Source organism: Halomonas campaniensis (assembly GCF_002211105.1).
In the GTDB taxonomy this organism is placed as follows: domain Bacteria; phylum Pseudomonadota; class Gammaproteobacteria; order Pseudomonadales; family Halomonadaceae; genus Vreelandella; species Vreelandella campaniensis_A.
On sequence record NZ_JPUA01000019.1, the window covers coordinates 53,917 to 111,587 of the forward strand.

The window sequence follows — 57,671 nt, forward strand, 5'->3', positions numbered from 1 at the left end:
GGTGGGTGCTCATGGCGCCTCCTGATGAGCGTTGGCCAGGTGGTCACGCTGGATCAGGTCGAACGTGCTAAAGCGCTGCTGCCAGGCGGAGGGTTGGCTGACTTTTTCCACCTGCACCGCCGTGACCTTGTACTCCGGGCAGTTGGTGGCCCAGTCCGAGTTGTCCGTCGTGATAACGTTGGCGCCGCTGCCAGGATGATGGAAGGTGGTGTAGACCACCCCAGGCTGCATACGCTCGCTGAGTCGCGCGCGAAGTACTGTCTGGCCCGAGCGGCTGGTGATGCCCAGCCAGTCGCCGTCACGCACGCCGCGCAGCTCGGCGTCAGAAGGGTGTAGCTCCAACACGTCCTCGTCGTGCCAGCGCTGGTTGTCGGTGCGCCGGGTCTGGGCGCCCACGTTGTACTGGCTGAGAATCCGCCCGGTGGTGAGCAGCAGCGGGAAGCGGCGGTTGGCCCGTTCCTCGGTGGCCACGTACTCGGTAATCGCAAAGCGCCCCAGGCCAATGGGGAACTCAACCTCGTGCATGGTCGGCATGCCCAGCGGATACTCGGCGTTGCAGGGCCACTGTAGACTGCCGCGCTCTTCGAGCTTGGCGTAGCTGACGCCCGCAAAGCTTGGCGTCAACTGGGCGATCTCGTCCATGATTTCGGACGGATGGGTATAGTGCATCGGGTAGCCCAGCGCATTGGCCAGATCCTGGGTGACTTCCCAGTCCTCCTTGCCGGCCACCGGGGGCGTCACCTTGCGTACCCGATTGATGCGCCGCTCGGCGTTGGTGAAGGTGCCGTTCTTCTCCAGGAAGCTTGAACCCGGCAGCAGCACGTGGGCGAACTTGGCCGTTTCGTTGAGGAAAATGTCCTGGACGATCAGGCAGTCCAGCGACGTGAGCGCCGCCTCGACGTGCTGGGTGTTGGGATCGGACTGGGCGATATCTTCGCCCTGCACGTAAAGCGCTTTAAAGGTGCCCTCGATGGCGGCGTCGAACATGTTGGGAATGCGTAGCCCCGGCTCGTCGTCCAGCTCGACGCCCCACACCGACTCAAATCGGCCCCGGGCGATGGGGTCGGCCACGTGTTGGTAGCCCGGCAGCTCATGGGGGAAGGAGCCCATGTCGCAGGAACCCTGGACGTTGTTCTGGCCGCGCAGCGGGTTCACGCCCACGCCTTCGCGGCCAATGTTGCCGGTGGCCAGGGCTAGGTTGGCAATGCCCATCACCATGGTCGAGCCCTGGCTGTGTTCGGTGACGCCCAGGCCGTAGTAGATGGCACCGTTGCCTGTCGTGGCATAGGTGCGCGCTGCCTGACGCACGGCCTCAGCGGGCACGCCGGTAATCGCTTCGCTGGCCTCCGGAGAGTGGCGTGGTTCAGCAATGAACTCACGCCAGCGGTGGTAGGCATCGGTGTCGCAGCGCCTGGCGACGAACGCCTTGTCTTCCAGACCTTCGGTCACCACCACATGGCCCAGCGCGTTGACCAGCGCCACGTTGGTGCCCGGGCGCAGCGGCAGGTGCTGGGCCTCGCCCAGGTGGGGTGTTTTCAACAGGTCGATGCGGCGCGGGTCGGCGACGATCAGCTTCGCCCCCTGACGCAGGCGCTTGCGCATCATGGAGCCAAACACCGGGTGGGCGTCGGTGGGGTTGGCACCGATCACGATGATCGCGTCGGCCTTCATCACTGAATCAAACGTCTGGGTGCCCGCGGATTCGCCCAGCGTGGTCTTCAGGCCGTAGCCGGTGGGCGAGTGGCAAACCCGCGCGCAGGTGTCGGTGTTGTTGTTGCCGAAGGCGGCGCGGATCAGCTTCTGCACCAGGTAGGTCTCTTCGTTGGTGCAGCGCGATGAGGTGATACCGCCGATGCTCTCGCGGCCGTGCTCAGCCTGAATTGCCTTGAGACGGTTCGCGGCAAAGGTGATCGCCTCTTCCCAACTGACCTCCCGCCAGGGCTGATCGATGCTGTCGCGAATCATCGGTGTGGTCAGGCGATCCGGGTGGGTGGCGTAGCCGAAAGCAAAGCGCCCCTTCACACAGGAGTGGCCGTGGTTGGCGTCGCCGCCCTTGTAGGGCACCATGCGCACCAGCTGGTCGCCCTTCATCTGGGCTTCAAACGAGCAGCCCACGCCGCAGTAGGCGCAGGTGGTGACTACGCTGCGATCCGGCACGCCGTGGTCGATCACGCTTTTCTCCATCAGCGTGGCGGTGGGGCAGGCCTGCACGCAGGCGCCGCAGGAGACGCAGTCCGAGTCCATGAAGGCGTCGTTCTGGCCTGCTGATACTTTGGAGTCGAACCCGCGGCCGTCGATGGTTAGCGCAAAGGTGCCCTGGACTTCGTCGCAGGCGCGCACGCAGCGTGAACATAGGATGCACTTGCTGGAATCGAAGCTGAAGTAGGGGTTGGACTCGTCCTTGCTGGCCTGGAGGTGGTTCTCGCCCTCGAACCCATAGCGCACTTCGCGCAGCCCCACGCTACCGGCCATGTCCTGCAGCTCGCAGTCGCCGTTGGCGGGGCAGGTTAGGCAGTCCAGCGGGTGGTCGGAGATGTAGAGCTCCATCACGTTGCGGCGCAGCTTGGCCAGTCGCTCGTTCTGGGTGGTCACCTTCATGCCCTCCACCACCGGCGTGGTGCAGGAGGCGGGAAAGCCCCGACGCCCCTCTACCTGTACGGCGCACAGCCGGCAGGAACCGAAGGGCTCCAGGCTGTCGGTGGCGCACAGTTTGGGAATGTTGATATCCGCCAGGGCCGCGGCGCGCAGTACCGAGGTGCCCTCCGGCACGCTGATGGATACGCCGTCGATCTCCAGGTTGACTGTGGCGGCGCCCGGGTAGGGGGAGGGCGTGCCATAGTCCTTGGAAAAATCGACGCTGTTGGCCTGACGCCGTGGATCGTAATGTTCAATCATGATCTGTCTCCGTTCGCCGCCCGCTGGAAGTCGTCGGGAAAGTGTTTGAGCGCGCTCTGCACTGGGAAGGGGGTCATGCCGCCCATGGCGCAGAGCGAGCCATCCACCATCGTTTCGCAGAGGTCGTGGAGTAGAGTGAGGTTGGCCTCGCGATTGTCGTTGGCGCGGATGCGGTCGATCACCTCCACGCCCCGGGTCGAGCCAATTCGGCAGGGCGTACACTTGCCGCAGGACTCCACCTTGCAGAACTCCATCGAAAAGCGCGCCTGCTCGGCCATATCGACGCTCTCGTCGAACATCACCACGCCGCCGTGGCCCACGCCTGCGCCCACCTCAGCGAAGGTTTCGTAATCCAGCGGCATGTCCCACTGGCTTTCGGGCAGGTAGGCGCACAGTGGCCCGCCCACCTGAACAGCGCGCAAAGGCTTGCCGGTGAGCGTACCGCCGCCAAACTCCTCCATCAGCGTGCGCAGGGTGGTGCCAAAGGCGAGCTCCACCAGACCGCCACGCTTGACGTTGCCCGCCAGTTGGAGGGCCAGGGTGCCTCGCGAGCGGCCCATACCGTGGTTGGCGTAGGCCTCGGCGCCTTCAGCCAGAATGAACGGCACGGCGGCTAGCGAGAGCACGTTGTTGACCACCGTAGGGCGGCCAAACAGCCCCTCGATGGCGGGCAGCGGCGGCTTGAAACGCACCAGGCCCCGCTTGCCTTCGAGGCTTTCGAGTAGCGAGGTTTCTTCACCACAGATATAAGCACCGGCACCGAGACGTACTTCCAGGTGGAAGGTACGGCCACTGCCACAAAGATTGTCGCCCAGGTAACCGGCCTGCTCGGCGCGGGCAATGGCTTCGTCGAGCACCTGTTTCGCCAGTGGGTATTCGGAGCGCAGGTAGATGTAGCCCTGGGTTGCCTCAACGGCAAGCCCGGCGATGGTCATCCCCTCAATCAGCATGTAGGGGTCACACTCCATCGCTAGCCGGTCAGCGAAGGTGCCGGAGTCGCCTTCGTCGGCGTTGCAGACGATATATTTCTGGTCGGCGGGCGTGTCGAACACGGTCTGCCACTTGATGCCGGTCGGAAAGGCGGCCCCGCCGCGCCCGCGCAGGCCGGAGGCTTTGACTTCCTCGACGATGTCCTGGGGCTCGCGTTGCAGCGCTGCCTCCAGGCCGCAAAAACCGCTATGGGCGCAATAGTCGTCAATCGACAGCGGGTCAGTAATACCGATACGCGCGAAGGTCAGGCGCTGCTGCTTGGCAAGGTAGTCAATCTCTTCCGTGGGGCCCAGTGCCAGGGGGTGGCTGACGCTACCTTCGAGTAGGCCGCTGTCGAGCAGCGCCGCTACATCCCCCGGTGTTACCGGGCCGTAGGCGAACCGCCCGATGGGGGTTTCCACTTCCACCAGCGGCTCAAGCCAGGCAAGACCGCGGGAGCCATTGCGTACCAGCGTGATTGACTGACCGCGTGCGGTGGCCTCTCTTCTCAGTCGGCTGGCGATCACATCGGCACCCAGTGAAAGCGCGGTGGTATCGCGGGGGACAAAAACGCGGATGCTCATCCCATCACCTCCAGCGGCCGGGTTTGTAGCTCATCCATCAATTCATCGAAGGCTTCCGGGGTAACGCGGCCGCGTATGCTGTCTCCCACGCGGATCGACGGGCCGCAGGCGCAGTTGCCCAGGCAGTAAACGGCTTCGAGGGTGATTTCGCGATCTGGCGTAGTCTGGTGGTAGTCGACCCCTAAACGCGCTTTGGCGTGGGCTTCGAGCTGGCGCGCCCCTACCGACTGACACGCCTCGGCACGACAGATCTGCACCACGTGGCGCCCTGGCGGCGTGGTGCGAAAGTGGTGGTAGAAGCTGATGACGCCGTGCACTTCGGCACGTGTCTGGTGCAGGGCATCGGCGATGATCGGCACCGCTGCCTCGGGGATGAAGCCGATGCGATCCTGAAGGGCGTGGAGAATCGGCAGTAGGGCGCCGGGCTTGTGCTTCAGGGCGTCGACCTCGGCCTGAATTGCCTGCGGCGCCCACTCCTGGGATTGGTTCATGATGCCCTCCTCACGACTGCTTTTTATGTTTTAAATATGCACTACTTTTCATATTTAAAAAGACGTGCATCACGGTTAAGACAAAGCTAGCATCAAGTTATCGACTTAAAAATATGAAATAGTGTGCCTATGAAGCGGATCAAGGTAACGCCCACCTGGTGCTTTAGCGATGAAGAGGGGCATCGTCTCGATACCAATCTTTTGCGCCTGCTCGGGGCGGTTCATCGCCACGGCAAGTTGACCCATGCCGCCGAGGAAGCGGGTATTTCCTATCGCCACGCGTGGAATTTACTGCGCCAGGGCGGGGAGTTTTTTGGTGTCACTTTGGTAGAGATGGCGCGTGGGCGCGGGGCGCGGTTATCGCCGCTGGGTGAGAAGCTGCTGTGGGCCGAGCAGCGCGCCACCGCTCGGTTAAGCCCGCAGCTTGATAGCCTGAGCTCAGAGCTGAATCTTGCCATTCAGCAGCACCAGGAAGGCGTGCACCCGGTATTGCGCCTCCACGCCAGTCATGGCTTTGCGATAGAGCTGCTGCCGCAGCATTTGGGCGAGTTGCAGCTTGACCTGCAGTACTGCAGCCCGCTGGAGGCACTGGCGGCGCTTAACCGTAATAGCTGCGATCTGGCGGGCTGCCATCTTCCCAGAGGCGCGGTGGGTGAGAAAATACGCCGCAAATACCGCCGCCTGCTCAAGCCTCGCTATCACCGGCTGGTAGGGTTTATTGCTCGCCAACAGGGGCTAATGGTGGCGCCGGGTAATCCGCTGGGCATAGATGGCGTTGCCGCACTGGCCGATAGGCCTGTCACGTTTATCAACCGGCAGGCGTCGTCGGGAACGCGGGAACTGCTGGATAGCTTGCTGGATGAGGCGGGCATTGCTACATCCAAAGTGAATGGTTACCAGATTGAGGAGTACACCCACTCGGCGGTCGCGGCCTATGTGGCGGCGGGAATGGCGGATGCAGGCTTCGGTGTCGAGGCCGCTGCGCAGCGGTTTGGGCTTGATTTTGTGCCGCTAGCCACGGAAGACTATTTGCTGGCCTGCCACCACCGCTCCCTGAAAGAGCCTAAATTTGACGACTTTTTGCAGACATTGTGCAGCAGTTCATTCCAGGAGGCGGTGCAGCGCCTGCCGGGTTATAGCCCCAGCCAGTGTGGCTGCGTGATCGAGATCGGCAGCTTTTTATAAGGTAGAGAGGCATCAAGGTCATAGGTTAGGAGGTGAAATAAACGGTCGGCTCTTTAGTTAAAGAGCCGACCGTATCTCAAGGCCGGGGGCGGATTGTGGGCTTTTTCAATAATTAGTGAACCAAAGAATAATATTGGGGAAAAGTGTGAACACCCCCACTGCTCCTAATAGGATCAGCCAATACGGCAGCGATGCTTTCGCCTCGGCGGTTAAATCTACTTCATTTTTAGAAATAGACGATAAGACGAAGAGGTTCAGCCCTACAGGTGGTGTGATCATTCCTATCTCTATTAGCAGAGTGACAATGATACCAAACCAGATGGGATCAAATCCTAAACTCGTGATCATCGGGAAGGTAATAGGAAGTGTCATCAATAGCAGTGATATGCCATCAAAAAAGCACCCTAAAACAATGTAGACAACAACGATCATCAGTAATATGCCATAAGGGCCTAGGCCAAAGTTACCAATGGTTTCTACCGCTGCGCGTGGAATACCTAATAAGCTCACCGCTTGAGAAAGGATAACCGTTCCAATCAGGATCATGCCGATAGCCGTAAACATGATAGAGGCATGCTTAAAAGCTAGCCAAAGGCGCTTTAACGTTAAATCTCCCCAGGTCAAACCAAGCACGATGCTGGCCACTACCCCAAGCGCTGCCGACTCCGTCGGCGTTGCTATGCCCATGTAAATGGTGCCAAGCACGAAGAAAATGAGTATGGGGAGAGGCCAAATCTCTTTTAACCCGTTTAAAACATGTGAGCGGGTTACGTTCTCTTTGAATATTGGCGTGACAGGTTCGCCGATTTTAGAGCGTATGATAATCCACGTGGAGAAGGCTAAAGCAATCAGTAATCCCGGCAGCATGCCGGCGATAAAGAGCTTCCCGATGGATACATTTTGCGTTGCGCCATAAATGATAAGCGCCAGACTGGGAGGGATTAACAGGCCAAGCGTACCGCCGGCCGCAAGCGTGCCGACCACAACGCTTGGGTTGTACCCTCTGTTTTTAAGCTCCGGATAGCCAACCGCGCCTATGGCGGCGGCCGTGGAGGTGCTGGAGCCACTCACTGCCCCAAACAGCGTACAAACGGCAATATTGGTATGCAGTAACTGGCCCGGGACGCGGGCAAACAGAGGGGTGAGGCCATTATAGACGCGTTTTGATACGCCGCTTGCCAACAGTATTTCACCCAAAAATATAAATAACGGTACAGCGCTCAAGGTGAAATCTGTCAGCATGTTCCACGTGGCGTTAATGGCTAAGGGCGTTGCTCCGTTTGCCTGAAAATAGAGCAGCAGTATGCCTGTCAGCCCTAACGCGGCCCCCAAGATGGCTCCACTTGTCAGAAATATAACCAAGCTTCCACTTAATAATAGCCAGCTCATTAAATGACATCCTCTGTTAAGGTGGCGTCGGCTGCTGGCTGCTTCAGGCCATGCGTGATCTGAACTAACATGCAGAGCACCATCGATAACGGCATAATCGCCATCCACGGCCAGAGTAGAATGCCGCTAATGTCCGTGCGTGAATTAAGCGAAAACGAGAAATTCATGAAATTCCAGGACTCATAGGCAAAAATAGAGCAGAAGGTAAGCAGTGTTATCACACCAATAAAGTCCATTACCTTGGCGATACCTAACGGTACTAAATTGATGAGTATTTCAATTCGAATATGACGCCCCTGATTAAGCACATGAGGTAGGCAAAGAAAGGTGAGTGATAAAAAGAGAAGACCGGCGAGTTCGTCTGAAAAGCGTAGGGGGCGCCCGCCCAGATAACGCATTAATGTACTGATGAATATCAGTGCGGTCATGCTAATACCGCTCGCTACGCCAAGCAGAAAAGAGCCATAGGCCACTTTATGAATAACCTTGTTAATGTTCACAATCATTTTTTATGCTCCAAAAAAGAGCCAAGGTAAAATTGGCTCTTTTTCTAGCTATTTAATTATTGATTATCTGAAAGCGCTTGAGTAACCGTGTTGTAGTAACGCTCACCCTCTTCGCCGGACTCTTCAGCCATGGTTTGCCATGCACTCCAAGCGGCCGTTACAAAGGTATCAAGATCCTCATCAGAAAATGCCGGTAGCATGGTTATGCCAAGGGCCTCACGCTCTTGACGTGCCTGTGCTTCGCGCTCTGGGTCGACTGCGGATTCACTGGTGGCTTCCCAGATTTCTTGGCCTGCTTCTTCTAATGCCTGGCGTTGGTTATCATTCAAGCCGGAAAGCGCTTTTTCACTGATGCCAAATAACCATGGTGAGGCTGCCCAAGGGTGCAGATACGCTTCGTATTCAGTCACTTCTTGTAACGAAACGGTGGGCGCAACGGTTGATAGGTAGTAGGCACAATCCACAACGCCTGTCTGGAGTGCCATATACATATCGTTTTGTGGAATGACCTGGGCAGAAATACCCAGTAAATCAAAGGTGTCGACCAAGTGCCTTGACCAGACACGCACTTTTTTGTCCTGTAGTTCTTCCAGCGTGTGCACCGGCTCTTTGCAGTGCAAACCGACGTCAAAGATGGGCGCAACCACGCCGCCGACAATTTGAATGTCCCAGTTCGCAAAGCCTTCATCATAGAGTTCTCTAATAACGCTCAAGATCTCATTGTGCTGTGATGACTCGGTAATAGCGCCTTGAGCATAAACCGACGCCAGGGCTGGTGCATCACGGGTATAATAGTCGCCATACAGCAATGCCATATCGACCATGCCCTGCTGGAGTATTCTTAGCATGTCGGCTTCTTTTAATCCTAAAGCGCCTGCATGATAGACCTCGACTTCCAGTTCCCCCTCTGATTTTTCTTTGACCAACTGAGCAAATCTATCAATCTGCGCTGCTTCAGGCCTAGACTGAGCTAAGCCGCTATGAAAAGTTAAAGTGATATTGTCTGCTTGAACATGTTGAATGGTAGCGAGGGAGCCAAGAAGAGAAATACCAAACACTATTTTTTTGCTTTTTAAGTTATTCATTGTGGATGTCTCGTTGGGGTAGGTGGGCATTTCATCTTGCGGCAGGAGTCGTTGCTAAAAGAGCTAGGTTTGCGACATTTGTTGCCTGATAAGCGACATGGGGAAATAGTTAATGAACTTTTTTAATATCGATAATTAATTGTCTTTAGTTTTATTGGCCAAATAGTAAACCAATTTCTCAAGGTGAGTGATTTTTTGGCGCATTTTTTGCAATGTTTTAAGCGGGGCGGGGATTGTGATGCCAAGAGCTTGCCTCTTGGTGAGTTTTAAAAAAAGCTAAGTAGCACCCTTGAATGGGGAGAGGGAAAATGAGAGATGGTTTTATTAGTAAATTAAAGAATAAAAACATGGCTTACCTGCACTCAGAGACTTCGAGTGAGTCATCTGTAAGGGTTAAGCGGGTGGCCTTCATACTGCTAGATCATTTCTCCATGATGTCTTTTACTGGCGCAGTCGATGCATTAGTTACCACGAACTTGATGAAATCGAATACTGCTTATGAAGTAGTCGTCGTTGCTGCTCAAGATAGAAGCGTGCTGTCGGATTTAGGGATTTGCATTGAGGCGGACGTAGCGCTATCGGCATTCGATCTCAATCAGTATCAAGTGGATACGCTTATTGTATGTGGTGGGCTGCGTGTAAGGCCTCAGCCCATGCCTATCCTGCGAACGAGGTTAAAACAGGCAGATAGTCAAGGTGTGGTGCTGGGTGGGCTATGGAATGGTGCCTATTTTCTTGCCGAAGCAGGGCTATTGAGTGGCTATCAGTGTGCCTACCACCCCGATGGAAGGGCATTGATGGCAGAGGAGTTTTTAGATGTATCGGTCTCTAAGCGTAGTTTCATCGTTGACCGTAATCGTCTGAGTTGTGCGGGTGCGAGCAGCTCCCTAAGCATGATGATCGAAATTGTCAGAAGTGACTGTGGTAATGATGTGGCCTGTGCCGTTGAAGAGATGTTGAGCTGTGATAAAGCCATTGAGGCTCCGGATATCTCGACGATCAGCGTTGATCAAAACGGTACGCTACCTGAAGCGCTACAAACGGCTTTGCAGCTCATGAAAAATAATATCGAAGAGCCCTTATTGATGTCTGAGATTGCCAAGTGGGTCAATATATCCAGGCGCCAACTGGAGCGACTATTTTGTCATCATGTGAATGCTAGCCCATCTCGGTACTATATGGAGTTGCGTTTAACGCGTGCCCGGCAGCTGTTACAGCAGTCCAGTAAGCCTATAGCCGAAGTGGCTGTTGCAACAGGTTTTGTCAGCATTTCTCACTTCCGGAACTGTTTTTATCAGCTCTTCGAAATGACGCCCACTCAGTTTAGAAAGTTGTGCCAAGCGGGAAGCACGTATGAGTAACGGGTGGACAGACCTAAATGAAAAAACAAAAGGAGCGCGAAGGCTCCTTTTGATAGTAACGGCGGGGAACTGATTTAACCCCCCGACCAGCCCAGCATAATCGGCACGTAAACCACCAGCAGCAGCACCCCGATCAGCCCCAGCAGGTAAGGGATGATCGCCCGGGTGATGCGCTCCAGCGGTAGCTGGGTGATCGATGAGGCCACATAGAGATTGATCGCCACCGGCGGGGTAATCATGCCGATGGAGAGCCCTACCACGATAATCAAACCAAAGTGGATCGGGTCAATCCCCAACTGCAGCACCAGCGGTAGCAGCACCGGCGTCAGAATAATCAGCGCACTGGCGGTCTCAATAAACACCCCGGTGAGCAGAATAATCCCTACGATCAGCAGCATAATCACATAAGGGTTGGTAGAGAGTGACAGCACGGCCTGGGCAATCGCCCCCGGCACCTGCCAGCTAGACAGCGTCCAGCTCAACACCGCCGACATGGCAATCACCAGCATAATCACCGCGGTGGTCATCGCTGAGCGGATCAGCAGCTTATACACCTGCGGCAGGGTCAGATCACGGTAGACAAACAGCGACACCAGCATGGCGTAGTTCACCGCCACCACCGCTGCTTCTGAAGGGGTGAAGATGCCTGAGAAGATACCCCCCAGGATAATTACCGGCGTCATCAATCCCCAGCTGGCGTCTTTAAAGGTCGTCCAGATGGTTGCCAGCGATAGCGGCGTACCTTTGGGGTACTGGCGCTTATACGCCTGAGCAATGGCAATGGCCATTAATCCTAGTCCCATCGCTAGCCCTGGCAAAAAGCCGTTTAGAAACAGCTTGGAGACCGACTGCTGAGCGATCACCGCGTAGATGATCATCGGCACCGAGGGTGGTATCACCACCCCGATGGTGCCGCTGGCGGCGATCAAGCTGGCTGCTGATGCCGGGTCATAGCCTTTACGCTTAAGCTCCGGTACCAGGCTTGAGCCCACCGCTGCGGTGGTCGCGGCGCCAGAACCGGAAATCGCCGCAAAGAACATGCCCGCCATCACTGAGACCACCGAAAGCCCGCCGCGCATAAAGCCGACTAATGAATCAGCAAAGCTGACCAGCTTCTCGCTCACCTTACCCTGGGCCATTAAATCCCCGGCGAGGATAAACATTGGGATAGCCACCAGGGCAAAGGAGTTAATGCCCTGGAACATCTGCTGGGTGACCACCATCAGCGGCACGCCGGATTGATAGAGCGCATAGAGCGTGCTGGCGCCAATCGCAAAGGCAATCGGCACGCCCAGCAGCATAAACAGGAAGAACAGCCCAAACAGCAGCAGCGTCATAGGGACTCCTCCTGGGGCTGGGAGGTTTCACCGTTAATCAGCAGCTCAATGATATCGACCAGTGCGTACCAGGCCATAATCGCCGCGCAGATCGGCATCACTGCGTAGACGTAGGTCATCGAAAGCCGCAGCGAGGCGGATTTCTGAAAGCTCTGCACCTGCATATAGCGGTAGCCGATCACGATCAGCGTGACCATAAAGGCCAGCACGATCAGCAGGGCGGCAATGCGGGCGATTTGGCGCAAGCGGCCGGGCAGGGCATCCACCACAAAGGTCACGGCAATATGCCGCCCGCGCTGAAACGCCAAGGTGCCGGCTAAGAAGGTGATCCACACCAGCAGAAAGCGGGCGACTTCTTCCGTCCAGCCCACCGCGGTGAATAGCACCCGGGAGACGATCTGCAGGGTAATCACCGCAATCAGCGCCGCCATGCCCGCAAAGACCACGGGCTGGAGAATGGCGTCCAGAAAGCGTTCAGTACGCTGTAGCAGCGTTACCAATGGATGCGTGTGAGTGGGCACTTACTTCACTTCCTCCTGGATGCGTTGCAGGTAATCGCCGAACTGGTCACCGTACTTCTCATACACTGGGGTGACGGCTTTCTGGAAGGCAGCGATATCGGGCGACTCGTTAATTTCCATGCCTGCCTCAGCCAAGTCGGCTAACTGCTCGGCTTCCATAATGGCATTTTGTTCTCTGGCATAGCTAGATGCTTCGCTGGCGGCATCGAGTACGATCTCCTGCACCTCCTCTTGAAGGCCGTTCCAGGCGGGTAAGCTCATAATGAAGATCGCTGGCGCATAGATGTGCCGCGTCATGGTGAGGTAGTCCTGAGTTTCCGCCAGGTTAAAGGCATGGATGGCGTTAACCGGGTTTTCCTGGCCATCAATCGTGCCTTGTTGCAGGGCGGTCAGCGCTTCTGTCCACGCCATGGGAACGGCATTGGCGCCGAGTTCCCGGAACGTATCCACATAGACCTCGTTCTCGATGACGCGCAGTGTCAGGCCGTCGAGATCCTGGGGCGCATTGATCGCGTGCTGGCTATTGGTGATATTGCGAAAGCCGCGCTCAGCAAACGCCAGCCCTTTAAGGTTCACATCCTCTAATTTGCCCAGTATTTCCTGGCCGATCTCACCATCCAGCACAGAGTAGGCAGATTCGGCGGTAGGGAAGAGGAAAGGCAGCTCAAAAACCGAGAACTCATCAACGAAGTTGGCCACCGGCCCGTTGGTGATCACGCCCATATCGACAGTGCCGATCTGCATGCCTTCCAGAATGGTGCGCTCGTCTCCCAGAGAGGCGTTGGGGAAGATCTCTACGGAGACCGCGCCGTCGGTCTGTTCGCTGACTAACTGCTGAAAGCGCTCGGCGGCGATATGGTAAGTATCTTCTGTATTTACCACGGTCGCTAAGCGCAGGTTGGTAGGCGTTATTTCCTCTGCCTGGGCCATGAGCGGTAAACCAAACAGGCCAGCGCATAGCAATGTCAAGTTTAACTGTTTGAATTTACTTGTATAACAGGATGCGGCGTGAGCGGTGAAGCGGGCGTTGTGATTCACATTATCTCCTAGTGGTGGCTGTTCTTATTGTCTTATTGGGCTTCATCTATATCACATCGAACTAACAGAGCAAATTACTTATTTTCATTCCACTATTCGCGATAATAATCCAAAAAATCTTTATAGATCTTAGGCTTGAGTGATTTAAAGGTTAGCGATAGCCTGCAAGCATTGACGATTGATTAACTGCCTTGGAAGGCGAGTGTAAGGCTTGGCCGATGGTGAGTCTTGATAACCATGTTCTTACTAACCATGGCAACGCCAGCTAAAACAGGAATAACCAATGGATAAGTTGCTTAACGACCTAGTAGCGGTAGTCGGCCCAGAAGGCGTGCTGCTCGGTGAAGATGTCTCCCAGCGTAGCGTCGACTGGTTTACCGGGGCGCCCTGTCGTGCCAAGGCCATTGTAAGGCCCCGCAACACCGAACAGCTTAGCAAAGTCATGGCCTTATGCTATCAGGCCGACCAGCTGGTGGTGACCCATGGCGGCATGACCGGCATTGTGCACGGGGGGGAAGCCAGCCCCGAGGAGTTGGTGGTTTCTCTGGAACTGATGAACCAGATCGAGGAGGTCGATCTGGTAGGCTCTACGATTCAGGTTCAGGCTGGGGTAACGCTCCAGCGTGTGCAGGAAGCCGCGGCAGAGATCGATATGCAGTTTCCGCTCGATCTCGGCGCCCGGGGCTCGTGCACCATTGGCGGCAATATCGCCACCAATGCGGGCGGCATACGGGTCATTCGCTACGGCATGATGCGCCAGCAAGTGCTGGGGCTGGAGGCCGTACTTAGCGATGGCACCGTGGTCAGCTCGCTGAACAAAATGCTCAAGAATAACGCTGGCTACGACCTCAAACAGCTATTTATCGGTAGCGAAGGCACGCTGGGTATCGTCACCCGCGCCGTGCTGCGGCTGCAGCCGCATATGCCCAGCGAGCAAACTGCGCTGGTCGCGGTGCCCTCCTTCGATGCCTTGACCCAGCTGTTACGTAGGGTCTCCCAAGAGCTCGCCAATAGCCTTAGCGCCTTCGAGGCGTTGTGGAATAGCCACTACAGGCTGGTGACCACCGAGAGCGGCAAGCATGCGCCCCCGTTGGCCGACGACTCGCCTTTCTACGCGATCATCGAAACCCTGGGGCTAGATGACGCCCAGGATACGGAGCACTTCTCTGAGATTCTGCAAAAGGCGATGGAAAACGGTTTGATTACAGATGCCGTGCTGGCCAGTTCCGGCGCCCAGCGCCAGGGCATCTGGGCGATCAGAGAGGATATCGAAGTGCTGGTGCACCAGCTGAAGCCGATGTTCTCCTATGATATCAGCCTGCCGATTCCCCATATGGACGCGTACGTCGATACCCTGGATCAAAACCTCAAGGCGCAGTTTCCGCAAACAGGAAAAATGATCGTGTTCGGCCATCTTGGCGATGGCAACCTGCACATCATGATCACGGTGCGCGACGACAGCCCGCAAAGCCGCCGCCAAGTTGAGCAGTTGGTTTACTCGCCCCTGAAAGAGTACGGCGGCTCGATCTCTGCCGAGCACGGCATTGGTCTCGAAAAACGCGATTATCTAAGTATTTCCCGCTCCAGCGAGGAGATCGCTTTAATGAAGCGCATGAAAGTCGCTTTGGATCCCAAGCTACTGTTGAATCGAGGTAAAGTCGTGGCAGTGGAGTGAGTTTGGCTATTTGATTAAGGGTTGCCCAGGGCGGAGGGGGCTGGTGTCATCAGCTCCCGGGTTAATTGCCGCAACCAGTGTATGCCAGGATCATGATCCTTCCTTTCATCCCAGCACAGGCAGACTTTGAACGCTGGGACGTCCAGGGGCAGAGCGTAGAACTTCAAGCTATTGTTGCGGCAAATGACCCTGGCCGCGCTCTCTGTCACCACGCAGAGCAGTGCTGTGGACACCAGTATTTCTTGCAGTGGATTGATGTAGGGCGTCTTGGCGACGATTTTCCGCTCTAACCCTAACTCCCGCAGTTTTTCATTGATTAACAGCGGGCTGTCCTCACGATGGGACAAAGCGACCTGGGGGGAGTTTAAAAACGCCTCAAGGGTAATGGCGCTACTCTTGCCATGAAAGGTCGCATCACCCACACAGCCAATCACATCGTCAAACAGGTACTCATGGTGAGAGGTGAGCGGCAAGGTTTCGAACTGCACCACCGCCAGGTCGATATCGTGTTCTTGAAGGACTTGCTGGGCGCCCTCTGCGCTCGCGATGCGCGTGGAGAGCATGTTGAAACACAAATCGGGCGCGTGTTCCAAACAGTGCTGGATAAGCTTGGGTTGCAGCTGTTGGCTGACATAGTCCACCAAACTGACCCGAAACTCCCGCTTTGAGGTGGCGGGCGAAAACTCGTTACTACTGTGAACTGCCTGATCGAGGTAGAACAGCCCTTTGGCTACGGCGGCATCCATCTGCCGGGCAAGCGGGGTCGGTTGCATGCCCTCCAATGTCTTGATGAAAAGCGGGTCATCCATTAACAGGCGGAGCTTTTTCAGCGAGTGGCTGACGGCCGGTTGCGTCAGGCAGAGCGCTTGTGCGGTGAGCGTCAAACTCCTTTTCCAATACAGCGTGTGAAAAACCAATAGTAAATTGAGATTGATCTTATTGAGCCTGTTCGCCAGCTTCGTATGGGTGGTGTCAGCCATCAGGCGTGTCTCTTGGTTGGAAGGGCCGTTCCTGCGCGGGAACAGCCCTCAGCCACTGCTGTAAAAGCACTGTATCTAATGTCGGGCTTGCCTCGATGGGAAGCGAATTACTTGAGCGCTTCCTGGATGCGCGGCAGGTAATCACCGAACTGCTCGCCGTACTTCTCATACACCGGCTCGACAGCGGCTTGGAAGGCCTCCATATCTGGATCGTCGTTGATCTCCATGCCCGCATCGCGCAGGGCCTGCAGCTGTTCGCTCTCCATCTCTGCATTCACTTGGCGCTCATGCTCCGCTGCTTCCTGTGCGGCTGCGAGCAGTACCTCTTGGGCGTTTTCAGGCAGTTGGTTCCAGGCGGGCATACCCATCACAAAAATTGCTGGGGCGTAGGTGTGGCGGGAGAGGGTCATGTAGTTCTGGGTTTCATCCAGGTTGAACGAGTGGATCACGTTCACCGGGTTCTCCTGGCCGTCGATGGTGCCCTGCTGCATGGCGGTCAGCGCTTCAGTCCACGCCATGGGAATCGCGTTGGCGCCCAGCTCGCGGAAGGTATCGGTGTAGACCGGGTTCTCCATCACGCGGATACGCAGGCCGTCCAGGTCTTCCGGCGAGTTTACGGCGCGTTCGCTGTTGGTCAGGTTGCGGAAACCGCGTTCGGCGTAGGCCATGCCTTTCAGATTCACCTCAGAAAGCTTATCGAGCAGCTCCTGGCCAATCGGGCCATCGAGCACCTCATAAGCGGCTTCCGGGGAGGGGAACAGGAAAGGCAGTTCGAACACCGCCATCTCTTCGACAAAGTTGGCTACCGGCCCGTTGGTGATGACGCCCATATCCACGGTGCCGATCTGCATGCCTTCCAGCAAAGTACGCTCGTCACCCAGTGAGGCGTTGGGGTAGATCTCGATATCCACCTTGCCTTCGGTGCGCTCTTCTACCAGCTCTTCAAATTTGGTGGCGGCGATGTGGAAACCGTCCTGCTCATTGACCACGTGGGCCAGGCGCAGAGTGACGGGATCCATATCAGCAAAATCAGCGGCGTTCGCGGCGCTCACCAGCGCCAGGGAGATGCCCAGAGCCAGCGTGCTACGTGCAAATGTTTTCATATTATTGTGTTCCCAATGGACTAAGGTGCAGAAGTGCTCCCAAAGCATGCACCACACCAGGGAAAACGGTCAATTGACTAAAGGTACTCAAGCGCCATACGGCTGGACACAGCGCCCCTGCACAGTTACGATACGCACCCACAAGCGCCCGTAGCTCAGTTGGATAGAGTATCGGCCTCCGAAGCCGAGGGTCGCAGGTTCAAATCCTGCCGGGCGCGCCAAATTGAAACCCTGAGCAGCTATTATCTTCTGCTTAGGGTTTTTTTGTTGTAGCTACCTACTTCGAGACGGTTGCAAGTAGAAGTGATGGCAGACTATATTAATTCTAATGCGGTTGATATGCGGTTTTGGTGAAAAAATGCATGAATCTAAAAGGAATGCTCAGCTTTTTACGAGTAGGCGAATCAATGAAATTGCCGCTGGGGATCTAAGCTTTCTATTAGAGATAGCCGCTGTGCATGAAAAGAAGTTGCCGGATTTCTTTACAGTGTTGGATGTTTTTGAGCTTTGTTTCCTTGAATTGTCTAAAAGTTATAGGGCTGAGTATTATTTTAAAAACACGGTCGCAAGGAAGATACTGTTTGGAATTCATTCTTTAAATACTGCAACTGTTATTCCTGAATTTCGTGTTGGAAAAAATAAAGCTGATTGCGTAGTTTTGAACGGAAGAAGTGTCTGCTACGAAATAAAATCAAGTTATGATAATTTATCGCGGTTGCCTGATCAATTAGCATCATATAAAAAGATATTTGATGAAGTTTTTGTTGTGACTAGTCATGAACATTTAGAAAAGGTGTTTGAAAATATTCCACTAGATGTTGGAGTTATTGAGTTAACTAAAAGAAACACTTTGAGTGTTTTAAGAAGTGCTAGCCGTAATAGCGAGCCCGTCGATGTTCCAGTTTTGATGAAGTCGTTGCGATTAAAAGAATATAAAGAAATGGTGCGTTTAGCTACTGGAAAAATGCCATTGGAGAACAATACAGAAGTTTTTGAAAGATGTGAAAAAGAGCTTTCGAAAATCCCATCCAACATAATTAGAGGACTTTTTTGTAAGGTGCTCAAGGAAACAAGAAAAGTTGATAAGGATTATGTGACTAAACTTCCTGAGTCCTTGTTGATGGCTGGGATTAGCTATACCCTTAAGCAGGGTAATAGAAGGTCACTGATAAAAAATTTAAAGATAAATTTAAGTAAGGAAATGCTATGTACTACCCAATTCTTAGAGGTAAGCAGTTTGAGCTAATTGCTATTAGAGAGTTAGCAGATTTTGTTGATAAGAACTCCTTCTGCCCTGTGATTGAGCCGGTTAGAAATAATACGAAGCCACTGAAAAAAACTCTTGAAGTTCTTTCTGAGAAAGGGGTTAAGCCTTTACTTATAATAAATCCTAATATTGGTAATTTTTCAAATAAAGAAGAGTCATTTGATTTTCTATCTGATATGAATGACTATATTAATTTATTTACTCCATGCCTGAAAGTGAATGATTTTAAAGATATTGATAATATATCAAGATATTCTCTTGATATCAAAGATGTTGCGGTTTTTGTGGCGGGAAGTGTTGATAGGAAAATGTTAAGTGACTTGATAATGGCTAAGTGTGTGTTGGTTGACCGCGAGAAAATTCACCCAGGGGCTCTGTCTCAATTAGAAAGAGTAGTGCTTTATTCAGATTCTTTTGATAAGAAGACAAGAAACGCTGATTATTCAGAAACATCTTTTTTCTCCACGCTCCATACTGAATGGCAGAGTTTTAGCGGAGCAATAGGTTTTGGTGATTATACAATTTTAAGCCAAGATTATACTGAAGCTGGCGGTCCTGCATACGTTGTCACGATACATCTGAGCTATATTGATGAAGAATCATTTGACTCTATGAGAGTAAGACATTTTTCTTCTTATGATGATGAGTCACCTGCAAATCCCGGGGGGAAGTTTAAAAGCGCACTTCATAAACTTTGCCATTATGTAGATAGTCATCCAGATGATTTTTATATGACATCTGGCTTAAAGGAGTTTATTTACCTAAAAGACAGTTCTTTCCCGGGACTAGGACACGTTAAAAAACTTTCAATGAAACATCATATTGAAACAACATGCAGATATATTGGAGAATAAAAGTGCCCAATTGCTGTGTGAAGTGTATCTCTGATTCAGCGTTATTAACAAAAATCCATCAGGAAGAAAATGTTACTAGATGTACTTACTGCTTGACTAGGCGTGTTCATTGTATAGATACGACCAAATTAGCAGAAAAGCTTGAAATTTTTTTCTACGGACTTGTCGAAGATGCTGGTGGTAAAAAGTTTTCAGAAATACTAGATTATTATGGAGTGTTTGAGCAAAGCTTAGAAAAAGTAGAGCATATTGTTCAAGATGCTTTCGGCGAAGAAATTTTGGATAAAACTTTTAGTTTTAATTTTGAACTTGATGGTTTTAAAGTACAGTGGGCAGATTTCAAAGAGGAAATTAAACATGGGAATCGGTTTTTTCCTAGGGGGATAATCTACTCGTCTCTTTTTTCAAGTTCTAAGGCGAATGTAGATGCTGCGGTTTTTTTTCAACTTCTAGAACAGTTGAAGACACAAGTTTATCCACAGGATGCCTTCTATAGGGCAAGAATATCTGATTCGATGATTGATTTATCTAAAATGGGATGCCCTCCAAAAGAGATAGCTACTGGTGGTAGAGCAAATCCTGTAGGGATACCTTATTTATATTTATCGGATAATATCGAAACATGCATTGCAGAAGTTAGGCCTTCTAATACTAGCAAGGTTGTAGTAGCTAAATTTTCGCCCATAAAAGAGCTAGTGGTACTGGATTTAACTAGTCCAAGAAAGCTATGTTCAGCATCTTCATTTGAGGAAGAACAACTGTCTATTGTTCTAAATTATTTAAACTTGCTGGAGCAACTTTCGCTAGACCTATCTAGACCAGTTAGCAAGGAAAGTAGTCAATTAGAGTATATTCCTACTCAGTTTTTGTGTGAGTTTATAAAAAGCGTGCCGGATTTTAGCGGTTTAATGTTTAAGAGTTCATTTTCTGTAGGCAATAACTATGTTTTTTTTAATGATGGCGATTTACAGGCACATGATGCATGCCAGCATGAGGTTTATGAAACTAGACATAGAACTAGGTTAGTGTAATTTCTTTTCTTATTGATCATGAGATGTGACTCCCAATGTTTTCTATAAGTCAGAAAGCAAGGTGTAAATCAGCACATTAGATGGGTGTGGTATCAATGTGTTGTACATCTGTAATGATGTAAAATAAGGAAAAATAACGTGTATGAAAAATTTTATACCAATTGTTCAGAATTCACTAGTGAGTTAGTAATGAAGGTGCTAACATGGCTAGAGAGATCTTGCATGATGTTTTAACTTTGTTGTAGTGGTTTCTTTTCATGTTCTGTGATGAGATTTAGGCCATTTTCATTAATCCAAGATATGTACTCGTTCATAAGGGGTTCGTTTAAGGTACGATGCTCTAATATGGTTTCAATGTTTTGAGATATCATATGAGAGTAGTTGATCTTAAATTCTGAAAGCATCTTCCTCCACTTTGCGTCAGGGATTGCCTTGAAAAAAGGATTGGAAAAGGCATTGTTTTCCTCTTCTGAAGGGCCTATCAAGTCGTGTGATAACCATAGATGCGCTTTCGGGCTGCTGGCTTCCAATATATCCGTAAGATAGTCGTAGGTTCTTACTTCGATGCATTCGTTGTTGAAGATTTCAAGCCTCTTTCTTGTATCGAAATTATTTTCTCTTGTTTCTCTTCGTCCAATTATTAGCATGTACTTTAACGAGGGCTTGCCAGTAAGTGAGAAGCTTTTTGATGGAAATATGCCTTCAATTATAGAGTTATTTTTTTGAACCCAGTGCTTCCAATCGCGTATCTGTTCAAGCCCTTGTGCGAATTTTTTTGTTGGCCTACCGTTCTTTGTATAGAGTGTATCATGTGGGCTTTCCAATTCTATCAATGTGTACTCGAATCCGTAGCTTCGGTTGCACTCTGCGTTGACAAAGTCAGTTTTATACTGAGTGCCTAATTGAATTTTTTCTAACACAAGGTGGTCGCCGCTAATATGGCTTTTTTTGGGAAAGAAGAAGCCAGCGTGGTCGCTCAAAAATCTTTGGTAATCTTCTTCTTTCATGTCTCTATTATTTAAAAGGCACTGCCACTTTGATTTTATATTCTGAAATATTGGTGATTCATTGACATGCGACCAAGATTGCATACTCTTACTCATGTAAAACCTCGTTTGGCGAATTTTTTAACGAGACTGAAAAAATAAATGTAGGTAGTCGCTGCTGCTGTTGAGTAAAGAAGGCTATATAAATAAACAGATAAAATAAAAAATACAACTGCGCAAAAGTATGTTTGATGGGTATGTGTATTAGCAATTATGTTAACCTTTAGAAGTTTTAAATGCAATACCTTGTTAGCTCCTGCAAAGCAACTAATTGCTTTGAACATCAGAAAATGCAATTATAAACATACGGTCAATACTAGAGTACTATAGCAAAATTACCGGGATGATGATTAACCTCTAACTGGATCATTACGGAGTGCGCTGAAACGGGGTGTCTACTAACTGGTTATTCAGACCTGAAACCCGTCTTCTACACCCAACTCGAAGCCCGTCGCTTTGATTATCCATCCTGCTGGCGTGCACCAATACCCTGAGCGAGTGGGCTTACACCGGCGCTGAATCTGGACTGTAAACAGTAACCCGCCTTTTGAATAGGACAGATGCTGGTTAACCGATGAATGTCTAGTGCCCCAGATCCATCTGCAAGGAGCAATCCGGTCTGGTAGTGGTAAACCACCACGTTAAGAGAGCCTCAATAGGTATTTGCTGTAAGCCACTCACAGCCAACGATGACAGATGAAGTAGGATCACTGCTCAGGGACTTGATATTGGCCGCTGGCGCGGCCAAAAAAACACTGCGGCCTATTGACAGAGAGAAGGCTCATAGGTGTTAGCCATACCCAATTATCCGAGTAATTACATTTACCGCCGTACCTGCCGCAACTTGAAGAGAGGTATCTGATGATTTTTCGAATATCGTTTTCAGAATGGCTATATTCGAACTTCTATCGTCAGATATTTTACCGCTCTCGAACACCATGTTCAGATGAGAGAATCCCTTTGATGTCAGTTGATAGCCTCCAGATTCAAGCTCTCTCAATAGTTGTTCAGAAATCAAAAATTCGAGAGTCCCTTCGTATATCGCTTCTTGGCGGTGTCTGTCGAAGCGTTGCTCATTCTCTAATTCATTAATTTGTTCTTTAACAGCCGGAGTTTGCTGCCTAAACCTGTTTTGCAACTCTACGTTATCTGTCATTTCGATGATATTGGCGAAGTCGTTCTTCATCCTGAGATTCTTCAACTCTTCGCTCTGATCAAAAGTAAGATACTCGGAGATTATTGAATTCCTATCGAGTCGGGCTGAAATTGGAAACGAGTCATAGAGAACCTCAAAAATCTTGGCTGCGTATATTGCGAATTGATCTATGTTTACTGACATCTAGATGCTCTTTCTTCTGGTTAACGTCTCAAACACCGGATTGGTGAAGTTGGCGACTTTTTTGCGTAAGCGAAAAAGGTGACAGCTTTGCCAAGTCCGCGTGCTTTGACTTGTTAGGGATTTGCTAGAATAAAGTACACAGGCTTATATCCACCCATAAAATACATTGTAATATAGTGATCCACCCCCCCTGCTGCTCATCTTGATCTCTTTAATTGCATCGATAAATGTACTTATATCAAAGTGCGTGTCGGAACGATCAATAATTTCAGAAACCCTGCCAATATCATTAAAGAAATAACCTTCAGGTTCCTCTGCTATTACGCCCTGAGCATTAATCATGGCCCAATAATTAATATCATCAGTATTGAATTCAGCCAAATCTGCCCATAAAAAGTCTTCACACTCACTTAACTCCCAAAAACTTTTTGCCAATGGACAACCAGCAATAATAGGGATCCCCAACTTTTGACTAGCTTTTGCGCCATAGATAATTTGTTCGCTGAATTTCACTATTATTCTTTCATCGTTCGGCAATAACTTGGGGCGCCGTGGATAAAGTCCAAGGACTTTGAAAGAATAGGATCCATTGACCAGCTTAGATGTATTACCCCCTTCTCTCGAAATCCAAGGATATATAGGAACTACATACCGAAATTTATTTCTAAGTGCCTCTATTACCTGAGGAACCAATATATATTCTGCTGAGCGCTCACAAATAAAACTCGTTGGATTCATCCTGTACCCCTAACAGCTTATTAGACTTCCCATCTTATGACTGAACAAACGCGACGCCACGTCTGTCCGACAAATAAAGCCTGCAAAATCTGCTCTAAGTATATGACGGGTATTCCTATTAATTTCCATTAGTTCGTATGTCTAAAATTCGCGCGCCTGCTGCATTTTCCGGAGGGTTCGCTCTTGGGCATTTCCAGCCTCATGCTACGTAGTCATACGCTGCCTTTTAGCTTTTGGGTACGAGCCCAATTCTCTACTGAATTTAGCCTAGCACAAGCAGCTGAAGTAGGCTGAGGCCCGTAAGTTTTTCTTTTCAACGCTTCTTTGTGGTCTGCTGGCTATGGCCCATAACATTTTTCGGTGTTGGCGAGTGTTTAGCAGGTGCAGTCTTGATGAGGTGCGAGCTGGTGGGGAGAAAATGGGGAACAAACATGAACCCCGCGTAAGCTCGTGAGAACCAAGAGGCGGAGGGGCGGGGCGCTAATGGTCATCACACTGTTAGCTGCTAGTATGAGGGCTGAGGGCGAGAGTAGGCTAAATGCTAGATCAAACACACGACTTAAGCGGACATAAAATCGTTCCAACGCCTTACCAAATAGTTATACTCATCCATGACGGTATTCCACACCGCGACTCGGCTCATTCTTGTCTGGTAGTCTCCGCCGTCGCGGATTTCACCTTGATGAATCATATCAGAGGTGCAATCGGGGCCCGAAAGGTTCTTGGCGGCAGGTTTGCCGCCATACCAAAAGCCCCACTCCGCAGCGGAAAGGTGAGGGCGGGTCAGTTCTGGGGTGGAAATGTAATAACCTTGGCGAGCCATGACGACGCCGGGCCATCCAGAAATCCACCAGTTGAGGTAGTCATAGGCCGCATCTAGCGTGCGTCCCTTCACATGCCGTGAGATTGACATGCCAATTTCTCGCAGGCCCAAGTTTTATGTTGCCTAGTCCTTCGACTTTAGCGCTTTCTGCATGCGGTAATTCAAGTATCGCCCGCCAGTACGATCCACATGGCGACCAGCGAGGCGGAGTCTAAAAAGGTGGCAAAGAAAATGGCGACGATCACCTCCACCAAGCCCTGAGTTAATAGGGAGGTGAAGGGTGCTATGAGTGTTGAATGAAACGCTCAACGATAGTGGGGCCAGTTCCAAGACCAGCTAACCGGCAAGCCTGCTGTCGCTGAGGAAACGCCTCACGCATCAGCCAATTTCGGCGCAATAGCGGCGAGAAAAAGTGGCATTAGTGAGGAGAAGGCCAATATGGGGAGTTGGGCAATGATGGGAACCCCCTCAGCTCACTCGTTCCCTAGGAACCTGGCGCAGATGGCTAGCTGTTTGACCGCCAGGCAGGGCGGCAATCATATCAGCTGCTTCTAGGAGTTTCGGTAGGTCAATACCGGTCGTTACTCCGCCGCCATGTAGGGCATATAACAGATCCTCTGTGGCGGTGTTACCCGTGGCGCCTGGCGCGAATGGGCATCCACCAAGTCCTGCGCAAGCGGTGTCGACTGCTGTGGCGCCATGGCTTATGGCGAAGAGGGCATTCGCTACCCCCATGCCAAACGTATTATGGCCGTGGAAGGCCCAGTTCACTCCTACTCTGGCATGCCGTTCGCGCAATTGCGTGAAATAGTCGGCTACTTGGTAGGGGGTGGCTCGACCGGTCGTGTCACAAAGCGCTACCTCTAGGGGCAAGTCGCCAATAAGCTCAAGTGCGGCGCTGAGAATACGATCAACTTGTTGCCAACTGATGGTTCCCTCGAAGGGGCAGTCGAAGCTGGTGCCAAGGTCGAGGCGCAGTCGGCTACCCTCGGTGCGGCGCATACGCTCAATCACCTGGTGTAGTTCTTGAAGTGACTCGGCGGTGCTGCGGCGCACATTACTCTGGTTGTGGGACTCCGATACCGATACGACATAGACGATTTCGCGAATGCCGTGCTCCAACGCTAGTTCTGCACCCTTGAGGTTGGGCACTAGGGCAGAGAAACGCACATCTGGCCGGTCAGCAAACGCTTTTACTAACGTGCCGGTATCGGCCATTTGGGGAATGGCCTTGGGGCTTACGAAAGAGCCAATCTCCAAGCGAGTGACGCCTGCATCGAGTAGCGCCTGTATACAGCGCTGTTTATCGGCAGTGGGCAGTATGTCGCGTATCGATTGAAAACCGTCTCGTGGTGCAACCTCGACAAGTTCAATATTGGATGGCGGCGATAGGGGCGTCATTATCTGTTCTCCGCTGGTTGCTCCAAGGAGTGACGAAAGCGCTTAGCGGCACGGGCAGCGTCAATGAGGAATTGTAACCCCAGGGCGGCGCAGCCGATGGGTAGCAGTGCATAGGGGTAAACCATTGGCGTTCCTAGCGAGCTTGAAACACGCTCGCTGTACTCAAACGCCTGCATCGTCATGATGCCGCCACGCCATACCAGAATGATGCAAAACAGCATGCCCAACAGGCCCGTCGTCAGGTCGATGAAGGCGCGGATACGCGTTGGCAGCTTATCTTTAAAGAAGGTAATACGGATATGGGCGTCGTGACGCTGTGCTTCGGCAGCGCCAATCACCGCTAGGTAAACCAGGAGAAAGGAGTTGATCTCCAGGCTCCAGCTAGTGGGGGCCGCGAAGACATATCGCATGGTGGCGTCATAGCAGATAGACACCATCATGAAGACCAACACAGCCATGGATGTCCAGCGTAGAACGGCCAATAGGCCGTCCCAGCTACGCATTGCCATTGTTGTCATTTCGCTCTCCCTTAAGCGTTGCCAAGGGCCAGCGCGATGGCGCGATCGCCGACTTCTTCACCGACTTCACCCTTCCAGTGATCCCAGACGTCCTGGACGCCGGCATTGAAGGCTTCAAGGTCTTCATCGGAAGGCTCGATAATCTCCACCCCTGCCTCCTCAATCTGGGGCCAGTACTCGTTGGGGTAAATGTCGTTGTTGCAGTGCTCAATGAAGTTCTCGTCGTACCAGTCAGCTGCCTGCTGTAGTACGGCGCGCGCCTCGTCGTCAAGATTGTCCCAGGTGTCCCGCAACATGAAGGGAGCAACCGAGAAACCGGTAATCGGCAGCTTGTAGCAGACCTGCAACTGCTCCTGGAGGCTGCGGCCGATCACCGTTGAGATATTGAATACCCCTGCGTCTACGGTTCCCCGTTGCAGTGCCATGTAGGTCTCTGAGGAGGGAATGCGGGTCGCCCCCACGTTGTAAGGCTCAAAGGCTTTGGTGGCCTCGAAGCCAACGATGCGAATCTTCTTCCCGCGGACATCCTCAAGGCGGCGGATGGGGCTAGCCTCTGTACTCCATAGGTACTCCGGTTCAAGGATGCCGCCACCGGAGGTGAGCATGTAGAGGTTGTCCTCGGCCAGTACCTCGTTGATCAGCTCCATCAGTGGGCTTCCCTGGCGCAGGCGCTCCGGATGGCGATAGAGCTCGCCCACTACCCCAGGCAAACCGGTGACGCCCAGTATCGGGATGGAGCGGGTGACGTAGGAGAAGGTATGGAACATGAAATCGATGCTGCGCGCCCGTAGCGCTGGCAGCTGTTCGTCTACTTTGAGCAGTTGACCGGAGTCGTAAAACTCCACCGAGAGGGTATCGCCTCCCTGCTCTTTGAGCATCTCCACGAAGCGATTGGAGCCATAGGTCAACGCCTTGTAGGAGTCGGGCAGATAGGTGACGCCCGTCAGCGTGGTGGCGGCGTAGCTGCGGGGGGGCAGCAGGCTCTGGGTGCCAAACAGCGTGGCACCGGCGGTGGCGAAGGTGCCGTACTTCAACACTTGGCGGCGAGACAGTGTCATGGTGAATCTCCTGATTGTTGTTGTAAGAATCTGCAGTAAGAGTCTGTTGTAAAGGTTTGTTGTGATGCACCTTTGTAACGTTGCACTTCACTGACGTTGAAACACCGGGGCTACATCAGCCCCGGCAACCACAGGCTGAGGCTGGGGAAGAACACAAACAGCATCAGCACGAGGAACTGAACGGCGACAAATGGCAGTGCGCTTTTGATGATTTCTTCCACTGAGAGCTCGGGGCAGACCCCGCGCAGCGCGTAGAGGTTGAGCCCCACCGGGGGAGTGACCACGGCAATCTCAAGGTTGAGCACCATCACGATACCGAACCAAAGCGGGTCGTAGCCCAGGGCGGTGACTAGGGGCAGCAGTACTGGAGTGGTCACCACGATCAGCGACACGGCATCGACGATCATGCCCAGTAGGATCAGCAGTAGCATGACCGCCACCAAGATCGCCCAGGCGGGCAGACCGGTGGCGGTGAGTGCCTCGGTGAGGAGCTGCGGTACTCGCACCATGTTGAGATAGTCGCCGAAGATCTTGGCACAGCCGATAATGAGTAGGATGGCACCGCTGACGCGCGCAGTCGTCGCCAGTATCTCCAGGAACTTACGCCAACTGAGGCTGCGAAATATCAGGGTGGCGATCAAAAAGGCACCGCCCGCGCCGATGCCCGCGGCTTCGCTGGGTGTGGCGAGGCCCGAGTAGATCGAGCCCAGCACTGCCACCACCAACAGCGCGGCGTGCCAGATGTTAGCCAGGCTCGCCCAGCGCTCTTTCCAGGTAAAGCGCTCTTTACTGGCGGGTGCCTCTTCAGGGTTGAGCAGCACTCGAATGTAGATGAACAGTGACAATGCTAACGCGAGCACAATGCCGGGAACGATGCCGCCGATAAATAGATCCGCCACCGAGACGCTAGAGACGGCGCCATAGATAATAAAGGGCACGCTAGGTGGGATCAGCATGGCCAGGGCGCCAGCACTAACGACGGCACCCGCGGCTAATGATCGGCTATAGCCGCGCTGGAGCATCTGCGGTACGGCAATGGATCCCACTGCCGCAACGCCCGCTAGGCTCACCCCTGATACGGCGCCGAACATAGCCGAAGCCCCCACTGAAGAGATCGCCAGACTGCCCCGCAGCCAGTTGAGCCAGCGCACGGCGGCAGTGAAAAGACTCGACCCCACCGGTGTTGCCCCCAGGAAATTACCCATCAGAATAAAGAGGGGAAGGGCAATGAGCTCGAAGGCATTAAGCTGGCCAAACAGAGATGTAGGGGCGAAAAAAAACGCCATTGAGCCGCGCGCCATATAGAGGCCGGCTAACCCGGATAAGCCCAGGGCTAGGAAAATAGGGAAACCGATGACAATCAGCCCGACTAAAATGGCAAGAACGATAATGGGATCCATGCTGCTCTCCCCCTCAAATCACGTTGTCGGCGCGAAGAGCGTCGAGAGTATCGGCTGAGAACGCCAGCCAGTCGGCGAGGATTGTATGGGTATGCTCGCCCAGGGCAGGGCCGACGCTACGTACCCTGCCTGGGGTGCTGGAGAGCCGTGGGAAAACATTTTGCATCGGCAGTGGGCGGCCCTGGCGATCAGGCACCGCTACGATCGACTCACGCGCCTGGAAGTGTGGATCGCCAAGCATATCGGGGGCTCGGTAGACTAACCCCGCGGGCACCCCCGCCTCGGCGAGGATATCCACGATATGAGAAGCGTCGTGCTGCTGGGTCCAGGCCGCAACAAGGTCGTCGATAGCCTGCTGGTTCTCCCCGCGTGCGCGATGGGTCGCGTAGTCAGGATGGTCGGCCAGGCGAGGTTGCCCCATGGCCTCACAGAGGCGGCGGAAGACGGTGTCCTGATTGGCGCCGATAATAACGTCGCGCCCGTCACGGGCTGGGTAAGCATTTGAAGGAGCAATTTTGGGCAAGAAGCTGCCGCTGCGCTCGCGGACTTTTCCCGCCCGGGCATACTCGGGAATTAAGTTCTCCATCATGGCCAGGACAGACTCAAATATCGAGCTATCGACCACTTGCCCTTTTCCGCTTCGCTCGCGCTGATGAAGGGCCATCATGGTGCCTAGCGCAGCGTGCAAGCCCGCCAGCGTGTCGCCAATTGAGATGCCAACACGCACCGGGGGGCGATCAGGATAGCCGCTCAAATAGCGTAGCCCACCCATGGCTTCGCACACTGATGCGAACCCCGCCCGGGTTGCGTAAGGGCCATCTTGGCCAAAGCCAGTGACCCGCACCATGACCAGCTTTGGGTTGTGGCGGGAGAGTTCGTCGTAGCTTAGACCCCAGCGCTCCATGGTGCCGGGGCGAAAGTTTTCGATGATGACATCAGCACGCGCCGCTAATTGACGCAACACGTCTTGCCCGCGCTGCTGACGAAGATCGAGGGTCAGCGATTGTTTGTTGCGGCCAATCACGTTCCACCACAATGGGTCGCCACTCTCCTGGTCGGCTTCTCCCCACTGCCGCATAGCATCCCCCTTACCGGGAGGCTCGACTTTCACTACCTCAGCACCAAAATCTGCAAGCACTTGGCCGCAATAGGGCCCTGCGATGAGTTGTCCTAGCTCAAGAACCCTAATGTTCTCAAGGGGGAGCGGAGCGGGCGTGTCTTGTTGTCTCATTGTTGTTCTTAGGCCTCTTTATAATCAACCAATGTCTCTCTAACCGGAGGGGGTATTGGTGTGCGGGACGTGCAATGCCTGCGCAGCCAGCAAATGGGCGCGCATTACATTCTCAGCCCATTCGGGACTGCCAGCAGCGATGGCCTCCAGAATCTCGCGGTGGTGACGCATGCTGCGGCGAAGGTTGGCAAGGTCATAGTTGCCGAAGTTACGATGAATGACCGATGTGCGAACGACATTTTCGAGCAAATTTGCTAAACGTTGGTTGTTGCTAGCGAGAATCAGCGTTCGGTGAAATTCGTGATTAAGTGACGCAATGCCGTTGCGGGATTCAGCGTTTGTGTTGACCTCTTCGGTGAGCGATTCCATTTGAGTCGCTAGGGTTTCTAAATACGTAAAGCACGGCTTGCTTATCTGTGTGGAGGCTAAGCGAACCGCTAAGGGCTCTAGCACCAGACGTAATTCGAATACTTCGCGAGCATCTTTCGCCGTCCAAGCCACCACACGTGAGCCACGATGGGGAATGGCTTCGAGCCAACCTTCCGACACCAACTCTCGCAGCGCCTCACGCACGGGTGTACGGCTGACGTTAAGCTCATTGGCTACGCTTGTTTCACGAAGGTACTCATCTGCCTGGTAATGGCCATTTAGAATCCGCTGCTTGACTACATCATGGACTCTAGCCGTGGCGGTCTGAACCACTTTTGAGGCGTTTGCGGGTATAGCGTCCATCGATTTAGCGCCCAAAGTTGCATACAATTTCAAGATAGATCACAATTTTAGGGGTTAAAAACTAGACTTTAGTCTTTTTTGTATGCAATCTTCGTTGTGCAGTTCGGCTCCTAGTGATTAAGACAGTTGCTAAAATAGCGGCTAAAACCAGCCTTCGAAACGAGTGTCGCCGGTTCAACTTCTGCCGGGCGAGCCAAATTGCAAAAAAAGGCCTGCGATTTCTCGCAAGCCTTTTTTGGGGTGTGACCAAATGGCACGCCCCCTACCCAGTAATCAAACTTGAGCTTTTCTTTTCTCAATGACTATATTAAAGCTATAATACGCAAGATATATGTTTAAGGGTTATCTTAAATAAATTTTAAAATATAGGAATTAGACTATGGCGTCGGTACTGAGTGATTATCTCAAAAAAGAGCAGATGTTAAAGCAGCTACAAGAAGAGCTGCAAGCACTGGAAAATAACAGTGAGCTAAAAGAAGAGCTTGAATTCAAAGAGAGACTGCAAGCGCTCATGACGGAGCACGGAAAATTAGCGCGCGACGTATGTGAAATGCTTGACCCAACTTACCGCTCCAAACCAGCAAAAACTGGCAAGGTAAGCACAAGCAGCACGGATGGTCGTAAAAAGCGCCCCTTGAAGGTATACAAGAACCCACACACGGGCGAAGTGGTGGAAACCCGTGGCGGGAATCATAAAGTCATTCAAGAGTGGAAAGCAGAGTTTGGTAATGAAGAAGTGGTCAGTTGGGTTGTGAAAGAAATCGCGTAATAAAACTGATGTTTACTTCGGGGTGTTTGCCAGCCTGGCAAAATAACCTCTTAAAACGCTCACTGAGCCTGCTCAGTGAGCGAAAATTTATCTAAGCACTGTGGTGGGAAAGAAAAGCAGCGAGTAAGTCCATCAGCCATCCGTTAATTAGCATGGCGACCAGCGTTTTTGTTCATCGGTCTGTTAAGGTGAATTTAATTTCGTGACAGGTCTTCCCTGAGGATAGGCACTTCTACTCTACTGGGACACCCAATCTCCACGCCTCGACGGGATTGCTACTCTCTGGCACCTTGAATGACCCCCAAACCACTCGATAAGTGGTTGTGTACACTGCCCCAGCTCCCATAACAATCTTCGCATCAATGTGAAATCGACGCTTTTGCTCTTGCATTAATGCATCGTCAAATTCTGATGTCGTTTCAATCTCCGCTATACCGTTATCCCTGCATGCTTCATGGAAGGCAGCGAATTCTTCCTCATAATATACATCGGGTTCAATTTTTCGCTGGTGCATTGAAAGATGCCGCTCTTATCACTATCGCAGATCGCTTGAACAGCTGCTTCGACCATACCGGTGGCTGTCTCGCTATACACTTCATCCGCCCAGGCAGAAGAGAATAGCAGCAGAGAAAAGGCCGTCGCGGTCGAAAGAGAGATTAAAAAGGTTTTTTTACCGTTGCCATTTCCCTTCATTATTTCGCTACGCTCTACATGCAACAGAGCATAAGGCAGGGTTTGTGATGACCGCATAGGCGTTAGAGGTGCTTCTCTACTGGTTGCTAGCGTGCTTCTACAGCAATTTGTAAGGTTGCAGTTTTTGACTCCAAACTACATCAGCAAATAACCAAGATACCCAAATCCGTGCTGGGGAAAGGCGGCTCCTTCTAATATTATGGATAGTGGGCTGGCTCGCAAATTTAACTTTACTAATGCAAGGTGCGCCGTTGGCGGGGGCTACTGTGATGATATGAATGCCAAGCTCGCCATGTCTCGTAATCTGCTGCCTACCCTTCAGTAGTATGAAGCCGTAATGGCTTTGCGTGAGTTTATGCAGTTTAGTGTGGCCCTGAATTCACATTAATTCAGTTTTATTTCTATTATCTTCTTATGCCTAGACTATCGAGCCTCTAACTTAAACAAAGCTCTAGGACTCGTATCAAGGATGTGCTGGCGATCATCAGCATCGCTAATCCAGTCACTGAGCCATCCGTAAGTATCGCGGTAAGTATGCTTATCCTCATGGCGCGTCCACGGCCAGTCACTGCCCCACACCAGCCGATCACGCCCAAGGTGATCCAACAAAGCCTGAACATGGGGTTTGAGGTTAATTACGGGGGAGCGATAGGGAGCTGAAAGCTTTACCCACGTGCGTTCTGCCTGTCCGGCCTCAAGCAGCAGGCGGCACCCTGGGTCTTGCAGCGGGGCGGCATCGACAGGGAGTCCGATATGATCGATGACCAACTTCACGCCATGCTCATGCAGCGCTGGAAAAATTTCAGGCAGCCGGTTGCCTTCCAGGTGTAACTCAAGATGCCAGTCCATGGCCTTGAGATGATCCAGAAAGTCTATCCATTGAGGATCACTGAGGTTTGGCAATGCACTTCGCCCCTCAATAAGGTTCCACCGCACGCCCACAATGCCTGCAGCATCAAGAGCGGCTATTTCCTCAAGCGTTGTCTCCTTGGCGAGCTGAACGACTCCGCGATAGGAGTGATCAAGCTTGGCAAGCATTTCAAGCAGTTGCCGGTTGTCATTGCCTAGGAAGCTTGGTTGCACCAATACGCCACCGCTTAACCGGCAACTTTCGAGGTTTTTTTGCCAATCCAAGAGTGGAGCAGGTCGTGAGGGGCTGTAGTTAGATCCTTTGACGTTCTTAACAGGCCCGTAAGCATGCGCATGACAATCAAAACCTAATTTCACGTTTGGCCCCTCATAACGTTATATCTGGAGATTTCACATCAGCTAACTTGTTATACATAAGTCTAGTTCTCTAGAGAACTGGTTGACTGGAAGTATACACGGGTCTTCAATGACCTCAAGAAATCAAAGTTAACCACTGGGTGGCCCTATGCAAGCCAAGTTCTCTGCGAATACGGACGGAAGATTACCCCTGTATGCCAAACTCCGCGATCAATTAGGGTCAAGGATCGCCAATGGTGAGTGGAAACCAGGCGATATGATCCCTTCGGAGAACCGTTTAGCCGAAGAGTATGGCGTTGCTTTGGCAACCATGCGAATGGCGTTGAAGCAGTTAGTCGATGAAGGTCTGTTAGATCGTCGGCGTGGCACCGGCACCTTCGTTAAGCAACCTGCTTTCCGAGCCGATCTGTTTCGCTTCTTCCATGTACATGACGTGGACGATCCAGATGTACCCGTCATTCCAGAAAGCCGCATTCTTAGCTGCCATGAAGTGCCGCTTCCCGCTGAGGTACAGAAAGCCTTTGGTGAGGACTCAGTCAGCCATTGCATAAAACTGGAACGTGTTCGCCTTTGGTCAGGTGACCCACTGCTGTTTGAAGAAATTTATCTACGCCTACCCGATTTCAATGGGCTCTTGTCGCTAAACCCAAAAGCGATGGGCCCTTTGTTGTATCCCGTATTTCTGGAGGAATTCGGGATTTTGATCTCGTCAGCAACCGACGAGCTGTCGTTCGGCGCTGCCACCGATGCCAGTGCAAAGCATCTAGAACTAGCCACTGGGGCACCGGTCGCCGCCATCCAGCGCATTGCCCGCAACCCCGCCGGAAGAGTCATCGAGTTTCGCCGGGTACACGGACGACCCGAGCGATTCCGCTACCGTGTCACGCTCGGTGACCAACCTGCATGAGATTGCATTTGATGCACGCCTTACCACCCTGCATTTCCAGAAAAGGTAACTAACAATGAAAACATTCCAGCTGACGTCTTTAATTGCACTATCAGCGTTTACCGCTATGCCTGTCATGGCTGACGACTACCCGAATCGTCCCATCGAAATCGTCGTACCAGCACCCGCTGGTGGCGGTACTGACAACGTTGCCCGCATGCTTAACCAATACCTTCAGGAAGAGTTAGGCGAGTCACTGGCCGTGCTGAATGTCGCCGGTGGAGGGGGGGCTATTGGGGTCAACCAGATTGCCCGTGCCAGGCCCGATGGCTACACACTGCTGTCTACCTGGAATAGCCCTATTACCACCGTGCCGCATATGCAGCGTGTTCAGTACTCCTACGCGACATTGACCCCCATCACCAGCACTTCGCAGAGCGCCTACACCATGTGTGTAGCTCCCGACTTTCCCGCTGAAACGGGTGAGGAGTTCCTGGCCGAGCTACAGAGTAATCCCGGTCAATATACCTACGGCAATGACGGGGTCGGTGGAACCATGCGCTTGGCAGCAGAGCGTATCTTCGAAGCCTATGACATTGAGGCACGTCCTATCCCATTTGGCGGCGCTGGCGAGACCCTGCAAAACTTCCTGGGTGGGCATGTGGATATCTACGGTGGCTCCATCACACCCGTGCTTCCCTATGTGGAGGATGGCAAGGCGAAGTGCCTACTCGTCACCTCAGCCGACGATAACGAGGCCCTTCCTCAGGCGTCAGGCCTAGCAGCACTCGGCCACCCTGAACTGGAAACCGTGCTATGGCGGATGATGCTGGCACCGGAGGGCATGGATGAGCAGCGCGTTAATGTCATCGCCGATGCCGTCGCTAAAGCCGTCGAACATCCTGAGTTCCAAACGTTCCTGGCATCTCAAGGCGAGACGCTGAATCTAGTACGCGGTGAAGAGCTGCGGGAGCGTCTGCATCAGGAAACCGAAGCGATTGGTGAGACACTCGAAAAGCTTGGGCTTAAGAAAAACTAATTCATCGCGTAATGGACGGTAACTTGCTCATGAACTTCAGAGATATTATCTCTGGCATCGCCTTCCTCATCCTTGGCTGCACGGTGGTCTGGGTGGGGAGTGGCTTTGATGCTGGCGCCGCTTACGTGCCTATGGGGGTGGGTATTCTGATGTGCCTGTTCTCACTTCCTCTGATACTTAAAGGCGCTGTGCAGGCATTAGCAGCAGGGGAGACGGGCACTGTGAAATCACCCCTAATCGACCATACTGGACGGTTTATGGCAACCGTTGCTTGTTGCCTGATCTATTACCTGGCTATGCCAACCGTGGGTTTTTACTCCACTAGCACCCTGTTCATCGTACTCCTGGCCCTGGTGCTGGGTGAAAGACGCCCTTTGGTGGTGCTAGGAATTACGGTGGGCTTCATCGCCCTCTTATACGGGTTGTTTGCGCTGGTGCTGAAACGGCCCTTGCCCGTCGAATTTTTCCTGGTTTCCTAAATAGGGTGGCACGCTATGTTTGATTCCTTATTCAACGCCTTGCCCGTGGCCCTGCAGTTTGGTTCCTTGTTCAGTCTTTTCGTCGGTACGCTGGTGGGGATTTTGATCGGTGCGCTACCTGGCCTTAATCCGGTCATGGCCATTGCGCTTATGCTGCCACTGACTTACGGGTTCGATCCTGTGATCGCGCTAGGGCTGGTAGCCGGTATCTATAATGGCTCAATGTACGGTGGCGCCATTCCGGCCATCTTACTAAAAATCCCAGGCACGCCAGCGGCCATTGCAACGACATTCGACGGTTACCCGATGACCCGCAATGGGCAGGGCGGGCTGGCGCTCAAGACGGCGTGCTGGTCGTCAGCGGTGGGTGGAATTATCAGCGCCATAGCGTTGATGACGTTAGCGCCGCTGTTGGCTCAGGTCACGCTGGCTTTTGGGCCTACTGAGTACTTCTGGGTAGCCATTTTCGGTCTTGTCAGCATCGCCGTCCTGGTGGGAAGTGATATCAGCAAAGGCATGCTCAGCGCCCTGTCGGGCGTTATCATCGGCCTTGTAGGCGTTGACACCATCAGTGGGGCGGAACGCTATACGTTCGATTCGCTTTATTTAAGTGGGGGCTTCGACCTGATCATCGTACTCATCGGCCTCTACGCGATTCCGCCAGTGCTGGAAATGGCCGAGAAGCGCAACGCGACCTACTACGATGCAGGAAGCTTCAAAGTCGATGCGAGTGGGAATGCGCTGACATTGATACGTCAGCACTGGCGCACATGGACACGCTCATCGCTGATAGGCGTAAGCGTAGGCATTTTGCCAGGTGCTGGTGGTAATTTAGCGGCTTTATTGAGTTATAACGAAGCGAAGCGCAAGTCCACGAACCCTGAATCTTTCGGCACGGGCAATCCTGTGGGGGTTGCAGCAGCTGAATCAGGTAACAGTGCCGATAATGCTTCTGCAATGATTCCATCTCTAACACTGGGGATCCCTGGCAACCTGGTCGCTGCCCTAGTGCTGGGTGCGCTGATGATTCATGGCCTTCAGCCCGGCCCGCAACTGTTTACGAAGTCGCCTGATGTGGTCTTCGGTTTCATGTGGCAGATGTTAATAACGGCGATGCTGCTCCTGTTACTGGGCGGCATGGTGGCGACCCGACTGTTTGCTCAGGTCTTGCGCATGCCGACCGCCCTGTTGGTTCCCACCACCTTGGTGCTAATGGCGGTGGGGGTGTACACCGTCAAAGGGAACATGATGGATCTGTATGTCATGTTAGCGTTTGGGGTGCTCGGCTACTTACTCCATCGACTCGCCTTCCCGCTTGCTCCCGTAGTGCTGGGGGTGCTGCTAGGGCCAATGGCGGAACAGAACCTACGCTTGGCAATGCTGCTCTCCCAAGATGACTGGGGGGCGTTATTTACGCGTCCTATTTCGCAAGGGATTATCGCACTCCTGCTGCTGGTCGTATTTTCACAGCTTTGGAAAATGCTACGCAAAGGCCGTCAGCGTTAACGGCGTTACGAAAGAGACTCCACCGATTTATTGTCGAACTTTGTGGGCGGCAGTCAGGCAAACATTCATAGCTGACTGCCGGTATCGGTCATAACCGCTAACGACTGCGCCTTTTGATCTGATACATATGGCTGTCGGCACGGCTTAGCAGGGTATCGGCATCCCTTCCATCGTCTGGGTAACAGGCCACGCCGATACTGCAGGAGGGCATTTCCACGGCGCCGAATTCAGCGCCTAGCGGCTGCTCCATGGCTATACGAATCTGTTCTACCTTCTCATTCACGGTATCGACTGACTGGATGTCCGTTAACAGCACCGTGAACTCATCACCGCCCATACGGGCCACGGTATCTGTTTCGCGTACACAGCTCTCCAGCCGTCTGGCGACCGTGCAGAGCACTCGGTCGCCTGTGGCATGTCCATGCACATCATTGATGCCTTTGAAGTCATTGATGTCCAAAAACAGCAACGCCAGGCTGCTCTGGTAGCGATGGGACGCACTCAGGCCTGACACCAGGCGATCATAAAAGAGCGCTCGGTTGGTCAGTTGGGTCAGTGGATCATGATGGGCGAGGTGGCGTAACTCCTCCTCGGCCTGCATCAGGGCGGTAACGTTGCGTGCAACACCGATCCGCACTTCCTCTTCCTCGTACCAGCGGGCAGACCACAGGATATGCACGATGCCACCGTCTTTACGAACATAGCGGTTGCGGAAATCCACATGGGGCTTACCGTCCATCACTCGGTCAATAGAGTCCCGCGTGGCCGCCAAGTCGTCAGGATGCATATAGTTGGTGATCGGGGTGCCGATCAATTCGTTGGGAAGGTAACCGAGAAGCGACTCGCAGGCATCACTCACAAAGACGATCTGGTTGTCTTGATCGACTACGAAGACAGTGTCCAACATCAGATGAATCAGTTTGGGGTAGAGCGTTTGCAGGTCAACGGCCATAGGCTGGATTCATCCGGTTAGCATTTCTCGACTATAGAGCAATCTTGAAGAGGTGTGATAGCTATTATCCTGAAAACCGCTTCGGAAATTGACCGCCTACCTGTATTGCTCATTACTACTGTGGCGACGACAATGAATGGAGCTTACGCCTATTCATGCAGCAAGCGGCCATGGAGTAGTTAGTATGAAGACCTTGTCGAACATGGGGTTTGCCATCTTTGGCGCCGCTTTGGTTGCGATTAGTTACGGGCTGGCACGTTTTGCGTTTGGGCTGTTTGTGCCCTCCATCAGCGCCGAGCTGGGTCTCACCTCCTACCTGATCGGTATCATCGGGGCGCTACCGTTTATCAGTTTCGTGCTTGCTACTTTGGTCGCGCCGCTTGCCGCTGACCGGCTCGGTGCGCGTAACCTGGCAGTGCTCTCAGGTGGTTTCGGAGTGGGTGGACTGGGGCTGATCAGTCAGGCATCCGATGCACTTTCGCTGGGTGTCGGGGTGTTTATCTGCGGTATCTGCACCGGGTTGATGATGCCCGCGCTCACCGCCGCGATGCAGGCGCTGGTAAGTCGGGCAATGCACGGGCGTGTTAGCTCCATTATGAATGCCGGCACCAGTGTCGGCATTATCGTGGCGGTGCCGACGGTGGTGTTTTTGGCGGATGCCTGGCGCCTGACCTATACGCTCTTTGCGGTGCTAACCGGCATGGGGGTTATCGCCGCCTGGTACTTTATCCCTTCGGTATCACGCGTGGTGCCAGCCAATGCAGCACCGCCGCCGCCCATTACCCGGTTGCAGTGGTCGCGGCTCATCCGGCTTTCGCTATTTGCCTTCGCTATGGGCTTTGTTTCTGCCCCCTACTGGCTTTTTGCCCCCGACCTTGCGGTGACCCTCGGCGCGCTGCCCCCAAATCAAACCGGCTGGCTATGGTTTGCGGTCGGTATCGCGGGGCTGGGTGGTGCCGTCGTGAGTGACCTCGCTGATCGCAACAACCCACCCATCACCCAGGCACTGATGTTGATGATGCTCTCTGCAAGCCTGGTGCTGCTGGCCGCTAGCCCAAGCCAGTTAGCGTTGGCGATGTTTTCCGCAATGGTGTTCGGGCTTGCCTACATGAGCCTAACGGGACTCTACCTGATGACCGGCATCCGGCTACTGCCGGGGCGGCTTTCGATGGGGCCGGTGCTGCCTTTTTTGGCCTGTGCGCTTGGGCAGGCAGTGGGTTCCCCGGTGGTTGGTGTATTGGTCGATGGATTTGGCTATGCGGATGCCTTTGCGATCTTCTCCGTTATTGGCATCCTGGTCGCGATTTTGTCGCCCATCTATCCCGGCCATATCGATTACTGGGCCGAGGAGGAGCCGCAGCCACTACCCGCGGAAGATACCGGCCTTCAGGCCGCCTACGATCACCAATTGCTGGACGAAGATGGCGAACCCATTGAGGCCGCCAGCGAAGAGACCAATACGGTCTAGCTATTGCGCAGGGGGGATCAAGCAATACCGACGACAAGGCTCCCGTCTTATCGCTGTTTCGTCCATTACTGCTATTCAATAGCCAGTGAGTTACCGAGCGATCAGTTCGGCAATTCGTTGGGCAGCGGCTTTTACTTCCGTGATAGCGGTCTCTTTATCTAGATCCTCCATGGCCACCACGCCCACACAGGCCTCAATGGTGGGGCGAAACGATGCGGACGAGATAGCGCTGGCCACGCCTACTGCCCCGCGCTGTAGCTGCCCATGCGTCAGGCTGTAGCCGTCGAGCCGTGCCTGCTTTATCGCCTCACCTTCCTCCGGGTGAGGGGGCCGTTCGGCAAGGATGGCAATACCGGCAGCGCCCAACGTCAACGGATGGCGGCTCCCCACTCGGTAGCCGATTTGCAGAGGCATTTCTCCTGACTCTGCCACCATTAATACAACGCACTCCTCCCCCTGAGCGACAGAGATGAAAGCGGTGGCGCGGGTGGCTCTGGCGAGTGCCTGCAAGAGTGGCTGGGCAATAGCGCGTAGATGAGGTTCAAAGCGGGACGCAAGCAGTGCCGTACCAGCACCCAGGCGAATGGGGCCTTCGGGGGTGCGCGTAATCAGCCCATGGCTGGCCAGGGTGGTCACGATACGATAGGCGATGGCTCGATGAATATCGAGGCGTTCAGCCAGGTCGGCAATGGAAATGCCATCGCTATGCTCGGAGACAATTTCCAGTGCCTTGAGTCCGCGATCAAGCGTTTGCAACGTGTTGTTAGCCATAGAGAGGCACCTCGGTATTAGGGGGCGGTAAGTGAGCTCGATAACTGGACTCAATAGTTAGCCAAGCGATACAGACTAACGCAGCTACGCCGAGGAGTTGACTCGCCGACAGAAACTGCCTACCTTCGTTGTGCACTAAAAGAAACTAAGTGTTCGATAAAAGTAAAACAAATACGAGCCGCTTAATTTTACGGAGCCCTCCATGGCATCAGTGTCTCACCGTTCCGGTAGCGCATCAGGCGAGTGCCCTTTTCAACCATCACAGGCGTCCGTGGCACTATCGCCTACTGGCTGCCCTGTCTCCCCTGAAGCGGCCGAATTCGATCCCTTCGATGCGCCTTATCAGCTTGACCCCGCTGAGGCGCTGCGTTGGTTCCGCGAACAGGAGCCGGTGTTCTACAGTCCCAAACTCGACTACTGGGTCGTGAGTCGGTATGAAGATGTGAAGGCGGTTTTCCGTGACAACGTCACCTTCTCGCCCTCTATCGCGCTGGAGAAACTAACCCCCGCACCGCCCGAGGCGACAAAAATTCTCGAGGGCTACGGTTTCGCAATGCGTCGTACCATGGTCAACGAGGATGAGCCGGATCACATGGAACGCCGACGCCTACTGATGGATGCCTTCCTGCCCGAGAACCTTGAGAAGCACGAAGCTTGGGTACGTGAGTTGGTGCGTGATTATATGGATCGCTTCATCGACAAGGGGCGTGCGGATCTGGTGGGTGAGATGTTTCGGGAAATTCCCATGACCGTCGCGCTGCGCTTCCTGGGTGTTCCCAATGAGGACGCCAAGGAGCTTCGCAAGTTCTCGGTCGCCCACACGCTGAATACCTGGGGCCGCCCCTCCCCGGAGCAGCAACTGCAGATTGCCGAGGATGTGGGTCAATTCTGGAAAACCGCACAAACTATCCTCGACCGCATGTGTGCCGATCCCAGCGGCGAGGGATGGATGTACGACTCGATCCGCATGCACAACAGGCATCCTGACATTGTGCCAGAGAGCTATTTGCGCTCAATGATGATGGCCATTCTGGTGGCTGCCCATGAGACCACCGCGTTCGCCACCACCAATGCCTTTCGTACTCTGCTATCGAACCGGGAGTCATGGAACGACATCTGCGAGAACCCTGCTTTGATCCCCAGCGCCATTGAGGAGTGCCTGCGCGTTGCCGGTTCGGTTGTGGCCTGGCGACGTATCGCGACCGAAGACACCCTGGTAGGGGGCAAGAAGATTCCGAAGGGGGGGAAGCTGTTAATCGTGCAGGCGTCGGCCAACCGCGATCCGAGACACTTTGAAAATCCTGACGAGTTCGATATCTACCGCCATAACTCAGCGGAGCACTTCACTTTCGGCTACGGTGCGCACCAGTGCATGGGGAAGAACATTGCCCGCATGGAGATGCGCATCATACTCGATGAATTTGTCCGTCGCTTACCCCATATAGATCTGGTTGAGGATCAATCGTTTGAGTATCTGCCCAATACCTCTTTCCGTGGGCCTACGTCGCTATGGGTGGAGTGGGAGCCTAAGCAGAATCCTGAGCGGCGACACCACGCTGTGCTGGAAAACCCTACGCTTTTCCATATTGGCGCACCTATCAAGGAGGATATCGTGCGTCGGGTGGTGGTCGCCGAGGTGAAACGTGAAGCTGAGGCGGTGATTCGTGTTGGTCTGGTAGACCCCCATGGGCGTGAGTTACCCGACTGGACTCCCGGTTCGCATATAGAGCTGGTATCGGCAGAGTGGCGCCGCTACTACTCACTGTGCGGGACGCGCGATGACCGTAACCGTCTCTCCATCGCTATCCTGCGAGAGCCCCAGGGGCGCGGCGGCTCGGTGCACTTCCACGATACGGTCAAGCCCGGGGATATATTGCATATCGCTGGCCCCAAGAATCATTTCCACCTGGACGAGACGGCAACGCGCTATACCCTGATTGCCGGTGGTATTGGCATCACGCCGATTATTGCCATGGCGGATCGACTCAAGGCTCTCGGCAAGCCCTATGTACTCCACTACTGCGGCGCTGGGCGGCGAACCATGGCCTTTTTAGAGAGAGTTGAACGTGACCATAGCGCCGCGCTAACCCTCCATGCCGGTGATGAAGGGGATCGCCTTGATCTACCGAGTGCACTTAGCAGCCTAGCCGAGGGTGAGCAGGTTTACGCCTGCGGCCCTGAGCGACTACTGGAGGCGCTTGGGTCATTGGCGGAGAAATGGCCCGAGGGAACCTTGCATGTTGAACACTTCACCGCTCGCTCCAACATCCTCGATCCTGAGAGCGAGCACGCCTTCGAAGTAGTGCTGGCGGACTCTGACCTGACGCTGCAGGTCGGTAACCACCAGACCCTGCTTGAGGCGCTAACCGCAGCGGGAGTGGATGTACCGAGCGACTGCTGCGAAGGCCTGTGTGGCACCTGCGAAGTGGCGGTGACCGATGGATCTATCGATCATCGAGACCTAGTGCTCAGCCGTACTGAGCGCGACGCAAATGATCGCATGATGGCCTGCTGCTCGCGGGCAGCGGGCAAGCGTCTGACTCTGGCGCTCTAAACGTTAACACCCTTAAAAGAACCTCTGTTTTACACTGGCACCATCGGGTACATGAACCATCAAAAAGGATAATCACAATGAAAAAAATGGCGACGTTGACCACCTTTTCAGCCCTGATGCTCTTGAGCTCTTTTCAAGGCGCGACAGCGGCCGATACCGTGCTCCAGGTGAGTACCTGGGCGGGCCCTAACCACGGCGTTAATACCATCGTCTGGCCCACCTGGGGGAAATGGGTTGAAGAGGCGACCGATGGCCGCGTCAGTGTCAATGTGACCCACGACCTTGGGCCGCCTAACGCGCAAATGGAGTTGGTGGCAGACGGCGTCGCCGATGTCACCTGGCTTTTCCATGGTTTAATGCCAGGGCGCTTTGAGCTGACCAAGCTACCGGAATTCCCCACTTTTGAAGACTTTTCATCGGAAAACGCCTCCGTGGCTTACTGGCGTACTCACCAAGAATACCTAAGCGATGCCGGTGAGCATCGTGGTGTAGAAGTACTCGGGTTGGGCGTGCATGGCCCTGGGGCGCTCTTTCTTGCTGAACCAATCGAAAGCCTTGACGATTTGCAGGGCAGAAGGGCGCGCATCGGTGGCGGCGTGATGGCGGATATTTCCAACGCGCTAAGCCTCACCGGGGTAGCACTGCCGCCAGGGGGGACTTACGAAGCTGCCACGCAAGGGGTGATTGACGGTGCAATGCTAACCCTTGAGGGGCTTAAGAGCTTTCGATTAGCCGAGGTATTGCCTTACACGGTACAAATGCCGGGCGGCTTCTATCGTGGCAGCTTTTCCCTGGTCGTCAATCCGGATACCTGGCAGTCGCTTTCCGAGCAGGATCGTAACGCCATTATGGATGTCTCAGGCGAAAAGCTGTCCCGCCTATTTGGTTTCATGATGGATACCGTCGATGTGCGGGGCGTTGAGTTTGCCAAGGAGGAGGGCAACACCTTTATCGAGTTGCCTGCTGAAGAGGTCGAAAACTTCATGCAATTGGCGGCCAACCTTCCCAGCGACTGGTTTGAAGTGGCAGCTGCGAAAGATGTTGATGGAGAGACTGCCCGCGCATTCTTTCTCGAACAATTGCAGGTTGTCGCAGGTGACGATGAAGGCCTGAGCGCTGACGATGTGATTGATCCTGACGCCTAAACGACGTATTTCTAATGGGCTAGGCTTTGTTTGAAAAATCGGCGAAAAGGCGGATCGGTCTCGCGCACGAGTCGTTTTTTAACGCCGTATGGTCGAGCGCAGCCAGTTTTCAGACAAAGCCTAGGTTATGTTTTTACTCTTCAGTGGTGTCTTGCAACACACCGCGGTTAATTTGATCCTCTTCGATGGATTCGAAAAGAGCTTTGAAATTGCCCTCTCCAAAACCATCATCGCCTTTACGCTGAATAAACTCGAAGAAGATGGGGCCAATAACCGTTTTTGAGAAAATTTGTAGCAAAATTCGGGTTTCGCCACCGCCCACGACACCTTCACCATCGATCAAAATGCCACGGCTACGCAGTTTGTCGAGGGGTTCCTGGTGGTCTTTAACGCGCTCTAGAGACTTTTCGTAATAGATGCTCGGCGGGCCAGGCATAAATTCGAGACCTGCATCAGCGATTAAGTCAGTGCCGGAGTAGATGTCGTTTGTGGCAATGGCGATATGCTGAATGCCTTCGCCGTTATATTCGCGCAAGTACTCTTCAATCTGGCTGTGATCGTCGGCACTTTCGTTAATCGGTATGCGAATTTTACCATCGGGAGAAGTCAATGCACGGCTGGTAAGGCCTGTCATTTTACCGGAGATATCAAAGTAGCGTATTTCACGGAAGTTAAAGGTGTCGTGGTAAAACTTATACCATGTGTCCATATTGCCGCGAATAACATTATGAGTGAGGTGATCAAGATAGTAAAAACCAAACCCCTTAGGATTAGGGTCTACCTCATCGAACCACTCAAATTCGTTTGAGTAACAGTTGCCTTTTTCACCATACGTATCAATAAAGTAAAGCAGCGAACCGCCTATGCCAATAACCGCAGGCGCATCGATGGACTTATTACCTGTGAACTCTTCTGCACCCAAGTCGACGGCACGTTTTAGCGCATGCTGAGCATCAACAACGCGCCAAGCCATTGCCGGGGCACAGGGGCCGTGCGCCTCAATAAACGCTGAAGCATGCGAGTTAGGTTCACTGTTAAGAAGGTAGTTGATGTCGCCTTGACGATAAACGGTGATCGACTTGTCACGATGTTTTGCAACGGGCACGAACCCCATTTGCCGAAATAAACTATCTAGTTTTTCCGGCTCGGGGTGTGCAAATTCAACGAACTCAAAGCCATCTGTGCCCGCTGGGTTTGCATCACTGATGGTTGCTTTGGGTGCGTCATGAGGGAAGGGGCCCATCGCTGTCTCTCCTTTATTGTCTTGTTGGGTGACAAGTTCAGTATAGGGAAGAGGCGGTACAATTAGGTTGCAAACTAACCTAAGATCCAGCCAAATAGTGCATAGAATGTGCGTAATGGGAGTGCTGTATGCACGGAATTTCCTTGGATCGTTATGATCTTGCAATTTTGTCAGAGTTACAAAAGAACTCGGCCCTCACTAATTCAGAATTGGGAGAGCGTGTCAGCCTGTCTCCCTCGCAGTGCTCTCGACGCAAAGCACGGCTAGAAGCCGAAGGTGTCATTAAGGGGTATTCGGCTAGGCTCGATGCCACCAGCCTGGGGTTTGGGTTGCGTGCCATTACCAGAGTTAATCTCAAAGCTCATGGTGAAAGCATGGATGGTGATTTTGTGACGTTACTGACGAAGCATGCCATGGTTCGTGAGGCCTATTCTGTGTCGGGAGACGCAGACTATGTGTTACATATCATCGCCAAGGATCTAACAGCGTTTTCGGACTTTATTCATCATCATTTGTTACCTCATCCTAATGTCACCCAGGTTCGCTCAGAAATAATACTGCGTAGTATGAAAGAGGAGCCCGGGTTGCCGGTGAAAGGTGGCTAAGTAACAGCGTTCTGTTAGCGAATCGGGATCGCGGTCTCTTCTTTGATATTCCGTAGCACGAAATTGGAGTTGATCTGGGAAATGCCATCCAGGGTGAAGAGTTTCTCATTCAAAAAGCGGTCATAAGCTGCCATGTCTTCAATCACCACTCGCAGCACGAAATCCGCGTTGCCAGTAGTGGCATAGCACTGCAGCACTTCCGGGTATTGCAGGATGCGGTTTTCAAACTCGACGGTATTGTCGATGTGGTGGCGAACCAGCGTCACCATCACCAATGCCGACAGTGGTTGGCCCACTAGACTCGGTTCCACCAACGCTGCAAAGCGGCGGATCACACCACTCTCTTCCAAGGCCTTGACGCGCCGCCAGCAGGCAGCGGGGGATAATCCGATCTGTTCGGCAAGTTCATTGTTGGTAATGCGCCCCTGTTGCTGAAGCAGGATAAGAATGCGCTGGTCATGCCTGTCTAAGGCGATCTCTTTGGTCGTTTCTTTCATGGTGCCATTTCTTTTATTTGTGGTTTGTTGAATATCATTGCGTCAAAACTAAAAAAATGAAAGTAATGATCAATAACCAGACTTTTGAAGAGTTAATTAGCAAGCACCTTTAGCGCGCTCTTGGCTAGACTCAAGCGTATTACAACCATAACTCTTCGATCGTACTGGTGAACTCCCATGACAACCCCCTCAATCGCTGAGCAGGCGGGTTCTATTACCCAGCCTCTCGATATCGCACTCGATGACAATCTTCTCGATGACTATGCGCTGGCCGATCGCTATACCCGCGGAGAAGGTCGTGTCTTTCTCACCGGCACACAGGCATTGGTGCGTATTGCCTTACGCCAAGCCGAGCTTGATCGCCACAATGGCCGCCACACGGCAGGGCTCATCAGCGGTTATCGAGGCTCGCCATTAGGCGGTGTAGACCAAGAGATTTGGCGGGCGAAAGCCGCCATGGAAGAGCACCACATCGATTTTGTCCCTGCTATAAACGAAGACCTGGCCGCCACCATGATGCTGGGTTGCCAGCAAGTCGAGACAGACCCCGCTAAGCAAGTAGATGGCGTGTTTGGCATGTGGTACGGCAAAGGGCCGGGCGTTGACCGCGCAGGCGACGCTTTAAAACACGGTAATGCCTATGGCAGCTCACCCACTGGCGGTGTGCTGGTGGTCGCGGGTGATGACCATGGCTGCGTGTCGTCCTCCATGCCACACCAGTCTGATGTCGCCTTTATGGCGTGGTTTATGCCGGTGGTGAGCCCTGCGTCATTGGCGGAATACGAACGCTTTGGGCTGTGGGGCTATGCGCTTTCGCGCTTTTCGGGCTGTTGGGTGGGTTTCAAAGCCGTTTCTGAAACCGTAGAGAGTGGCGCTTCGGTGGACGTGCCACCCTTGCCTGAGTATATAACGCCGGATTTCGATATGCCGGAAGGCGGGTTGCACTACCGCTGGCCCGATTTACCTGGGCCCCAGCTTGAGACTCGCCTTGAGCACAAGCTGGCCGCCGTTCAGGCGTTTGCCACGGCCAACCCGATTGATCAGTATTTATTTCGCCAAGAACAGGCGACGTTTGGGCTGGTCACCACCGGTAAGGGACACCTGGATTTACTTGAATCGCTGCGTTTATTGGGGCTGGATGAAGCGAAGCTGCGTGAACTGGGGGTAGAAATATACAAGGTCGGGATGGTGTGGCCGCTCCATCGACCCGGCATCCTTGAGTTTATTCATGGCAAGCGTGAGGTGCTGGTCATTGAAGAGAAGCGTGGCATTATCGAAAGCCAGTTGAAGGAGTACATGTCGGAACCCGACCATCCCGGCGAGGTCATCGTTACCGGCAAGCAGGATGAAACCGGCAAGCCCTTGATTCCCTTTGTTGGAGAGCTGAGCCCGCGTCTCTTGGCAGGCTTCGTGGCAGAGCGTTTAGAGCGCTTTTTCAAGATTGATTTTAGCGACAAGCTGGCAACCGTTGATGCTTGCCAAGCAGGCGTTAAAGAGCTCGGCGGTGTACGCCGCATGCCCTATTTCTGCTCCGGCTGCCCACACAACAGCTCGACCAAGGTGCCTGAGGGCAGCAAAGCCCTGGCGGGAATTGGTTGCCACTTTATGGCCTCGTGGATGGATCGCAGCACCGAATCGTTAATTCAGATGGGTGGCGAAGGCGTTAACTGGGTGGGCAAGAGCCGCTTTACCGGCAACGGTCATATTTTCCAGAACTTAGGCGAAGGCACCTGGTTTCATTCGGGCTCAATGGCGGTGCGCCAGGCTGTGGCTGCCAACGTTAATATCACCTACAAAATTTTGTTCAACGACGCGGTTGCCATGACGGGCGGTCAACCCGTGGACGGGCAGATAAGCGTTCCGATGATCGCCCGGCAATCGCTGGATGAAGGTGTTCGCCGGGTCATGGTGGTCAGTGACGAACCGGATAAGTACCGGGGACATGAAAAGGAATTCCCTAAGGGAGTTACCTTCCACGGCCGCGAAGAGATGGATACGCTGCAGCGTGAACTGCGCGAAATCCCCGGCTGCACCGTGTTGATTTATGACCAGGCATGCGCGGCTGAGAAACGCCGTCGGCGCAAGCGCGGCCTGTTGGAAGACCCAGCCCGCCGGGTGTTTATCAACCACCATGTTTGCGAAGGCTGTGGTGATTGTTCCGTACAGTCCAACTGTTTATCGGTGGTGCCTCGCGAGACCGAGCTAGGTCGCAAGCGCAAAATTGACCAGTCTTCCTGTAACAAGGATATGTCCTGCGTCAGCGGCTTCTGTCCTAGTTTTGTCACTGTGGAAGGGGGTGGTTTGCGTAAAGGCCAGGGCGTTGCAGCAGATAACGCCTTTTGGAAACGTATAGCGCATTTGCCTACTCCTGCCATTGCCAATTTGACGGCCCCTTACGACCTACTGGTGGGTGGCGTTGGTGGCACGGGGGTGGTGACCGTTGGGCAACTGATCACCATGGCAGCACACCTGGAAGGCAAGGGCAGCAGCGTGCTCGACTTTATGGGGTTTGCGCAAAAAGGCGGGGCGGTGCTTAGCTATGTACGCTTGGCAGCGCAGCCCAGCGAGCTTAATCAGGTACGCATTGAAGCGGGTCAGGCCGATGCGATGATCGCTTGCGACATGGTCGTGGCTAGCTCCCAGAAAGCGCTGAATGTGCTGCAGCCGACCACCCGTATCGTGGCCAATCTGGCCGAACTAGCCACGGCGGATTATGTGCTTTATCGCGATGCGGATATGCAGGCCAGCAAGCGCCTTAATATGTTGCGTGAAGCGGTAGGGGATGAGCGCTTTGCCTCGCTGGATGCCAACCGTCTGGCTGAACAGCTGCTAGGGGATACGGTATTTTCCAATATGATGATGCTAGGGTTTGCCTGGCAGCAAGGGTTGGTGCCGCTGTCTGAACCTGCGCTGCAGCGTGCGCTAGAACTCAATGGCGTCGTCGTGGAAAAGAACCGCCAGGCATTTGCCTGGGGGCGCTTGGCAGCGGTGGAACCTGACTACCTCCAGCAGCATCTGGATACGATGCCACTGTCCGCGAATGCCACACTGGACGACGTGATTGCGCGTAATCGTCGCCACCTGGAGCGCTACCAGAACCGTGCCTGGGCTGAGCGTTACGTGAACCAGGTGACTAAAGTGCGTGAAGCAGAGGAACCGCTAAACGGCGGTCAATCATTGAGTGAAGCCGTTGCTCATCAGCTCTATCGCTTGATGGCGTATAAAGATGAGTATGAAGTGGCGCGTCTTTACACCCAGAGCGATTTTCTGGATGAGGTTAAAGCAACGTTTTCTGGCGATTACCAGCTAACCTTCCACTTGGCGCCGCCGCTTATAGGTGGTCGTAAGGATGCTCAGGGGCGTCCAGTGAAGCGCCGCTTCGGCCCCTGGATGCTGAAGGCAATGGGCGCGCTGGCAAAGATGCGCGGTTTGCGCAACACGGCTCTCGATCCTTTCCGCTTTAGCGCCGACCGCAAGCTCGACCGCGCCTTATTGACTGACTACGAGCAGCTTATTGATGAGTTAGTGGCTCGTCTTGATGGCACTAATCATGGGACTGCCTTGGCGCTGGCTAAGCTGCCGGAAGAGATTCGTGGTTTCGGGCCAGTCCGCGAAGCTGCCGCCGAGAAAGCCAATGAGCGCCGTGAGAAGTTGCTGGAGGAACTACGCGAAGGTCGTTCGAAAACCATCGCTGTCGAAGCTGCCTGAGGCTGCCCACCAAGCTAAATGCAGGCCGCGCAATGCACGGCCTGTTCAATATGGTTTAGCTGGCGTCAGGCTGCGCCGCTGGTGCGGCCTTTTCGAAGGCTGGCAGGGTTCGACAGTTGGCAGCGATGCGCTGGATCGTCGGATAGGCTGACAAATCGCACTCGAAGCGTTCCGCGTTGTACACCTGGGGAATCAGGCATATATCCGCAAGCGTAGGGGTGTCGCCATGGCAAAAATCGCTGCTGCCGGGGTCATTGGAGAGCGTTGCTTCCAGGGCGGTGAAGCCCTCGGCAATCCAGTGGTGGTACCAGGCTAGCTTAGCCGCTTCATCTGCTCCCATTTCTCTCACTAGATACTTGAGTACCCTCAGGTTGTTGAGTGGGTGAATCTCGCAGGCCACCGACTGAGCGAGCGCACGAACCCGCGCCCGCTCTAACGTGTTAACTGGCAGCAGGGCGGGCTCTGGGTGTACCTCATCGAGATACTCGCAGATCGCCAGTGACTGGTTAACCACCGAGCAATCGTCCAGCACCAGGCTAGGCACCAGCCCCAGAGGGTTGCGCGCCAGATGCTCGCCACCACGCTGCTCGCCTTTCACCAGATTGACCGGGATCTGGTCGTAATCTAGTCCTTTAAGGTTTAAGGCAATACGCACCCGGTAAGCAGCCGACGAGCGGAAATAGCCGTAAAGCGTCGTCATGTTGCCTTCCTTTATTTGGGCTGGTACTGCACTACTTGCTGATCGATCGTACCAAATATGTTGTTGCCATCGCGGTCAAACATCTCGATACGCACCCGGTCGCCAAAGCGCATAAAGGGCGTTTTTACCTGGCCGTACAGTATCTGCTCCACCATGCGCACTTCGGCTAGACAGCTATAGCCAACGCCACCGTCAGCCACCGGCTTTCCAGGGCCGCCGTCGGGGTCTGGGTTGGAAACAGTGCCTGAGCCAATAACAGCGCCGGCACCGAGATAACGGGTCTTAGCCGCATGGGCCACCAGCTGTGGGAAGTTGAAAATCATATCTGGCCCGGCTTCTGGCTCGCCAAACTTCTTGTCATTCAGGTGCACGGTCAGTGGCAGGTGCACCTTACCGTCCTGCCAGGCATCGCCCAGCTCATTTGGGGTCACCGCAATGGGCGAGAACGAAGAGGCGGGCTTTGCTTGGAAAAAACCGAAGCCCTTAGCGAGCTCACCTGGGATGAGGCCACGCAGACTCACGTCGTTGACCAGCATTACTAGCTTAATGTGCTTGGCGGCTTCCTCCGGCGTGACTGCCATCGGGACGTCATCGGTGATAACGGCGATTTCACCTTCAAAGTCGATGCCATGCTCTTCGCTCACCGCTTCGATATCGTCCGTGGGTGCCAAGAAGCAATCGCTACCGCCCTGATACATGAGCGGGTCTGTCCAGAAGGTTTCAGGCATCTCGGCATTGCGCGCCTGGCGTACCAGCTGGACATGGTTCAGATAGGCGGAGCCGTCAGCCCACTGATAGGCACGCGGTAAAGGGGAGTGCAGCGCACTCTGATCAAGCTCAAAAGCGTTTTCAGCACCACCACTGTTAAGCTGAGCATAGCGCTCTTCAAGCTGGGGGCTAACCGCCTCCCAGTTCTCAAGGGCAGCCTGAAGTGTGGGGGCAATATCAACGGCGCTCGCAGCGTGGGAGAGGTCACGCGAGACGATGATGAGTTCTCCGTCGCGCCCCTTCTTTAGTGTTGCCAGTTTCATAGTGATTCAATCCTTGTCGTCAGGGTGGTATAGGGTTCAGGGCTGGCTTGGGTTGAAGTGGGAGCGCAGCGTCGACCAAACATCCACATAATCACGTTGACGGAAGTCAGCATTCAGCGCCGCAGGGGTCGGGTGAAAGAAGTAGCGGCTTTCAAACATAAAGGCCAGTGTATCGCCTATGAAATGGGGCTTAAGCTCAGCGTTGGAGGCTTTCTCAAATGTCTCAGCATCGGGGCCGTGGGGCGACATAGAGTTATGTAGGCTGGCGCCGCCAGGGGTGAAACCTTCCGCTTTTGCATCGTACTCACCATGAATAAGCCCCATAAACTCGCTCATTAAATTGCGATGGAACCAGGGGGGCCTAAAGGTATTCTCGGCAACCATCCAGCGCGGTGGGAAAATGACAAAATCAAGATTCGCCATTCCCGGCGTATCGGAGGGGGACGACAATACGGTGAAGATTGACGGATCCGGATGATCGAAGCTCACCGTATTGATGGTGTTAAAGTTGGCGAGATTGTATTTATAAGGCGCGCAGTTGCCGTGCCACGCCACCACATCTAACGGCGAATGGTCGAGTTTGCTCTCCCAGAAACGACCAGAGAACTTAGCTACTAGACGGTAGTCGCCCTCCAGGTCTTCATAGGCCGCCACGGGGCTTTGGAAGTCACGCGGGTTGGCTAAACCGTTAGACCCGATGGGGCCGAGGCCTGGAAGCTCTAAAGGACTACCATAGTTCTCGCATATATATCCCCGCGCAGCCTCAGCCCCCTGAGCTCTGCACACTTGGAATTTCACCCCGCGTGGAATAACGGCAATCTCACCGTTATCGATCTCAATGTCACCAAATTCGGTACGTAGACGAATGGCCCCCATTTGCGGAACAAACAGCAGTTCCCCATCAGCGTTGTAGAAAAACCGCTGGGTCATGTCCTGATTAAAGGTGTAGACATGCACGCCCACACCCGCTTGGGTACCCGCATCCCCGTTGACGGCAATGGTAAATAAGCCGTCGATAAAATCAGTCGGCTCGCTCGGTAGAGAAACGGGATCCCAGCGCATTTGGTTAGGATCCGCCGCTGGCTTGTCTAACGGGGCCGTGTGTACGCTGTTATTTTCTAGTGGCTGATACGCGCTCTGAACGACAGAAGGGCGAATGCGGTAAAGCCAGCTACGGAAATTTTGATGACGTGGCGCTGTAAACGCAGAGCCGGTTAGTTGCTCTGCATATAACCCATAAGCGCACTTCTGAGGGGAGTTTTGTCCAATCGGCAGTGCACCCGGCAGCGCTTCGGTTGAAAAGTGATTATGAAAACCGCTCTGATATTGCAACTGTTCAGTCATTGTTAAGCCCTGCGTTATTTGAACGTTATAGTGAACAATGTATGGCGGCTACTTATCGCCCGCTAACCCAGCATGGGAAATTGCTTCTTCAAGCACCCGTTGATCGCCAATGTGGTTAGCAAGCAACAGGATTAAACGTGCATTGATACGCTCGCTCTCGGCTTCGCTGCGGTCACGATGCAGCGCCGTTAGCGCGGCGTAAAAGGCGTCCGGATCAGTGAAGTTCGGATTCAGCTCAAGCCTTGGCATGGCAGCTTTCCTGGAAGGTAGTGTCAGCGGCACCCGCAAGATAAACGCCCAGCGCGCGGTCTAATGCGTCTTCAACCCTACGGGCAGTGATGGCGTGCCAGCGGGCAGCAACGTGTTGGTCAGGGCGAATAAGGTACCCGCCACCTGCTTTCAGGCCATATCGATGCGCCACTAGCCCTTCGGAATCGTCCACGATGGTTGTGCGCGGTAAAGCGCTAAGCACATCCGGCGCAGGGCCTACGACCACCATGCTTAAATCAATGCAACGGCCTAATAGCTCTTTAAACGGCGCGGCAAGCGTGTCGGCGTGCACGCCACCCATACGGCCGTCGAGTAACAGTACAAAGCCATCGCCAAATTGATTGAGTAGCCAGGCGTTCTCTTCTCTCAATCGAATGGGAGCGTCCTTGGCCGGGCTGCCGGGGCGCAGTTCGCTCGGGCCACCATTAACATCGGGCGTATTGAGCGGTGAGGTGTCATAGCGGCACGGCATGGAGAGGCGACCACTGTTGACCAAACTGCGCGCAAAGGCATATTGCTCAGCCAGCTCCAGCGTCACATCGCGGAACACCTGGCTGATATGGCTCTTCGGGGTAATAAAATCAGTGGCGCGGGTTGAGTTAAGAATGTTTTCTGCCGCGCCACATTGGCGCTCAGTGTTATAGGTGGATAAAAGCGCCTTGGGTGCCTGCTGTTTGAGAACCCGAGCAAGTTTCCACACTAAGTTATCCACACCCTGTAGGGCTCCGTTGGCCCCTCTGGCACCAAAGGGCGATACCTGATGCGCCGCGTCGCCCATAAATATCACGCTGTTATGAATGAAATTATCCATCTTGCGGCAGCGGAAGGTGTAGACACTGGCCCATTCAAGCTCAAACTCCACGTCTTTGCCCAGCATTGCCTGCACGCGTGGCCGAATGTTCTCTTCTTTCTTCTCTTCTTCCGGGTCGGCATCACAGCCTAATTGAAAGTCGATACGCCAAACATTATCGGGCTCTTTGTGCAGCAGCACTGACTGGTTGGGGTGGAAGGGGGGATCAAACCAGAACCAGCGCTCTGTTGGGAAGTCTGCCTTCATCACCACATCAGCAATCAGGAAGCGATCCTGAAATACCTGGCCTTTGCACTTAAGGCCCAGCATGTCGCGGATCCGGCTGTTAGCGCCATCGGAAACGAGGAGATAGTCACAGGTCAACTGGTAATCACCATCCTGGGTCGAGACCTTGATGGTAGTGCTGTCAGACTGAGCATCGACGTCGATGACCTTATGTTGCCAACGAAGGTCAATTTGCTCTGGAAAGTCGTGGGTGCGGTTGACCAGAAACTCTTCAAAGTAGTACTGCTGTAAGTTAATAAACGCGGGAATGCGGTGACCATCTTCGGGCAGTAGGTTGAAGTCATAGACCTCACGATTCTGAAAGAAAACGCGGCCACGCTGCCAGGTGACGCCTTTTTCAAGCATCGGGTCAACACAGCCCAGGCGATCGACAATTTCCAGCGAGCGCTTGGCAAAGCACAGCGCTCGTGAACCCACGCTAACGGTATTGTTATCGTCCAGAACAAGCGAATTAACGCCTTGGTGAGCCAAATCGATGGCGGCGGCGAGGCCGCTAGGCCCCGCTCCGACAATCACTACCGGATAGTGGCGAACTTCTTGAATATCGAGTTCAGGCGGGCGCCGGTAAGGATAGACAGGATTTTTATAGGTTGTTGGCATCTATTGCTCCCCCTCAGCGTCGGGTGCGTTAAACCCGACTGCTGGGCATGATCAGTGGGTGTCACTGGTGGCACTTACTGATTTTCGACGGCGTCCTGCAGCGAGTGCCACATAGCGGTATCGCGCTCTGCCGTCCAGATGCGGGGATCCGGGTATTCGCCGCCAGCTTCGTCGTAGCAGCGAGTGATATCGAAAGGCACACAGTGATCGAAGATGACCCAGTGACCATACTTCGGCTTGAGTAACGCGTAGGTCTCGGCGTAACACTCAGAGAGAGACTTGCCCGCCGCTTTGCCCGCTTTGACGCTTCCATACATATCATTTAGGAAGTCGCGGGTGCCCTGAATGGCTTCCTGGCACTGTTCGGCAGTTTGCAGAGCATCGCCACGGCCAGGCACCAGTTTTTGGGGCTGCATGGCCTGTAGGCGATCAAGCGTGGAAGGCCAGTCCTCGTGATAAGCGTCACCGGTGTAAGGGGTGGCGCCATACTCAACGAGGTCACCGGAAAACATGACTTGTTCCTTCGGCAACCAGACGATGGTATCGCCCTTGGTATGCCCGCGGCCCAGGTGAATGATCTGTACCTCACGCTCACCCATGTACACCGTCAGCTTTTCCTGGAAGACAATGTTTGGCCAGGTTAGTCCAGGCACTGAGTCCACGCCCTTGAACAGGCGGGGGAAACGGCCGACTTCTGATTCATAGTCTTGCTGACCACGTTCAACAATCAGATCGTAGGTGTTCTGGCTAGCGTAGACATTCTCTGCATCGTACGCGGATGCTCCGAGAACACGCACGGCATGGTAATGGGTCATCACCACATGCCTAATCGGTAGGTCAGTCACTTCGCGGATACGGCGGATGACATCCTGAGCCATGATAGGCGTTGCCTGGGTATCGATGACCATTACGCTGTCGTCGCCAATCACTATGCCCGTATTGGGGTCGCCTTCAGCCGTATAAGCATAGAGCCCCTCTGCCAGCTTGGTGAAGCTGATCTGCTTCTCTTGGGTGTCGGCATGGGACGCGAATTTCTTGCTCATGATATCTCCGGTGCTATCAGGGTAGTTCAGGTATTTATTGGATTGTTGTATGCAAGAGAATAGTTTCTAGTGAAACTAAAAGTCCAGTTGTCTGCAAACAAGTCAGTCTTATTTCTGCACGGATTTAGCAATAATGCCTAATAAATCAGATTATTATCGCAAGTCTATACTTAAGTATAATAATCAAAGTCGATAAATTGGTTGCAAGAGAGAGTACCTGTCGGCACTGTTTCACCTTGTTCTGATAGGGTAAAACTACGCCTGATGGCGCCCTTATATGTTGAGGAGCAGTAAGTGGCGAGGTGTTATTGGGGGAAGCTAAGAGCGTTATTGCATGGAGCGAGGTGACTCTCTTGCGCTAGGTGGTCAGTATGATGTGGTCAGTACGATAGGCGCGTTGCTGGTGCCCACATTCCCAGCTATCGTGCTGATTTTTCATTACTACCCCAGATAAATGGCGGCTCTAGGAGAAACAGAATGACGATGGATAAAGTCGGCGGCGATACATCTCTGGAGTCTTCAGCCAGGGCGGAGCTGGATCTCAACCAATTTTTACCCTATCAGCTTAACCGTTTAGCTGACCGCATCAGCCAGGCGTTAGAGAAGCTTTATGCCGAGTCTTATGAACTCAATATTGCTCAGTGGCGCGTACTTGCCTGGCTTAGCCACTGTGATGATTTAACCGCTAAGAAGGTGTGTGCCTACACCAATATGGATAAGGCTCGCGTATCTCGCGCGATTCAGTCGCTGGAAGAGCGTGGACTGATAAGCCGCACGCCATCACAGCAGGATCAGCGGCAGCATGACTTACAACTGACAGATGCCGGGCAAGCGCTACTCAATAAGCTAGTGCCCGAAGCTCAGGCGTGGGAAGCCGGCCTGGTGTCGACCCTGAGCGTTAGTGAATATCGTGATTTGCTCAATATCATGCGCAAGCTTGAACGGCAGCTGGAGAGAATTGGCTAGCGGCTTGACGCAGGAAAAGTTGAGCCAAGCTGACCGAAGATAAGCCACATTATGTCAATAACGTGTCAGCGGTGTCGGTAATAGTATGATTTATGTAACGTAATTTCGGACTGTAAATTATCCTCTTTCGCCATTATTAATTCTTCAAGGAAGATTTTGTTTTTTTTAACTATCTGTAATGCTTATATATTTTTTGTTATACTACTTAAGTATTAGTGTTTGTTAGTCAATCGATCGTTGCATGAATCACGTATCTGGAGGCATTGTGATCATAAACGTGATTCGAATATTTTTTTAATTATAATAATATAGTGTCACGTTTTGTGCTCTCAGTTCGTGACGACCAGAGGAAAGAAAAGTGAATAAAACAACAAACCTGATGATCGGCGCTATTGCCGCTGCAACGCTCAGTACTTCCACCTTTGCACAAACGACAATCACCGTGAGTACCTGGGCTGGTCCTAATCACGGCATCAACACCATGGTATGGCCAACGTGGAAAGCGTGGATTGAAGAGGCCAC

51 protein-coding genes and 1 tRNA gene (1 of these 52 running past the window's edge) are annotated in these 57,671 nt (G+C 53.3%); 19 read left to right on the plus strand and 33 right to left on the minus strand.

Annotated elements, in window-relative coordinates:
* Positions 1 to 9: 9 nt before the first annotated feature.
* From fdhF to JI62_RS06975, 3 genes are read right to left on the minus strand one after another with little or no spacing between them, the layout of a single operon-like run.
* Positions 10 to 2,895, minus strand: a complete 2,886-nt coding sequence (gene fdhF / locus JI62_RS06965; protein WP_088699465.1) for a formate dehydrogenase subunit alpha — start codon at positions 2,893 to 2,895, stop codon at positions 10 to 12.
* Positions 2,892 to 4,448 (minus strand): formate dehydrogenase beta subunit, encoded by a 1,557-nt coding sequence (locus JI62_RS06970; RefSeq protein WP_088699466.1) that lies wholly within the window; start codon positions 4,446 to 4,448, stop codon positions 2,892 to 2,894. Before JI62_RS06970 ends, fdhF begins: the two co-directional genes overlap by 4 nt.
* Positions 4,445 to 4,939, minus strand: a complete 495-nt coding sequence (locus JI62_RS06975) for a formate dehydrogenase subunit gamma (protein WP_088699467.1) — start codon at positions 4,937 to 4,939, stop codon at positions 4,445 to 4,447. The genes JI62_RS06970 and JI62_RS06975 overlap by 4 nt, the downstream gene beginning before the upstream one ends.
* A 129-nt stretch (positions 4,940 to 5,068) precedes the next feature.
* Here JI62_RS06975 and JI62_RS06980 point away from each other — a divergent pair, with 129 nt between their 5' ends.
* Positions 5,069 to 6,124 (plus strand): substrate-binding domain-containing protein, encoded by a 1,056-nt coding sequence (locus JI62_RS06980; protein WP_088699468.1) that lies wholly within the window; start codon positions 5,069 to 5,071, stop codon positions 6,122 to 6,124.
* Between the two features lie 105 nt (positions 6,125 to 6,229).
* On the opposite strand, the gene JI62_RS06985 is transcribed toward JI62_RS06980, so the two are convergent.
* Genes JI62_RS06985 through dctP form a run of 3 tightly spaced genes read right to left on the minus strand, consistent with a single transcriptional unit; the run spans position 6,230 to position 9,104 of the window.
* Positions 6,230 to 7,513 (minus strand): TRAP transporter large permease, encoded by a 1,284-nt coding sequence (locus JI62_RS06985; protein WP_088699469.1) that lies wholly within the window; start codon positions 7,511 to 7,513, stop codon positions 6,230 to 6,232.
* A complete protein-coding gene (locus tag JI62_RS06990) occupies positions 7,513 to 8,019 on the minus strand; it encodes a TRAP transporter small permease (RefSeq protein ID WP_088699470.1) in 507 nt (168 codons plus the stop codon). Before JI62_RS06990 ends, JI62_RS06985 begins: the two co-directional genes overlap by 1 nt.
* A 56-nt stretch (positions 8,020 to 8,075) precedes the next feature.
* Entirely contained in the window at positions 8,076 to 9,104 is a 1,029-nt protein-coding gene (dctP, locus tag JI62_RS06995) for a TRAP transporter substrate-binding protein DctP (protein ID WP_088699471.1), read from the minus strand.
* A 308-nt stretch (positions 9,105 to 9,412) separates the two neighbouring features.
* Here dctP and JI62_RS07000 point away from each other — a divergent pair, with 308 nt between their 5' ends.
* Positions 9,413 to 10,465 (plus strand): GlxA family transcriptional regulator, encoded by a 1,053-nt coding sequence (locus JI62_RS07000; RefSeq protein WP_088699472.1) that lies wholly within the window; start codon positions 9,413 to 9,415, stop codon positions 10,463 to 10,465.
* 74 nt (positions 10,466 to 10,539) lie between these two features.
* On the opposite strand, the gene JI62_RS07005 is transcribed toward JI62_RS07000, so the two are convergent.
* Genes JI62_RS07005 through JI62_RS07015 form a run of 3 tightly spaced genes read right to left on the minus strand, consistent with a single transcriptional unit; the run spans position 10,540 to position 13,361 of the window.
* A complete protein-coding gene (locus tag JI62_RS07005; protein WP_088699473.1) occupies positions 10,540 to 11,802 on the minus strand; it encodes a TRAP transporter large permease in 1,263 nt (420 codons plus the stop codon).
* A complete protein-coding gene (locus JI62_RS07010; protein WP_240513162.1) occupies positions 11,799 to 12,323 on the minus strand; it encodes a TRAP transporter small permease in 525 nt (174 codons plus the stop codon). Before JI62_RS07010 ends, JI62_RS07005 begins: the two co-directional genes overlap by 4 nt.
* Complete coding sequence (locus tag JI62_RS07015) at positions 12,324 to 13,361, minus strand: TRAP transporter substrate-binding protein (RefSeq protein WP_088699474.1); 1,038 nt, start codon at positions 13,359 to 13,361, stop codon at positions 12,324 to 12,326.
* Between the two features lie 283 nt (positions 13,362 to 13,644).
* On the opposite strand from JI62_RS07015, the gene JI62_RS07020 reads away from it, so the two are divergent.
* Positions 13,645 to 15,036: an FAD-binding oxidoreductase gene (locus tag JI62_RS07020; protein ID WP_088699475.1), complete on the plus strand. Its 1,392-nt coding sequence runs from the start codon at positions 13,645 to 13,647 to the stop codon at positions 15,034 to 15,036.
* Between the two features lie 14 nt (positions 15,037 to 15,050).
* Here JI62_RS07020 and JI62_RS07025 read toward each other — a convergent pair whose 3' ends face one another.
* A complete protein-coding gene (locus JI62_RS07025) occupies positions 15,051 to 16,016 on the minus strand; it encodes a LysR family transcriptional regulator (protein ID WP_088699476.1) in 966 nt (321 codons plus the stop codon).
* A gap of 107 nt (positions 16,017 to 16,123) precedes the next feature.
* Positions 16,124 to 17,119 carry a TRAP transporter substrate-binding protein gene (locus JI62_RS07030; protein ID WP_088699477.1) on the minus strand — a complete coding sequence of 332 codons (996 nt, stop codon included), beginning with the start codon at positions 17,117 to 17,119 and terminating at the stop codon, positions 16,124 to 16,126.
* Between the two features lie 144 nt (positions 17,120 to 17,263).
* Between JI62_RS07030 and JI62_RS07035 the strand changes: the two genes are divergently transcribed.
* From JI62_RS07035 to JI62_RS07050, 4 genes are all read left to right on the plus strand, one after another.
* A tRNA-Arg gene (locus JI62_RS07035) sits at positions 17,264 to 17,340 on the plus strand.
* A 137-nt stretch (positions 17,341 to 17,477) separates the two neighbouring features.
* A complete protein-coding gene (locus JI62_RS07040) occupies positions 17,478 to 18,365 on the plus strand; it encodes a sce7726 family protein (RefSeq protein WP_088699478.1) in 888 nt (295 codons plus the stop codon).
* Positions 18,326 to 19,240 (plus strand): sce7725 family protein, encoded by a 915-nt coding sequence (locus tag JI62_RS07045; RefSeq protein ID WP_088699479.1) that lies wholly within the window; start codon positions 18,326 to 18,328, stop codon positions 19,238 to 19,240. Before JI62_RS07040 ends, JI62_RS07045 begins: the two co-directional genes overlap by 40 nt.
* Positions 19,241 to 19,257: 17 nt before the next feature.
* Entirely contained in the window at positions 19,258 to 20,271 is a 1,014-nt protein-coding gene (locus tag JI62_RS07050; protein ID WP_170938497.1) for an RES domain-containing protein, read from the plus strand.
* 230 nt (positions 20,272 to 20,501) lie between these two features.
* Here the strand turns inward: JI62_RS07050 and JI62_RS07055 are convergent, their stop codons facing one another.
* From JI62_RS07055 to JI62_RS07100, 10 genes are all read right to left on the minus strand, one after another.
* Positions 20,502 to 21,374, minus strand: coding sequence for a Shedu anti-phage system protein SduA domain-containing protein (locus JI62_RS07055; protein WP_088699481.1), 873 nt, complete (start codon positions 21,372 to 21,374; stop codon positions 20,502 to 20,504).
* A gap of 733 nt (positions 21,375 to 22,107) precedes the next feature.
* Positions 22,108 to 22,656, minus strand: coding sequence for a hypothetical protein (locus JI62_RS07060; RefSeq protein ID WP_088699482.1), 549 nt, complete (start codon positions 22,654 to 22,656; stop codon positions 22,108 to 22,110).
* A gap of 144 nt (positions 22,657 to 22,800) precedes the next feature.
* Positions 22,801 to 23,394: a hypothetical protein gene (locus JI62_RS22425; RefSeq protein ID WP_141101306.1), complete on the minus strand. Its 594-nt coding sequence runs from the start codon at positions 23,392 to 23,394 to the stop codon at positions 22,801 to 22,803.
* A 559-nt stretch (positions 23,395 to 23,953) separates the two neighbouring features.
* Complete coding sequence (locus tag JI62_RS07070) at positions 23,954 to 24,307, minus strand: hypothetical protein (protein WP_205737494.1); 354 nt, start codon at positions 24,305 to 24,307, stop codon at positions 23,954 to 23,956.
* Between the two features lie 378 nt (positions 24,308 to 24,685).
* Positions 24,686 to 25,618, minus strand: coding sequence for a hydroxymethylglutaryl-CoA lyase (locus JI62_RS07075; protein ID WP_088699484.1), 933 nt, complete (start codon positions 25,616 to 25,618; stop codon positions 24,686 to 24,688).
* Positions 25,618 to 26,136, minus strand: coding sequence for a TRAP transporter small permease (locus tag JI62_RS07080; RefSeq protein WP_088699485.1), 519 nt, complete (start codon positions 26,134 to 26,136; stop codon positions 25,618 to 25,620). Before JI62_RS07080 ends, JI62_RS07075 begins: the two co-directional genes overlap by 1 nt.
* Positions 26,137 to 26,147: 11 nt before the next feature.
* Complete coding sequence (locus JI62_RS07085) at positions 26,148 to 27,194, minus strand: TRAP transporter substrate-binding protein (RefSeq protein WP_088699486.1); 1,047 nt, start codon at positions 27,192 to 27,194, stop codon at positions 26,148 to 26,150.
* Between the two features lie 110 nt (positions 27,195 to 27,304).
* Positions 27,305 to 28,594 (minus strand): TRAP transporter large permease, encoded by a 1,290-nt coding sequence (locus JI62_RS07090; RefSeq protein WP_088699487.1) that lies wholly within the window; start codon positions 28,592 to 28,594, stop codon positions 27,305 to 27,307.
* Between the two features lie 13 nt (positions 28,595 to 28,607).
* Complete coding sequence (locus JI62_RS07095; protein WP_088699488.1) at positions 28,608 to 29,825, minus strand: CaiB/BaiF CoA transferase family protein; 1,218 nt, start codon at positions 29,823 to 29,825, stop codon at positions 28,608 to 28,610.
* A gap of 39 nt (positions 29,826 to 29,864) precedes the next feature.
* Positions 29,865 to 30,557: a GntR family transcriptional regulator gene (locus JI62_RS07100; RefSeq protein WP_240513164.1), complete on the minus strand. Its 693-nt coding sequence runs from the start codon at positions 30,555 to 30,557 to the stop codon at positions 29,865 to 29,867.
* 379 nt (positions 30,558 to 30,936) lie between these two features.
* Here JI62_RS07100 and JI62_RS07105 point away from each other — a divergent pair, with 379 nt between their 5' ends.
* Entirely contained in the window at positions 30,937 to 31,326 is a 390-nt protein-coding gene (locus JI62_RS07105; RefSeq protein ID WP_088699489.1) for a histone-like nucleoid-structuring protein, MvaT/MvaU family, read from the plus strand.
* 429 nt (positions 31,327 to 31,755) lie between these two features.
* On the opposite strand, the gene JI62_RS22430 is transcribed toward JI62_RS07105, so the two are convergent.
* Positions 31,756 to 32,076, minus strand: coding sequence for a hypothetical protein (locus JI62_RS22430; protein ID WP_141101307.1), 321 nt, complete (start codon positions 32,074 to 32,076; stop codon positions 31,756 to 31,758).
* A gap of 366 nt (positions 32,077 to 32,442) precedes the next feature.
* Positions 32,443 to 33,246, minus strand: a complete 804-nt coding sequence (locus JI62_RS07115; protein ID WP_088699491.1) for an amidohydrolase family protein — start codon at positions 33,244 to 33,246, stop codon at positions 32,443 to 32,445.
* Positions 33,247 to 33,394: 148 nt separating this feature from the next.
* Between JI62_RS07115 and JI62_RS07120 the strand changes: the two genes are divergently transcribed.
* Genes JI62_RS07120 through JI62_RS07135 form a run of 4 tightly spaced genes read left to right on the plus strand, consistent with a single transcriptional unit; the run spans position 33,395 to position 37,156 of the window.
* A complete protein-coding gene (locus JI62_RS07120; protein ID WP_088699492.1) occupies positions 33,395 to 34,153 on the plus strand; it encodes a GntR family transcriptional regulator in 759 nt (252 codons plus the stop codon).
* A 55-nt stretch (positions 34,154 to 34,208) separates the two neighbouring features.
* A complete protein-coding gene (locus tag JI62_RS07125) occupies positions 34,209 to 35,171 on the plus strand; it encodes a Bug family tripartite tricarboxylate transporter substrate binding protein (RefSeq protein ID WP_170938498.1) in 963 nt (320 codons plus the stop codon).
* A 29-nt stretch (positions 35,172 to 35,200) separates the two neighbouring features.
* Entirely contained in the window at positions 35,201 to 35,650 is a 450-nt protein-coding gene (locus tag JI62_RS07130; protein ID WP_240513165.1) for a tripartite tricarboxylate transporter TctB family protein, read from the plus strand.
* 15 nt (positions 35,651 to 35,665) lie between these two features.
* Positions 35,666 to 37,156 carry a tripartite tricarboxylate transporter permease gene (locus JI62_RS07135; RefSeq protein WP_088699494.1) on the plus strand — a complete coding sequence of 497 codons (1,491 nt, stop codon included), beginning with the start codon at positions 35,666 to 35,668 and terminating at the stop codon, positions 37,154 to 37,156.
* Positions 37,157 to 37,253: 97 nt separating this feature from the next.
* On the opposite strand, the gene JI62_RS07140 is transcribed toward JI62_RS07135, so the two are convergent.
* Positions 37,254 to 38,108: a sensor domain-containing diguanylate cyclase gene (locus JI62_RS07140; RefSeq protein WP_088699495.1), complete on the minus strand. Its 855-nt coding sequence runs from the start codon at positions 38,106 to 38,108 to the stop codon at positions 37,254 to 37,256.
* Positions 38,109 to 38,292: 184 nt separating this feature from the next.
* On the opposite strand from JI62_RS07140, the gene JI62_RS07145 reads away from it, so the two are divergent.
* The gene (locus tag JI62_RS07145) at positions 38,293 to 39,576 is read left to right on the plus strand and encodes an MFS transporter (RefSeq protein ID WP_088699496.1); all 1,284 of its coding nucleotides are present in this window, start codon (positions 38,293 to 38,295) and stop codon (positions 39,574 to 39,576) included.
* Positions 39,577 to 39,666: 90 nt separating this feature from the next.
* On the opposite strand, the gene JI62_RS07150 is transcribed toward JI62_RS07145, so the two are convergent.
* Complete coding sequence (locus JI62_RS07150) at positions 39,667 to 40,347, minus strand: IclR family transcriptional regulator (RefSeq protein ID WP_088699497.1); 681 nt, start codon at positions 40,345 to 40,347, stop codon at positions 39,667 to 39,669.
* Between the two features lie 202 nt (positions 40,348 to 40,549).
* Here JI62_RS07150 and JI62_RS07155 point away from each other — a divergent pair, with 202 nt between their 5' ends.
* On the plus strand, positions 40,550 to 42,901 hold the full coding sequence (locus tag JI62_RS07155) for a cytochrome P450/oxidoreductase (protein ID WP_170938499.1): 2,352 nt from the start codon (positions 40,550 to 40,552) through the stop codon (positions 42,899 to 42,901).
* A gap of 77 nt (positions 42,902 to 42,978) precedes the next feature.
* Positions 42,979 to 44,046 (plus strand): TRAP transporter substrate-binding protein, encoded by a 1,068-nt coding sequence (locus JI62_RS07160; protein WP_088699498.1) that lies wholly within the window; start codon positions 42,979 to 42,981, stop codon positions 44,044 to 44,046.
* Positions 44,047 to 44,179: 133 nt separating this feature from the next.
* Here the strand turns inward: JI62_RS07160 and hppD are convergent, their stop codons facing one another.
* A complete protein-coding gene (hppD, locus tag JI62_RS07165; protein WP_088699499.1) occupies positions 44,180 to 45,289 on the minus strand; it encodes a 4-hydroxyphenylpyruvate dioxygenase in 1,110 nt (369 codons plus the stop codon).
* A 128-nt stretch (positions 45,290 to 45,417) separates the two neighbouring features.
* On the opposite strand from hppD, the gene JI62_RS07170 reads away from it, so the two are divergent.
* Entirely contained in the window at positions 45,418 to 45,894 is a 477-nt protein-coding gene (locus JI62_RS07170) for an Lrp/AsnC family transcriptional regulator (RefSeq protein ID WP_088699500.1), read from the plus strand.
* Positions 45,895 to 45,908: 14 nt separating this feature from the next.
* Here JI62_RS07170 and JI62_RS07175 read toward each other — a convergent pair whose 3' ends face one another.
* Positions 45,909 to 46,391, minus strand: coding sequence for an Lrp/AsnC family transcriptional regulator (locus JI62_RS07175; RefSeq protein ID WP_088699501.1), 483 nt, complete (start codon positions 46,389 to 46,391; stop codon positions 45,909 to 45,911).
* A 177-nt stretch (positions 46,392 to 46,568) separates the two neighbouring features.
* Between JI62_RS07175 and JI62_RS07185 the strand changes: the two genes are divergently transcribed.
* Complete coding sequence (locus JI62_RS07185; protein WP_088699502.1) at positions 46,569 to 50,099, plus strand: indolepyruvate ferredoxin oxidoreductase family protein; 3,531 nt, start codon at positions 46,569 to 46,571, stop codon at positions 50,097 to 50,099.
* A gap of 55 nt (positions 50,100 to 50,154) precedes the next feature.
* Here the strand turns inward: JI62_RS07185 and maiA are convergent, their stop codons facing one another.
* From maiA to JI62_RS07215, 6 genes are all read right to left on the minus strand, one after another.
* The gene (maiA, locus tag JI62_RS07190) at positions 50,155 to 50,799 is read right to left on the minus strand and encodes a maleylacetoacetate isomerase (protein ID WP_088699503.1); all 645 of its coding nucleotides are present in this window, start codon (positions 50,797 to 50,799) and stop codon (positions 50,155 to 50,157) included.
* An 11-nt stretch (positions 50,800 to 50,810) separates the two neighbouring features.
* Positions 50,811 to 51,830 (minus strand): fumarylacetoacetate hydrolase family protein, encoded by a 1,020-nt coding sequence (locus JI62_RS07195; RefSeq protein ID WP_088699504.1) that lies wholly within the window; start codon positions 51,828 to 51,830, stop codon positions 50,811 to 50,813.
* Between the two features lie 36 nt (positions 51,831 to 51,866).
* Positions 51,867 to 53,174, minus strand: a complete 1,308-nt coding sequence (hmgA, locus tag JI62_RS07200) for a homogentisate 1,2-dioxygenase (protein WP_088699505.1) — start codon at positions 53,172 to 53,174, stop codon at positions 51,867 to 51,869.
* Positions 53,175 to 53,222: 48 nt separating this feature from the next.
* Positions 53,223 to 53,423, minus strand: coding sequence for a DUF2783 domain-containing protein (locus tag JI62_RS07205; RefSeq protein WP_088699506.1), 201 nt, complete (start codon positions 53,421 to 53,423; stop codon positions 53,223 to 53,225).
* Positions 53,410 to 55,140: an FAD-dependent oxidoreductase gene (locus JI62_RS07210; RefSeq protein ID WP_088699507.1), complete on the minus strand. Its 1,731-nt coding sequence runs from the start codon at positions 55,138 to 55,140 to the stop codon at positions 53,410 to 53,412. The genes JI62_RS07205 and JI62_RS07210 overlap by 14 nt, the downstream gene beginning before the upstream one ends.
* Before the next feature lie 74 nt (positions 55,141 to 55,214).
* Entirely contained in the window at positions 55,215 to 56,183 is a 969-nt protein-coding gene (locus JI62_RS07215) for an MBL fold metallo-hydrolase (protein ID WP_088699508.1), read from the minus strand.
* A gap of 477 nt (positions 56,184 to 56,660) precedes the next feature.
* On the opposite strand from JI62_RS07215, the gene JI62_RS07220 reads away from it, so the two are divergent.
* Together JI62_RS07220 and JI62_RS07225 are read left to right on the plus strand one after the other, a co-directional pair.
* Entirely contained in the window at positions 56,661 to 57,149 is a 489-nt protein-coding gene (locus JI62_RS07220; protein ID WP_088699509.1) for a MarR family winged helix-turn-helix transcriptional regulator, read from the plus strand.
* Between the two features lie 358 nt (positions 57,150 to 57,507).
* Positions 57,508 to 57,671: the start of a TRAP transporter substrate-binding protein gene (locus JI62_RS07225; RefSeq protein ID WP_088699510.1), read on the plus strand. The gene runs 886 nt beyond the window's last position; 164 of the gene's 1,050 nt are visible here — the first part of the coding sequence; the start codon lies at positions 57,508 to 57,510; the stop codon falls past the right edge of the window.

Bases quoted from the DNA above. Each gene is read 5' to 3' on its own strand.
- fdhF (WP_088699465.1), bottom strand. From the start codon at position 2,895: ATGATTGAACATTACGATCCACGGCGTCAGGCCAACAGCGTCGATTTT.
- JI62_RS06970 (WP_088699466.1), bottom strand. From the start codon at position 4,448: ATGAGCATCCGCGTTTTTGTCCCCCGCGATACCACCGCGCTTTCACTG.
- JI62_RS06975 (WP_088699467.1), bottom strand. From the start codon at position 4,939: ATGAACCAATCCCAGGAGTGGGCGCCGCAGGCAATTCAGGCCGAGGTC.
- JI62_RS06980 (WP_088699468.1), top strand. From the start codon at position 5,069: ATGAAGCGGATCAAGGTAACGCCCACCTGGTGCTTTAGCGATGAAGAG.
- JI62_RS06985 (WP_088699469.1), bottom strand. From the start codon at position 7,513: ATGAGCTGGCTATTATTAAGTGGAAGCTTGGTTATATTTCTGACAAGT.
- JI62_RS06990 (WP_088699470.1), bottom strand. From the start codon at position 8,019: ATGATTGTGAACATTAACAAGGTTATTCATAAAGTGGCCTATGGCTCT.
- dctP (WP_088699471.1), bottom strand. From the start codon at position 9,104: ATGAATAACTTAAAAAGCAAAAAAATAGTGTTTGGTATTTCTCTTCTT.
- JI62_RS07000 (WP_088699472.1), top strand. From the start codon at position 9,413: ATGAGAGATGGTTTTATTAGTAAATTAAAGAATAAAAACATGGCTTAC.
- JI62_RS07005 (WP_088699473.1), bottom strand. From the start codon at position 11,802: ATGACGCTGCTGCTGTTTGGGCTGTTCTTCCTGTTTATGCTGCTGGGC.
- JI62_RS07020 (WP_088699475.1), top strand. From the start codon at position 13,645: ATGGATAAGTTGCTTAACGACCTAGTAGCGGTAGTCGGCCCAGAAGGC.
- JI62_RS07025 (WP_088699476.1), bottom strand. From the start codon at position 16,016: ATGGCTGACACCACCCATACGAAGCTGGCGAACAGGCTCAATAAGATC.
- JI62_RS07030 (WP_088699477.1), bottom strand. From the start codon at position 17,119: ATGAAAACATTTGCACGTAGCACGCTGGCTCTGGGCATCTCCCTGGCG.
- JI62_RS07040 (WP_088699478.1), top strand. From the start codon at position 17,478: ATGCATGAATCTAAAAGGAATGCTCAGCTTTTTACGAGTAGGCGAATC.
- JI62_RS07045 (WP_088699479.1), top strand. From the start codon at position 18,326: ATGTACTACCCAATTCTTAGAGGTAAGCAGTTTGAGCTAATTGCTATT.
- JI62_RS07055 (WP_088699481.1), bottom strand. From the start codon at position 21,374: ATGAGTAAGAGTATGCAATCTTGGTCGCATGTCAATGAATCACCAATA.
- JI62_RS07060 (WP_088699482.1), bottom strand. From the start codon at position 22,656: ATGTCAGTAAACATAGATCAATTCGCAATATACGCAGCCAAGATTTTT.
- JI62_RS22425 (WP_141101306.1), bottom strand. From the start codon at position 23,394: ATGAATCCAACGAGTTTTATTTGTGAGCGCTCAGCAGAATATATATTG.
- JI62_RS07070 (WP_205737494.1), bottom strand. From the start codon at position 24,307: ATGTCAATCTCACGGCATGTGAAGGGACGCACGCTAGATGCGGCCTAT.
- JI62_RS07075 (WP_088699484.1), bottom strand. From the start codon at position 25,618: ATGACGCCCCTATCGCCGCCATCCAATATTGAACTTGTCGAGGTTGCA.
- JI62_RS07080 (WP_088699485.1), bottom strand. From the start codon at position 26,136: ATGACAACAATGGCAATGCGTAGCTGGGACGGCCTATTGGCCGTTCTA.
- JI62_RS07085 (WP_088699486.1), bottom strand. From the start codon at position 27,194: ATGACACTGTCTCGCCGCCAAGTGTTGAAGTACGGCACCTTCGCCACC.
- JI62_RS07090 (WP_088699487.1), bottom strand. From the start codon at position 28,594: ATGGATCCCATTATCGTTCTTGCCATTTTAGTCGGGCTGATTGTCATC.
- JI62_RS07095 (WP_088699488.1), bottom strand. From the start codon at position 29,825: ATGAGACAACAAGACACGCCCGCTCCGCTCCCCCTTGAGAACATTAGG.
- JI62_RS07100 (WP_240513164.1), bottom strand. From the start codon at position 30,557: ATGGACGCTATACCCGCAAACGCCTCAAAAGTGGTTCAGACCGCCACG.
- JI62_RS07105 (WP_088699489.1), top strand. From the start codon at position 30,937: ATGGCGTCGGTACTGAGTGATTATCTCAAAAAAGAGCAGATGTTAAAG.
- JI62_RS22430 (WP_141101307.1), bottom strand. From the start codon at position 32,076: ATGCGGTCATCACAAACCCTGCCTTATGCTCTGTTGCATGTAGAGCGT.
- JI62_RS07120 (WP_088699492.1), top strand. From the start codon at position 33,395: ATGCAAGCCAAGTTCTCTGCGAATACGGACGGAAGATTACCCCTGTAT.
- JI62_RS07125 (WP_170938498.1), top strand. From the start codon at position 34,209: ATGAAAACATTCCAGCTGACGTCTTTAATTGCACTATCAGCGTTTACC.
- JI62_RS07130 (WP_240513165.1), top strand. From the start codon at position 35,201: ATGAACTTCAGAGATATTATCTCTGGCATCGCCTTCCTCATCCTTGGC.
- JI62_RS07135 (WP_088699494.1), top strand. From the start codon at position 35,666: ATGTTTGATTCCTTATTCAACGCCTTGCCCGTGGCCCTGCAGTTTGGT.
- JI62_RS07140 (WP_088699495.1), bottom strand. From the start codon at position 38,108: ATGGCCGTTGACCTGCAAACGCTCTACCCCAAACTGATTCATCTGATG.
- JI62_RS07145 (WP_088699496.1), top strand. From the start codon at position 38,293: ATGAAGACCTTGTCGAACATGGGGTTTGCCATCTTTGGCGCCGCTTTG.
- JI62_RS07150 (WP_088699497.1), bottom strand. From the start codon at position 40,347: ATGGCTAACAACACGTTGCAAACGCTTGATCGCGGACTCAAGGCACTG.
- JI62_RS07155 (WP_170938499.1), top strand. From the start codon at position 40,550: ATGGCATCAGTGTCTCACCGTTCCGGTAGCGCATCAGGCGAGTGCCCT.
- JI62_RS07160 (WP_088699498.1), top strand. From the start codon at position 42,979: ATGAAAAAAATGGCGACGTTGACCACCTTTTCAGCCCTGATGCTCTTG.
- hppD (WP_088699499.1), bottom strand. From the start codon at position 45,289: ATGGGCCCCTTCCCTCATGACGCACCCAAAGCAACCATCAGTGATGCA.
- JI62_RS07170 (WP_088699500.1), top strand. From the start codon at position 45,418: ATGCACGGAATTTCCTTGGATCGTTATGATCTTGCAATTTTGTCAGAG.
- JI62_RS07175 (WP_088699501.1), bottom strand. From the start codon at position 46,391: ATGAAAGAAACGACCAAAGAGATCGCCTTAGACAGGCATGACCAGCGC.
- JI62_RS07185 (WP_088699502.1), top strand. From the start codon at position 46,569: ATGACAACCCCCTCAATCGCTGAGCAGGCGGGTTCTATTACCCAGCCT.
- maiA (WP_088699503.1), bottom strand. From the start codon at position 50,799: ATGACGACGCTTTACGGCTATTTCCGCTCGTCGGCTGCTTACCGGGTG.
- JI62_RS07195 (WP_088699504.1), bottom strand. From the start codon at position 51,830: ATGAAACTGGCAACACTAAAGAAGGGGCGCGACGGAGAACTCATCATC.
- hmgA (WP_088699505.1), bottom strand. From the start codon at position 53,174: ATGACTGAACAGTTGCAATATCAGAGCGGTTTTCATAATCACTTTTCA.
- JI62_RS07205 (WP_088699506.1), bottom strand. From the start codon at position 53,423: ATGCCAAGGCTTGAGCTGAATCCGAACTTCACTGATCCGGACGCCTTT.
- JI62_RS07210 (WP_088699507.1), bottom strand. From the start codon at position 55,140: ATGCCAACAACCTATAAAAATCCTGTCTATCCTTACCGGCGCCCGCCT.
- JI62_RS07215 (WP_088699508.1), bottom strand. From the start codon at position 56,183: ATGAGCAAGAAATTCGCGTCCCATGCCGACACCCAAGAGAAGCAGATC.
- JI62_RS07220 (WP_088699509.1), top strand. From the start codon at position 56,661: ATGACGATGGATAAAGTCGGCGGCGATACATCTCTGGAGTCTTCAGCC.